Raw genomic sequence first — 57,671 nt, 5'->3', positions numbered from 1 at the left:
CCCACTCTCGGGGGCGGTATCCGTTGCGGTGGTTGACGTGTTCGTCGCTGACCTGCCCGTATTCGGCGTTGCAGAGGGCATCGGCCTCGGCGGACATGAGCGCGTCGGCGAACGTCTTGACCATCGCGCCGCTGCCGGGACGGCGCCGAGAAGGGTCTCTGGGCCCCCTTGTGGCCCCCGGACGCGGCCCAGGCCGCCGGCCGTGCCCGCGATGCCCGTGCGCCGCGCCCGTGCCCGCGGGGCGGCACGGAAAAGCGCCGGTGGGCGGGGCCGTGATCACGGCCCTGCCCACCGGCGGCTTTGATTGGTTCAGCTCAGTCCGGCTCAGTCCAGCTCGGTTCGGGTCAGTTTTGGTCGGTGACCTCGAAGTGCAGCCGGACATGGGTCGCCGAATCGGCGCCGGCCAGTGTGACAGCGGTCGGACCTGGCTTGGCCGTCCCTGGAACGCTGATGGTTGCGCCGTGGATCACACCGTCGGCGTTCGCGTGCACGGTGATGATGGCGAGGCCGTCACCGAAGCCGATCCTCACGGCCTCGTTCGGCGCGAATCCGCTGGCGTTGACGACGATCGCCGTGGCGCGCGGCCCCGACGTCGTCGACAACAGCACGTCGGGTCGGTACGTCCGCGCCTGCGGTTCATCGGTCACCCGGACGGTGGCCGTCGCCGGAGTCCGCGAGGACGTGCCGGCCGCGGTGATGGCGTACCGGCCGGGCTGCGCGTCGTCGGACGCCGCCACGGACGCGTGGACCGCACCCGTCGCGGAGGCCTCGACCGTCACGCTGCGCGCCGGGCTGGTGCCCAGCTTGACGGTCACGCGCTCGCCGGCGGCGAACCCGCTGCCGTTGACGGTGATCGCGTCACCGGCCTCGACGGTGGTGGATGCCGACGCCGAGATCGACGGCTGCAGCGCCGCCTTCCCCACGGTCACGGTGAACGTCTCGGTCCTGCTGGACAGCGTGTCCCACGTGGTGACGTGCACGGTGTACGTGCCCTGCTGCGCGTACGTGTGCTCTGCGCTGATCGCACCGGAGGCGTCGACCGTGGCGTCGGACGGAACCGTGCCGTCACCCCACTGGACGCGGGCCTGGTAGCCCGTCGGGCCGGGAACGCCGCCGGTCACCGAACCGAGGTCCGCCGCGAGGGCCTTCCCCGGGGTGGCCGTCCGGTCCTTGGGAGTGGTGGTCACCAGCGCGGGCGCCGGCGTGCCGTCGTGGGCGACGGCGAACACGTGGATCCGGCCGGCGGAACCGGCGTCGCCGGTCTGCTTGGGCAGGGTCACCGACACCAGCGTCTTGCCCGCCGGGATCTGGAACGGCGTGGTGGCGAACAGGAACGGCTGGGCGCCGTCCCGGCTCGTGCCGAGCAGCCGGTAGGCGGACTTGGCGACGACGATGTTGCCGAAGGACGGCGTGCCGCCTGCGTTGCCGCCCAGCGTCCAGTCGCTCATCTGGATCGGGACGGTGGCGGTGCTGCCGTCGCTGAACGTCGCCGTGCCGGTGGTGTTCTGGTTGCCCTGCGTGCCGGCGCCGATGAACGAGATGCTCTTCGCGTCGGACGGCAGGTTGAGCACGAGCGTGCTGCCGTTGCCCGTCGCGTTGTCCGGCTGGCCCGCCGGGGTCTGCGGCAGCGTGAAGTGCAGCGCCGTGCCGAGCACGTCGTGCTGCTGGCCCTGGGTCACGCCGGCCGCCGTGAGAGCGGCACGCGAGTACGCCCAGGACTTGCTGTCGCAGTTCGCGGCGAGCGCGCCCTCGTCCCCGATGCAGAGGGTGTCGAAGGCGGCGGTGAGGCTGGAGCTCGGCGCGTACGCCACGTCGGCCCCGACCGTGCCCGAGCCCTGGACGGTGCCGTCGGTCACCGTGACGTTCGCCTGGTAGTAACCGGGCTTGGCGTAGGTGTGCGTACCGCTGACGCCGTACACGCCCCGCGAGCTCAGAGCCGTGGTGCCCGTGGTGACCGGCGAGCCGTCACCCCAGTCGACCGTGGCCTGGTAGCCGCTCGCGGTGCCCCCGGTGACGGTGGCCAGGGATGCCGAGACCGCGACGCCGGACGTCGCGTGCAGCCCGCTGCTCACGCCGGCGACCGTGAGGTCGCCGCCACCGAGCTGGACGTCGCCGCCCGTGACGGTCTGCCAGAGAGTGTCAGTTGAGCTTTGTCATCTGAGTGTCAGTGGCGCAGCCTCAGTGACCTGGTGGTTGCCACTGACGGGTGGTGCTCACCTGTTGCTGACGTGAGTGACGAAAGGCCAGGTCATTCTCACGCCGACTGCTATAGCTGGTGCACAGTTTGCACTGGTCAGAGCCATGATGGCCCCGTCCGGTTGGCGGCGTGGTTGGACGGCATTCGACCCGTCCCACCGAGCGGGCGAAGCGCTCGTCGCACACCGCCACCGATTTCCGGCGGGCCTCGCACCCAAACCTGTAGCAGACCCATTTGTTACGGAACGCGTAGTCGTGGAGCGGGAGGACGCACCCGACCGGGACGGAGATGGTGTCGTTCTCCGCTTCCTTGAACTGGTCGATGCCCTGCTTCTGCATGAGGTTTGGATGATGCGTTCCTGCTCCAACATGCCCACCGCAGTTGCGGCAAACTTCTGAGGCTTGACTATCCGGTTCTGAACGGTGGCCAAGGGTGCTACCTCCGATGCGAGGGGCGCGGATGTGACGCACCGGGAGAGATGACGTACTTCTGCCAGACGTGGCGAGTAGCCGCGCGCTAGGCTTCGCGAGCAGCAGACGTCGATAGGGGGATGGCATGTTGACCGAGGCGTTGGCGGCCCTGGCAGCGGCGAGTGGCACAGCGGTGGCCCAGGCCGCTGGCAGCGACGCATGGGCGACCTTCAGACAGGCCGTAGCACGACTGATCGGCCGCGGTAACGAGCAGCGTGAGCAAGCTGAACTTGAGCGCCTTGATCGGACTGCAACTGCCTTGGAGGAAGCCGCGTCCAGTGGCGCGCTGACGGCTACGCGAAGTCGCCAAGAAGCCTCTTGGCAGTCCCGCTTCGAAACACTGCTGGAGAATCTCGACGAACGCGAAAGTCAACAGCTCGCTGACGGACTGCGCGATCTACTGACGGCTCACTCGGCTACCAGCCACGAGGAAGGCCAAGTTTGGAACGGTGCTGTGGAAATGAGGGCGCGAGCCTCTGGGCGGGGCCGCGTGTACCAGGTAGGCCAGGGCACCATGAACGTCAATGAGTCATGAACGACGAACCGAATCGAGTTCTACCGGTGGACGCGGTGCACATGCGCGCGTCAGCTGACGGGGATGCACATGTTTACCAGGTAGGAATCGGCGATATCTATATCAATCGCGAGAGTAAATCCCATGCGCTGCTTCTAGCAGCCATGACTGTCGGGGAAGCTGCACGCGCCCTTGGCGGTATGGACAGAGGTGAGGCACTGGTTGCGCTCGCGGAAATGCAGGCTGGAATCGCTGCAGCTCGACTGAATCTCATTGAGCCGGATCTCGCTGCCGACTTGCTAGCTCGAATGGATGAGCGATTGGCGGGCGACCGTGTGGCCCGCATGTCGACGGGGAAAGCCGTTCGCATTCTCCGGAGCATGCCGCGGGAATCGGCGCGAAGCATCTTGGCGGCGCTGCCTGTCAAAACCGCTAGAAAAGTTCTCCTGGGTGGTGGCGAGACGCTTGCCACCATGTGTGATATCGCTCCATCGAAGGTCGTCACCTCATTTTTGAATGAGCTTACTCCGTGGCAAATTCTGGTACATGTGAACAGTATGGCTTGCGGCGCGGGAGAAGTGGTTGCCGAACTCTCGGATGAGACGGCAGTCTTTGTGATTGATTCGCTTCTCGCGGATAAGGCTGTGCGAATCATTTCGACGCTGCCCGATGATCGAATCGCTAACATGTACGGCGGAAATCTACCGAAGCCTCAGATCTTGGAGGCGTTGCCGCCACATTTGGCGGCGACGTTGCTCGCTGGGGCGAAAGATTATGATGCTGCCCGTGCCCTCTTGCAGCTTTCGGAAGAATGTGAACGCCGCGCAATTAGGGAAATGCCCGTAATTCGCGCTGCGGGAATCATGGCGTCAATGTTGCAGGACTTTCCTCTTACAATGGAATCCCTAGCCGGGGAGGTCGCGGAAAGGCATGTCGCCAAGCTACTTGCTGAAATCTCGGACTCCCAGGTAGGCATTCTGTTCTCCAAGCTGCCGCCCGACCGCGCTGAAGCCGTGATGCTCGAACGCCGTCTGATGACAGGGCTTTTTTAAGTGTCAGTGGCGCACCGGTGACCTGGCGGTTGGCATTGACGGGTGGTGCTCATCTGCTGCTGACTTGATTGACGAAAAGCCGTGTCATTTTCGCAGACCGCTATAGCGGTGCGGAGTAGGCGCTGATGAGAGGCGTGCGAGACCGATGCTGTGGGGAGATCCCAAGGGGGTCGGAACGCTACTGTCTCGATGTCGACGGTGCCTTGCCCCCGCCTTGGTGATGCGGTGGGTCTGGAGATGGACATCACGTGCCGGAGGAAGCCATCCTGGAATGACACCGCTGACTCCGAGCGGACGACGTTGTCCGAACACTACAGCTCGGTGTGCGGCGGCTCGCGGCCAACACTTCACTCGGCTGGGGATAGCTGGCGGCGGCGACGTGCCACCGGTGGGTGGGTGCTCGTCCTCACCATGACTCTGTCTCAAGTGGCCAGCCCAGGGTGGCAAGCCCCGCTGGGCCGCCGATGTGCACACGCTGCCTACGGCCTGTGGTGTGCACGATGTTGGTGACCGGCGCCGCCGTGAGAAGGGAATGCACGAGGCGCCCCGTGCGTGGATCCCACAGCCGCATGCCGGTGCCGTTGCCTGCTGCCAGCAGCCAGGACCCCGAGGGTTGGGGGAGGGCGGCCATCACAGTGGTGGCGGGGGTTTCGATCCGCCGCAGCGTCCTCCATCCCTGAGGATCACGCAACACGATCTCATGGGGCATGGCGATGGCCACCGCGGCGAGGTCCCTAGACAAGGGGACGAGGCACAAATCGCTGATCATGTTTCGGTAGGGCAGCGTATGTTCTTCGACTAGTTCGCCGCTGTACACATCCCACACCAGCATCCGGGAGAGCACCGGGGCCGCCACCAGACAGCGGTCAGCGGGGGAAGGTAGCGCCAGCAGCGGGCCAGTGGGCAACCCGCTGTCGGGGAGCGCTCTTGCCTGGCCGGTGATGTCCACCGCGATCACCACGCCACGGGAGCCGGCCACCACCAAAACGGGCTGGTCGCCTGGGAGCCGCCCGGCCACGCAGCGGGCCTGCTTGAACGAGCCGCTCACGAGTGGCCGGGCGGCATCGTGTTCGGGGTCCCATAGATAGATGCCGGTCCTGTCACCCACCGCCACGGCAAGGGAATCGCCGGGACCGGGCACGGGTTCCAGGAAGGTGACAGGGGAGGAATGCCGGTAGCGCTTGAGAAGACGCCCGGTGGCGGCGCTCCGGATCTCCACTCTGTTGCCCTTGGAGACAGCCAGCCGTGGTTTGCCATTGGCCGTCGACAACCCGGCCATCATGTGCGCTTTCGGCAGGGCCTGCGAGAGCGAGAGAGGCTGGGGCGATGTCTCCACATCCCACCGGCTCTCCCAGGGGTCCTGGTGCAGCTGGACTCCCTCGTCGCCGGTGATGGCAAGCGTCCAGGTCTTACCTGGGCCGGGAATGCCCGCGAACATCGCCCGCCGCTGCGCTGGACGCGTCATCACCTGACGCGGCGCAGGCCGGGAGACATCCCACACCTCGACGGCGTTGTCCCTCATGATGCCTGCCACGCTGACACCACGGGGGCCGACCAACGCCACGACACGTTGGCCCTCCACAGGCAACCGGCCCGCTGCCATCTCCTGGACGGAGTCAGTGAGGAAGAGTTCGGTCTGATGGGGAGCGGTCTGGAAGGGGTCGAACAGCAGCACCGGTTTGTCCCGGCCGCCGTTCGGCACCACGGCCAGCAGATCACCCCCCGACGGCCCTTGCACGGCTGCCATGGACTGGGCCGTGGCAAACGGCAGGTGGAGGGGCAGCACCTTGCTGGTAAGGGGGTTGAACAGCGCCCACCCGGCGCGGTGCCGTCCGCACAGGTGGTAGCCCTGCCCCTGCGGATCACGTACCCAGGTCGGTTCTTCCGCGATGTAGAGATCGTCAGGCAGTGCAACCTGCCGGACCGCGTTCTCCGACGGCTGCCACAGGACCAGTTCTTCCCTATTGGTCACCACCATCGTCCACCGTGCGGCACCGTCGCGTGCTACCGCCACGGTGCACAGGCCGGGCAGCTCCAGGACTGCCAACTGACTGCCCGAGAGCGGATCGAATACCGCCGCGCCGCGTGGCCCGGCCGCCACAAGGAAAGGACGTCCGCTGGTGCCCTTCGCGATGGTCAGGCTTAGGGCCACCTTGGTGTCGATATGGGTGAGCTGCTGGCCCGTCGTGCTGTCCCAGATGCCGATGCCGCGACGGCTGCTGGCGGCGAGCAGTTGGCGGCCGTCCAGCGTCGCAAGCGAACACAGGGCGTGCACCCGGCCAGCAGGGGAGGCCACCACGTTGCTGCGTGCCTCCCACCTCCCCCACTGTGTGCGCAACTGCGCGGCGAAGGGCCGAGCAGAGCTGTCCGGCGCCGGGCTGTAGCTGGTGCCGAGGCCCGCCCCAGTGAGTGTCGACAAGTGGAAAGAGATGCTGCTGAACCGGGACGCGGTATCCACCGACTCGTCCAGGTAGGGCTCGATCAGCCCGGCCGATGTGAGCATTTTGCGCTTGAGGTCGCCCACTGGTAGGGGCAGACCCAGCCGTCCGCGCAGTGACCCCGAGCTCTCCCAGGCCGCCAGTTCCACCGGCATGATCGAATCGTCCAGTGCGTGGCCTAGTTCGGCGTGGGCCACCGTATGGCGACGCACATAGGGATGCGGTGCCAGGCGGCCGCCCTGCTCGGCCAGCCGGGCGCAGGCCTTGGCGATGGCACGATGGACCTGCTCCACGGGCTGCATGGACGCCATCTCGGCAGCCCATTTCTCAGGAACGCCGGTTGATGGGTCAATGGCCAGCGAGCCGGGCTCGGTCAGGAGCACCTCGGCCACCCGCTGGTGGGCGGGCCGGTAGGTGACCCGGCCGTCTTCCTCGCCGGTGGCGAGGTAGCCGACCAGGCGGCTGTGGCGCACCGTGCGGATCACCGCGTCGATTTCGCCGGCGGGCGGTGCAGCTGGGCCGAGGACCGCGGCGGCGACCGCCGGCCACACTTCCGCCCACGGTAGCCCCGCGCCCTGGGCAAAGGCGGTGGCCCGTAGCACCGCCAGCAGCAGCCGCAGACTGGCGTCCTGGTCCGCGGCCACCTGTCGCAGATCGCTGGCGAGCAGCGCTGTTGTCCCGGCCAGCAACCGGTCGCGCCAGTGGGAATCCGTCACGTCTTGCCGGCCGGATGCGGACCTCAGCTGTGCGGCGGCCAGCCGGGCGTCGAGGAACGACGGCTTCACTGCCTGCGCGATCACCGCCGCGGCATTGGCCGCCGCCGCGCCATGGCCGGCATACGGGCTGTCCTCGGTCGCCTGCAGAACCATCTCCACGTAGGCGGCAATGTCGTCGGCGGTTTGGGCACCGTCCGTGCGCAGCAGGGCCAGCGGCACGGTGCTCTCGCCCATCCCCGCTTGCAATGCGGTGTACAAAAAGCCCAGCAGCTGGTCGGCCGCCGCATCCTGCAGCTTGCCGCCCGCGACGCCCTGGGCCGAACTACGCATCCCCAGCACCAACCGCACCGCTGGCTCCCCGTCAGCGGCACGCAACCGCGCCAGCGGGGCGATCACGTCGGACAGGCACGCGGTGGGCTCCTGCGCCTCATCTAGGCCGTCGACCACGAGTGTTACCGGCTCCAGCTCGTCGGCGCAGGCCGCAGCCACCCGGTCCAGCAGTGCCTGCAAGGGAGGCTCACCCCCGACACCATCGGCGCCAAAGGCGGCCAGCAGATCCTCGATCAACGCCAGGGACGACTTCCCCCGCGCCAGGACGGCCGCGTCCACCGCGCGCGGCCGTGGCCGCAGCCGTGCGGGAACCGTGTCCACCATGTCCGCGAACCGGGTGACAAACAGTGGATCGCTCAGGGTAACCAGTCGCGCCAGCAGTGCCGACTTGCCCGAGCCAGCCGCGCCGGTCACCACCAACACCCCCGCCCCGGCCTGGACAAACTCCACCAGATCCTGCATCAGCGTCTGGCGCCCGCTGAAATACCAGCCCGGATCATCGTCTTCGGTACGGCCCGAGGCGCGGGCCAGCCAGTACTGCTCCAGGGTGGATGCCGACAGCGACACTGGCCGCCGGGAGGCCTCCACAACCTGTTCCGCCGGCTGATAGTGCGGGTTAGGCAGGCACAGACTCGGCTTGTCGCGACGCGAGTCCGGCCATACCCACAGCGCCCTCAGCAGGCCGGGATTCTCGTTGCCGACCGTGTTGAGGAGCTTTTCCCATTCCTCGAACGACAGATGGGGCGCGGTGAAGCCTGCCGATTCATTCCTGACCTTGTCCAGCGCGAGCTTCAGCAGCCGCGTGAACTCGCCCCGGTGAGGCTCCTGCTCGAAGTCACCACTAGTGATCACAGCGAGGGTCTCCAGGCCACGTCGCTGCGCGCACAACTCCTCAAACAGCACGCCCAGTTCACTCTTGAGACTGCCGGCGAAGCACGAGTCGACGAGCACCAGCACGTGCTCCGCCTCGCTGTCCATGACCTGCGTGATCAGCTCGCTGGTAGGAAACGCGGTGCCCAGCAGCCGGTCAGGGGTGGTATAGCCGAAGGTCAGGTAATGCCGCCGGGACTGGCCGCGCAGACCGTGCCCGGTGATATAGACGACCAGTGCCTGGTCCCACTGCGCCTGCGCGAGTTCCTGCTCATTCAAAAACAGCCGCAAGTCTTCCGGCTGCGTGAGCTCTTTGGACTGCGCGAGCTCGAATCGACGCCCCGCGTCCATCGTAGGATCGGCCAGCCAGCCGGTGATCGTCTCCACCTGCTCCTGGATCCCCGCGGTGAAGGCCTCATCCTCGGTGAAGTACTCGTCGACCGCAACAACCACCAGCCGCCGAGGCCACGGCGCCACCCCGTTCAACTACGCCCCCCTTATGTACGTTGCCCAGCACTCTAACCACCAGCCAGACCCCAACCGCAACGCGACCGCCGCCTGGGCCAGATAGGATCCCGGCAGCCGTCAACCCCGCATCTTGCGGGGAGCAGGTTCCGGGGGGATAGATCAGCGTGCACATCGTCGGTATCCACGGCATCTGGCAAGGCAACACCAACGCCGTGAAACTCTCGGCCGACTGGGCTGGCGCCCTGACCAAAGGCCTGCGCACCCACCACGGGCCTGCCTGCCCCGTCCCACCGCTGAGGGTGGCCTACTACGGCAACCTCTTCCGCACCCCGAGCCGACGTCTGGGCGCCCAGGACGCCACCCCGCTTGTCGATGACGCCGACCCCTTCACCGACGAGGAAGAGGCATTCGTCCTCGACACGCTCGCCCTGTACGCCCCATCCGACCTCGACCCCGAACAGCTTGAGACCGAAACCCTCGGCCTGGGCGTCCCCTACATTCCCCGCCCCGTTGCTCAAGCCGTGGTCGCCGTCGACCACAAGATCGGCCGTGACGCGGGTCGGCGCCTGCTGGTCTTCGTCCGCCAGGTCTACCGCTACCTGCACCACGACACCGGTGAGCGTATCCGCGCCGAGGTTCGAACCGAACTGCACCGTCCCGGGTCCCGCCTGATCATTGCGCACTCCCTGGGCAGCGTCATCGCCTTCGACATGCTCACCCGCGACGACACCGGTCCCGGCCCTGAGGGCCTGGCCACTCTCGTCACCTGCGGATCCCCCCTCGCCTGGCCCACCATCCGTCATTCGCTGGGCCAGGGAGGTGCCCTTCAACTACCCGACGGCATCGAATGGTTGAACCTTCACGCTGCCGGTGACATGGTCGCCCAGAGTGGACTGGCGGCCGTCGCTCCGGCCGTCCGCGACGAACTCGTCCGCAACGGCGTCACCAATCCGCACACTGCCGTCCGCTACCTCGAGAAACAGCCGCTCGCCGACTTCATCGTCAAAAGCAGCGCCTTGTGAGTCCGAACTGCCACCCCCCAGCAGGGCCCGAGATCGAATGGGGGGCAGGCGCGGGGCCGACGGCACCGGGCTGAGCGACGAGAGGCTGCTAGACCTGCTAAAGGTGCGGCACATCACGTTTCCATGGTGGTGCGGTTGTTGATGTGCCGGATGGTGTCTGCGGCCGTACCGCCGAGGACGGTGTGGTCGCGGTAGGCGGCGAGCAGGGGGAGGGAAGAGCGGTCTCCTACGCGGGTGAGCAGGCGTATCACGGTCGCCGTGCGGTCGTCGGATTGCGGGTGCCGGAAGAGTGAGGTCAGGCGATCCGGAGCGCTCAGGCCGTGGTGCAGAACTCTGCGGGCCTGGGCGGGGAAGGCGTCGACGATGGAGCCGAGCGCGCTCGTGCGAATGTCCTGGGCGAACATGGCGGCGTACTGGAACTGCTGGAGAGGGTCAACGGCGGCGTCCAGGAGCCAAGTAGTGAGCCGTTCCCACAGCGGTGTGCAGCGTGCGTACTGTTCATCCACGCTGAGGCCGGGGCGGCGGAGCCAGAACAGGAGCTGCCCGTAGCAGCGCCACGCGTCGGCATCGGCACCTTGCTGGCTTTCCAGGATCGGGGGAGGGGAGGGTAGGTGGGCGGCGCAACCTTCGATGCCGAGCAGGTGGCAGCTGACGGCATCCTGCCTGAAGGGACCATGGTCTAGGTGAGAGACCCAGTACTGGAAGGTTGGCAGCGCGGCTCGGTCCTTCGCGTGTACGAGTTCCTTGAGGATGACGTCCGTGAAGAGGCCGGCGTCGCCTTCACGCACGGCGAGGATCAGCAGTGCACGGCGCGCGGCGGGGTCAAGGGCGTCGATCGCTGCGATGAACGGGGCGGAGATCACTTCTTCGAACTGACTCTCCACGATTCGCTTTGCGCGGGTATGGGCGTCGGGCCGCTCGGGATGGGCAAGGAGGAGGGTGATCTCCTCGGTGATGTCGTCAACGGCGTAGGGCGAGGTGAGTTGACCGTAGCCGTGCAGAGTCTCGACGAGCATCGTTGAGACGAACACGTCATCGGTTTGAACGTCGTCCAGCAACTCGATGATGTGAGTCTCGGTCGCCCCCTCCGCGGTGGTGCGGATGCCGGCGAGCAGGTCCAGTCCTGCGAACTGCAAATGGTGGGCGCCAGTGGCCCAGGCGTGGCTGAACAGCGTCGGCGCGAGTGCGGCCGTCTCAGCGTCGTGGGTCCTGCGTAGCAGGAAACACAGCAACATGGGTAGACCGACGTCGTCGGCCTCCAGCGAGCCGACCCATTTCCGGAGGTCTGCTGCTCCTGCCGGCTGGTGGCGGTTGTGCCCTTCCCTCGGCCATGCGAGCCGGGCCCCGTGCGTGATCAGGGCTGCAGGCAGCTGTGTACCGCCCGTGGATGTGATCGGTCCGTTCAATGTTGCGGCGATCAGCCCCGCCACGTGAAGGCTGGTCGCGGCCCACCCCGTGCCGCGTTGGAAGGCCCGATCGGTCTCGCGCATGAGCCGGGCCAGGGGCTCCAGTAGGCGCCCATCGCGGGCGGTCTCGCCGATTGCAGCGAACATCGCCTGCGCGTATCCGCTCCAGTAGAGGTTTGGCTCACTGGTGTACCTCAACTCTGAGGTACACGTGATGGTGCTGGAGGCCGTCGCCTCGATAGCCGCCTCCAGGCAGCGCCCGGCCTCAGTCAACGCCACCTCGTCGGCCACAGGCCCCAATCGCAGGCGCAGCGCCTCGATGAGTACCTTCTTGTCGGGCAATCCCTGCAGCAGGCCGCGGACCACGTTAGGGTCGCTCTGCAGTGGGACGGCCCAGCTAGCCAGCTCGCTGCGATGCGGCCGCAGCAGCTCATCGGCCAGCTTCGTGCCATCGGTAAAGGACCAGATCAGGGCCTCGGCGGTTAGTAGGTGGGCGTACCACTCATGCGGGAACTCGACCCGTTGATGTCTGACCCGCACCACAGGCAACCTCAATGCCTCGTCCACTATGCCTACGGACGCTCCCAGCGCGACCAGTAGCTGGGTGGCGCTGCGCTGTGCTTCCGCCAGTGGCAGCCACCCCGTCAACCGCTCGTCCATCAGCATGGCCCAGTGGTGTAGCACCTGCCGCAAAACCGTCGGTTGCGACGCCAGCTGCAACTGCTCACCAACGTGAGCTTCCAGGAGAGCAGCTCGGCCAGCATTCGCTGGCAGACGCTGTGTCAGCTGCGCTGCCAGGGATAGCTCGAAGGCGGTGCCGAACGCCTCGCACTCGTCCTCGACGCTCCGTTGGCCCTCGGGGCGTACCCCGTAGGACTGCAAGAGCGCCACACGCTGCTGCGGGTCCGGATCGACCGTCCTCAGCCGTACACCACCGATTATCGCGGGCACGTGCACGAACTCGTGACTGCTGGACACCACCGTCGCCTCGGCTCGCCGACACCACGAACTCAGCTGCTGTATGAGCCGCTCCTGGAACCGAACGGGACATTCGTTGATCGCATCCACAAGCAGGACTACTGGAAGCCTCTCCAACCGGCTGGCTCGAACCAGGAAGTCTGCCGTCTGTGGGGTGAACGGAGCCACGCTCTCGTCGAGGCTCTCCTTCAGATCTCCTTCGTATGTGCCCGCTCGCAGCAGGATGGGCAGCCAGCCGGCCTGCGCCAGTCCCTTGGCGGTGTGGGCCAGGGTGTGGCTCTTACCTGTTCCCGAGTCGCCAGCCAGCTGGACATGACGCCCGGGCCGCAACCAGGCCGCCAACGCCACTGACGACAACCTCTCTGACCCGTCTTGGTCCTCAAGGGTCAGGGCGACCAGCTCATGCAAACCCTCGCTCAAATACGCACCGAGGTGGGCCAGGTATTCCTCCAGAGCTTGCCCGTCCGGTGCATCGCTGCTCTCGGTTTCCACCTCTCGGGTAGGCAACGGCCGGCAGAACACTCGCATTGTGTCCTCGCCGAAGAACCGCCGCACCAGGTCCGGCAACGCAAACAGCATGTCGGACAACTGCTGGCGGCCCCACAGTTCGATCACCAGATCCCGATGCTGCTCGCGTAGCCGCGTCAGCTCCAGGTCGACCTTCGTATCCCGCACATCCGCCGTGGTGACAATCACCAGGCGCCGGGCACCAAAGGGCCGGCTTCCACTGGCATACGCAAGCACAGCTTTACGGAGGTCGGGGGCGGAGAACTTCTCATACCTCTTGGCCTGATACACCGCAGCGGGCAGGGAAGCGAAGAACGCCACCACGTCGACACCGTCCTGGGCCTGGCCGCCGCGCCCGAATGCTCGGGCCTCCAGAGCATGGTCGGCCTGGACCGCCAACGCCACCACGAGATGCTCCAGAGCCTCCCAAGACAGCTCATGGGTACGAAGCAGCAAAGGCGCCGTGACCGTCAAGGGCGACGGCCCCGGTGGTGCCCCAGTCTGGTCCGCGCCGTCTGACCCGAGAGCGGCATCGTCGCCGCCACCGACACTGATCCCCCTCGGCACTACTCTCCCCAAAGGTCCATGGGAGGTTCCCCTCCGCGGCCTCCCACCGGTGCTATCGGCGGTTTGCGGGCATGTCCGCGAAACGCCGTCAGGCTACTCAACCTACTGCTCCCGCCCCGCAAATGCGCCGATGTCTGCTGCCACGTTCCTGCATGCCCTGACCCCAGCGGGCGTGGCTCCTGCGTATGCCGACGCACAGCATGCTCACGCTCGTGCCCAGATGCCGGTCGAACGAGGTCAGCCAAGGAGGGGGCGTTGTCAGTGCTGTAGGCCATCATCACTGCATGACCACTGTCCTTCCGGAGACGAACAGGGCTACTTCTCCAGTTGAGCCGCCATGCACGGGGGCGCTTGTTCTTCCGGAAGCACTCGTCGGTCTATGCCGGGCAGATCAGTACGAGCGGCAGAAGAAGTTCTGGCAGGAGCTAACGCAGCAGTGGCGTGCTCAGGTCGCCGCTTCTCTGGAGCAGGTACGCGCGAATATCGAGAAGCAAATCGCTGCCAGCCGGGAGCTTCGGAACAACATCCTCAGTGCTATGCAGGCTGCGGCTGATCCGCGCGAGCTGTCGGTAGCTGACGTTGAGGTGCTGGAGCTCCAGTGGGCGGACACGGCGGATGCCGCGCGCGTGGGCGTGCGGGACACGACCGACAGAAGGTGGCGCTGCACTGTGGAACCGGGACACGGCTCGTGGATGGCTCCGCCGAAGGACCGCAGCCGTACCGACCGGCCCAGCATGTGCCCGAAGTGCTTCGGCGCGGCCCCGCGGCCAGGAGAGCGACCCGCCCTTGAGCGATCCGTGGCGGCCATTCCCGCACTGGCCGCTGAGCTCCACTCCGACTCTGGCACGCCAGAGGAGATCAGCTACGGCAGCAACAAGCCGGTGACCTGGTGGCATCAGGTTCCTGCCGTTCGGCCTGGAACCGGAGAGTGGTACTGGGCGACCCATATCTGGGAGCAGCCACCCAAGAGCCGCACCAGCCTGCGGATCAAGAACGGGAAAACGGCTGGGATCAACGGCTGCCCGGTCTGCAATTCCGACCAAGCCGACGCCTCCAACAGCCTGGCTGCGTGGTACCCGGAGATCGCGGAGCAATGGGTGAGCGGCCCGGCGGGCCGGAACGCGCACAACACCCCGGTCGGGTCCAAGATCGAGGTGACGTGGAGCTGTACGTCCTCACAAGGGAAGCATGAGGACTGGTCGGCACCGCCCAACCGCCGCACCGCGAAGGCGCTCCGGTCCGGCTGCCTGAAGTGCAGCAACAACGTCTCTGCCAAGGCGCTGGCGCTCTTCCACGAGCTGCGTATCCACCTACCTGGGCTGGAGCTCGAGGCACCGATTCCTCTCGCCCCAATCCCCGGCAAGCGGTACCGCCACGTGCGGGTTGACATGTGGGAAGAGGCACTGCGGCTCGTTGTGGAGTTCGACGGCTGGAAGGCCCACGGCCCCGAATCCTGGCGCGACCGCGCAGCCGATGACCGCCAGAAAACCGAGCGTCTGGCCGCCGCCGGTCAGACGGTGGTCCGGGTCCGCGAAGACCTTTACCCGCTCGGACCGCACGATGTCGTTGTCGGCTCGGGCTGGAACGCATGGAAGGTAGCCGCCGCGGTCCTGCTGCGCGTTCAACAACTCGACCTGCACCCACTGCCCGGCCTCGCCGCCTACCTAGATCGTGGCACCGAAGCAGCATCAGCCGATGTGGAGAAGGCTTTGCTGGGCATGCCCTACCAGCCCCGTCGGCTTCCCAAGGCTGACAAGGCACCCGTTGAACCAAAGCAGCTAAAGGCTACCGAACCGCACCCGGTCAGCTGGCTGACACCGATAGGCCCTCCGTACCCCAACCCGAAGAAGCGAGCTGGATCGCTACGGGACTACCAGTGCAGGTGCAAGACGGTCATCACCGGACTTCGGCAGGCCGACGTCACTCGCGGGAACACCAAGAGCTGCGGATGCCGACAAGATGCGTCCCGTGCCGTCCCGCGAGGCCGGGTGGATCGCGAGCTGACCCAGGCGGCTCGCCAATGGGCACGAAAGGCGGGAATTGAGGTCAGGGCAAATGGGGCGTTGGACGCTCGAGTCCTAGCCTCCTACCAGCTCCACGCTGTTGACATGGCGTATCTCCTCGGCGAAGACAACCTCATCCCCGAGGGCACCGTACGCGAGTGGGCCGTTGATCAGGAGATCGTACTCGGTGCACGCGCACGTCTGCCCCGGCACACCTGGCTCGGCTACGCGGCTTCTGTACTGGCCCAGCTCGCGAAGGGTTCGGACGCGGACGCGTAGGACGGTGGACGACCCGAACCAACCGTCGCTTCCGCTGCTGCAGCCAGGCTTGACGTCAGCTTCGGGCCGACAGTCTTCTTCTTCAAAGATGCCGATGCGGCGTAGCGTCCGTCACCAACAGCGCATGCGATTCGGCACCCGATCGGCTCCTCAGAGTGTCGGACGGGTAAGCCAGTCGGCGATGGGCGTGCGGACGTCCGGCACGTGCGATGGCGTAGTGTCTGCGCCGGCCTGGTGCGCTGCCTGCAGGACTGTTGTGAGGTCTCCGCTGGCGAGCGTTTCGACTGGGCACGCACTGCACTCGCCATCACGGGAATGCTCTTTTCCGGCATCGGCGATTGCACGGGCGTGGGCGAGCCCGTCGAGCCCGCGGTCGACACGGAACGCGTACCAGGAGCCGTCCTGCTCCGCTCTTGGGAGTCCGGCTGCCACGCCCGGGTACATCGGTAGATGGACGCGGCCATCGTGGACGCGTACGAGGACCACCTGATCGAGGTAGTCGCACAGATCGGGCTCAGGCTGGTGGTCGTTCAGCCAGGCGATGGCTTCATTGCTCGGTCCGGGACCCCACAGGTATTGGGCGGGGAAGACAGTGGTGGCGCTTCGGGCATCGAACTCCATCAGGTTGGGGTCAGTGACTCCGCCCGGGCAGAACACGGCACGGACCAGGATGTAGGTGAACTTCACGTCCTCGTCGTCTTGGGTCAGCTGGCTCGCATAGCCGGCCGTGGTGTACTCGTCGTTGTTGCTCCAGCCGATGGCGATGATGTTACGGCTGAGCGGTTCCGGGTACAGGCGGCCCCCCGGAGTCGTGTGTCCCCACAGGTGATTGATGATCTCCGCAAGGTCGGAAAGCTCCCTGGCCGCTTCCACCGGAGAGGTCAGGTGGTAGGTGCCGTGCGCGACCATGTTCCGTAGCCTCCGCAGAACCGGCTCCAGAGACCGGTTGCGCTGCCCGCGCAACATGCCCTCGCGGCGAGCCCAGGTCAGCAACCCATCGAGCATGGCATTGAACGGCCCCCACACCCGGGAAGCGCCCATGCGGATCTCCACGCCGCGCACCTTCTTGTACTGCTCGAAGAAGTCGCTGTAGCTGGTCATCGTGATCTGGTGCTCGTGCTGCTTGCGATCCCTGACCTCGACAACATCTCCATGGTGGGCGACGAACCGGTCCCGCAACGCTTGCTCCAGCGTCAGCCGAGCCACGTCCGCCACCAGCGTGAACAGTTCGTAGCAGAGCACACCGTGGCTGTGGGCGGCGCGAAGCTGCTCGAACTTGTGCCGGGTCGGTTCAGCGACATTGTCGGCCAGCCTGAGCCCCGCGATCACACGCTGTTGGAAGTCGGCGGCGTCCTCCGGCTGCATTCGGCCCAAACCGAGAGGTGTGAAGTGCAGAGAGCGTTCGTCGGCCGCCTGCAGCTCCTCCAACGGCTTGATATCCATATGCGACCTTTCCTGCCTCTCCTGGGCATGCCTCTGGCGAACTGGTCAGGATGGGGTCTGCGCCCTGCGCGGTGCAAGCGGATTGACGTTGTGCAGCGTGACGCGGTTGGGCTTGTCGGGGTGGCCGGTCAGGATTGCGTGATGGGAAAGATCCTTCTCACTACCTACCACTCTGCGAAGGGCCGGGAGTTCGACACTGTGATCCTCCCCGGGCTGCTCAACGCCATCATCACTCGCAACGTTCCAGACCGCGGGAAGTGGCGCCAACCCACCGCGAAGGAACTCGGGGAGCAACGGCGCACGTTTTACGTTGCCCTCACCCGGGCCGAGAACACACTGCACCTGATCTACGGCCCCCGGATACCACACCAAGAACGGATACTGGCGCCCGGACGGACCGTCGGACTTCCTGATCGAGATGTACAGCCGTCCGTCGCCAACGGACTCTGCATAGCCACGAACGGTGCACTTACAGGCTGCACGCTTCCTGCGCTACAGAGGTCGGGCCTCAGAGCGGCCAAGCATTCGGCATCCCTCGCGTGCGAGAGTACTGCCGCTTCCCTGGCGCGCCAGGCGGTGGTCGGTAGGCGCGGTTCAAGGGACAAGGATGCCGGTCGGCAGGGACAGGCCGTGCCGGGGCAGACGTCGCGTGTGTGCGCGTAAATGTCGAGCCTCGGCGAGCATCAAGGGGGCGAACATGTTGTCTCCGGGCGGGTGGGTCGTCAGGCGGTGGAGAGCGCGGGCGGCGGCCAGCATCGGGCGGGCCCAGGCCGGGACGGCGTGCAACGGGCAGCGCTGATGTCCGAGCCCGTGGATTTTGATGGCGGAGACGTCGCCTGTGATGTCGAGGTCGCGTGTGTAGCGCAGGCTGCCTGGGCTGGCCTGGGTGAAGGCCAGCACGCTCAGGGCTCCGGCGATGAGGGGGTGCGCGAGAGCGGCGAGGGCCGCAGCCTCCGCGGAGGCGATCTCGATCGCACGGGCGGCGTGGATCAGCTGTGCTGTTGCCTGCGCGCCAGGACAAGGATGAGCCCACCGTGCCGGCCTCATCGGCGCCGACCTGATATCCCGCGGCTGTCGGGCGTGTGACTGTGCCGGAGCCAGCGGCACAGCCGCTGGCTCCGGGGTCGTCGGTGGCGGAGCAGGTGGGAAGAACGGCCGCGCGGGTGCCGGTCCGGGCTCGGCGAGGAGCGCCTGGAACTGGTCCCGGCTGCTGATGCGGCGCTCCACGCGGGCCAGCGCCGGCGGCAGTCCGTACGGGGTTTTCTGCCAGAGCAGTGTCAGCTGGGCTCCTGTCCTCTCGCGCCAGGCGAGCAGTTGCTCGATTCGTCGGGTGGTCAGCAGATGGGCGCGAGGGACCACGACGTGCCGCACTCCGGTCGCGATGGCCCAGGCAGCAGCGGCGAGCCACGCCGCATTCGCCGAGTCCAGCCACACGTCAGGGGAGCGGGGCCCGGGGGCCAAGCGTTTGCCCAGTGCATACAGCATGTCGTGCGCCAGCGCGGCCGGGCTGCCGTTGGCGGGTGTCGGCTGCACGGTGATGCGGCCTTCCTCGGGGCGGTGTGCCTGCAGCGCCGCCCGTGTGTAGAACAGGTCGTCCTGCTCGTCCACCACGATCGTCACGTCGCTGTATGTCAGTGCCATCACCCCCGTTCCGGCTGTGCGCAGACAGCCTGCGCCGGACGCGAAGACGCCAGGCTGCTCTCTTCGGCGCGCAAGGTTATGCGGCGGCGGCTCGCACTCGCCGGGCCGCCGCGCACTGCGGCCGTTGCTACATGCCGCCCAGCTTGCTGTACACCCAGTTCACGAGGTTTTGGCTGACCTCGGTCAGTCCCTTCTTCTTCATGCCGTTGAGGAGGTGCTTGGTGATGGTGGCCCAGTTGCGGAAGTTGCCGTGTGCCGCGGCCCGGTCGATGCCGCGGATCATCTGCGGGTCAACGCCGGCCCACAGGGAGTGGAACGCCGGCAGTGTGGCGACGACCTCGGCCTCGGGCATGCGCTGGAAGTTTTGCCAGATGAAAATCCGTGACGCCAGCATCGGTTCACGCTTGAGGACCCTGTAGCAGTTGTCGCCGCCGGCGAAGATCACCGCGATGTCGGTGTTGCGGTCGTCCCACAGATGGCGCCAGTACTCGAACGAACTGCGGCCCATCCACTGGGCCTCGTCACAGACCAGGACGCGGAACGTCTGTGACAGCGTCTCCTTCAGGAGCGTGTCGAATTCGATCGGCCGGGTCGGCGGTTCCCCGGGCAGCCCCAGAGCATTGAACAGCCCGTGGCGGATGTCGCGGGGCGTCGGGCCGGAGCGCAGCTCCAGGCGGTAGGTGATGTCGGGCGCGAGCTTGCGCAGCGCCGAGTTCACCGACATCGTCTTGCCGTATCCGGCCGCCCCGTAGGCGACCATCATGGCCTTCTCGTCGATCGTCGCCTGGACGTCGTCCAGTGTCGTCATGAGCGTGTCGGTGGCCACCAGGTGCGCATCGAGTCGGTGGATGTGGTCCTCGTCCTCTGCTGGCAGAATGCCGTAGTCCATGTCGCCGCTCACGCGTTCTCCTTTGGGGTGTCGTCTTCCGGCCCGTCCACCGCAGGTGGGATGGGGCGTGCCCAGCCGTCCGGGACGGGCTGGTGCGGGATGTAGCCGGGATTGGCCTGCCGAAGGCCTGTGGCAGCCGCATCGGAGAGTTCTGCTTCGGCTTCCCCCACGGTCAGCGCGCCCAGACGCTGGGGCGGAGTGGGCGTGGTGACAGCCTCGAAACGCTCGCGGCGCAGCCGTGCGGCGGCCTTCATGTCCGCGCGCAGCCGCCGTGCCTTGGCGGTGCGGGCTTTGCGTACCTCACGGATTTGCTCCTCGCTGGCCGCCTCGGCCAGGACCGCCGAGCCCAGGTGCGTGCCCTGAAGGTCGAAGACCTCGACGGCCTGATCGTGGTGGGGAAGATGGCGCACCGCGACGCGCACGCCACCCTGGCCGACCATCCAGGGTGCGATGTAGTGGCGGTTGCGCCACCGCACTCCCTGCGTGGTGATGGTGCGCGTGCGTCCGTCGTCCTGAAGCCCGAAATGGGCCAGCTGCCCGGCAGGGACATCGCGCAGGGGAGTGGGGTCGGACCGCCATGCCTCCATCGGGGTGCGGCCGCCCAGAGCCCTGGGCCGGTGCTCGGTGTTCCACCAGTGCACCCACTTCAGCAGCAGTTCCACGAAAGCCTCGAAGGTAAGCGCTGGCTCGTCCGGATCCGCGGTGCGGCCGCCGGTGAGCCTCTGCCGGTGGATGTAGCGCGGCATGGAGACGAACAGCATCTCCTCGACCGCGCCGTTGAGCGCCTCGATGGTTCCTTTCAGATGCGGGCTGTAGGCGGGGAGATCGACGACTGGCACGGCGAAGGCTCCCAGGGCCGAGGCCACGGTGGTAGACAAGAACTCCTTGCCGCGGTCCACGCGGACCAGGCCGGGCAGCCCGCCGGCCGGGCCGAAGGCCTCGGTGCGGTCCAGGGCCATCCGCAGGGCTGCCAGGACCGCGTCCGTGCTGGGTGCGTGGGGTGTCACGGCCACGCCCATGATCATCTTTTTGGCGCAGTCGATGAACCAGGTCACCCAGGGCTGTACGAGGTCGTCCTCGACCCACACCCGCACGGGCACGCACTTGTGGTCGCCTTCCCAGGCGGCGTTGCGATGTTCTGCGGGGCGCTTTCCGAACACGTCGTAGGCCCGCCGGGCGGCTTCCCCGTTGGCGAGCCCGGCCCGGTCTCCGGGAGTCAGGTCCCGGCGCAGCGCGCGGTGGATCGTAGCCAGCGACGGAACCGAAGGCAGAGCAGGGTCGGCCAGGGCTCGCTGCTGCAGCTCGCGGTGTACGGCGGAGGCGTTGCCTCCCCACAACACCAGCAGCTCCCGAATCTCAGGCGTAACGGTGAACCGTGTTCGAAGGGCCGCGTCGGTCTGTCCGGTGGCGCGCGCCTTGGCGACCCACCGCCACACCGCGCGCTCCGACCGGCCCACAGCCGTGGCGACCAGCCGCACGTGTGCGGTGGTCAGCTCGCCGTTCTGGTCCAGCGTCATCAGCTGCGGTAACGCGGCCGACCGCCCCGAGCTGACGCTGAACACCGGGTTACCGGCGCCGTGCGCACGGGCAGAGGAGTCGCTCATACCATCTGCTCCTTACATCGCGAACGAATCAGTCTTGGTAATGGCCACCAGCGCCTGGCACCCCCAGTGGCGTAGCCGATGCCCGGCACGGGCGCTTCCCGGCCGCCGCCGGGGACAGCGCCGTCACGAGAAGGGCCGCCGCCTGCGCAGCAGAGTCCTCGGGCCCGCGCGGGGCCAGGGCATACGCGCCGGCCAGGCGCACACGCAGCACGGACTTCCCCGACACAGGCGCTCCGCGATGCCCCGGCTATCCGGCTGCTCCTTGGGGAGGAGCGGCCTTGTGCCGGGTCACCGGGGGACGCGCCATCCGCTGGCCGGGGCCGACCCCGGCCAGCATCGACCGGGTTGGTTATGGCCGGCCGTGGAGGCCAGGGACGGCTCTCCAACACCGATCGCAGGCGTCCAGAGGCGGCCTCTGCGTGATCGGTTGAACGGTCACCTCAAGGGACCGTCGACGTACGCAGGGACTTCCCGTTCGACAGGGCGGGCACCTCGGTGATGCTGTCGGTCGGCCCGGTATTGCTCAGGTGTGTTCCAGCAGGTGCCGGATCCCGTCGTGGATGAGGTCGGCCTTCTTCTCAGGTGTGAGCCAGGTGGCTGTGGAGCCCTGGGCGGTCTTGTCGACGAACAGGACGTCATCGACCGCCTCGGCCACCGGATACAGATGGCTGATGACGGCGACCATCTTGTCCCGGGTCACGCTGCTGTTCAGGACTTCAAGGGTCTCGTTGAGGCGGTCGGAGTCCAGCGAGCCGAAACCTTCGTCCAGGAACAGGCATTCCAGCTTGCCGCGGCTGCGGCTGTGGAGTTCGACGAGCGCGAGTGCCAGCGCGAGCGAGGCTTGGAACGTCTCACCGCCGGACAGGGTTTCCGGGCGGCGCGCGAGATTCGTGGCGAGATCCACGATGCCGAAGTCCTCGGTGAACGCGTAGCTTCCTGCGGACATCTGCTGGAGGATCCTGCTCCCGTGGAGGAGCAGCGAATGGGTGCGCTGCTCGGTGAGATATCCGAGGAACTTCCCGTCGGTGAGCTGTTCGCTCACCCGCCGCCACACCGCGGCCTGCTGGTCCGCGGCCTGCAGGGCGGCGTCCAGCCGGTCGGCGTAGGGGATCTGGGCCTGCGCGGTGCCCAGGTCGGTCTTGGCCCTGTCGTGTGCGGCTTCCGCTTTGCTGGTTTTCCGGCTGAGCGAGTCGAGGACGGCTGGGGCGAGCAGGTCGCTCTTTGCCGGCACCAGGAAGCCAGGGTCTGGGTCGGTTGCGTCGGCGGTGGCGCCGGATTGGCGAGTGAGTTCCTCCTCGAATGAGCGGATCCCGTCTGCGGCTTGTTGCCCGGCCTGTTCCAGCGCGCCGGTCAGCCGCTGATGCAGTGAGGCCAGGGCCAGACAGTAGGCATTGACGGCGGTCAGGTCGGTTCCGTCCGGGGCGGGTGGAAGCTCAGTGGACGCCTGGTTGCCAAGGAGGCTTGCGGCATCGGCAGTCGCGTCGGCCCAGCGCTCAAGTTGATGGCTGAGTTTCCGGGAGGGGGCTTCGACCGTACGGCGCCGACGTGCATCCAGGGCCTGCCGTTCCTCGGCGTGCGCTGTGAGGGCCTCGCGGATATCGTCGCGGGCCTGCGTCGTTTCCTCGAGCTGTGCCAGGCGCCGGCCGGCCGCATCCTGCGAGGCGGTGATGTCCTGCGGCGAGGGAAGCTCGTGGGGCGAGGGCTGGCCGGGGCGGACTGAGGCCGGTAGCCCAGAGACCTCCGTCAGCAGCGTCTGCAGGTCGGTATGGTACTGCAGCCGGGCCTTGTCCAGCCGTTTGCCCTCACGCTGCACGCGGCCGCGCTGGCGTTTGAGCTCGGTCAGGGCTGCCTCGTTCTCGGCTCGCGCCGCGGCCAGTCCCGCCTGGGCGCTGGTGTGGGCCGTGAGGGCTTCCCCCTCCACGCCCCGCAGCGGCTGAATGAGCGCCTTGACCGCGCGGGTGATCTGGGCCCGGCCTTGTGGTTCGCCCTCGACGAGGACGAATGCCTGTGCGGTCGTCTGCCGGCGCAGCGTGTCCAGGACGGTGGCCGTAGCGGGAGAAGCAGCCGCCCTCATCGTGTCCACCAGCTTCTGCACCTGGAGCAAAGCCGCGTCCATACGCTCACGAGCGGCCCCGTGCGCGCGTCGGTGCCTCTCGGCTGTCCGTTCGTTTGTGCTCAGCTGCGCGGCTGCCGCCGCTTTGGCCGCTACGGCCTTCTCGACTGCCTTCGTGTGCTTGATGACCGCACGTTTGGTCCGGGCAAGTTCCTTACCGTCAGAAGGCGACGGGGGAGCGAAGTCGTGGGGGACGGGCCGGGTGCAGACCGGGCAGACATCCCCAGGGGCCAGAGCGGAACCTGCCGCATGGGCCGCGTCACCGCGCTGCAGTGCGGCAACGGCTTCCTGGGCGGTTTCCTGGGCGCTTCGTAATTCAGTCAGTTCATCATCCAGGCTGGCACTGAGGCCGCGCTGTTCGTCGACCGTTTTCAGCGTCGTACGCTCCGACTGCAGATGCACGGCTGCGGTGGCGGCTTCCTGCAGCGCCGCCCGGACGGCTTCTTGGGCCTGATCGGTGTTCGTGCGCGCCTCGGCCACGGCGTGCTCGGCATGCGCGGCCGCCCCGACAAGGGCCGCGATGTGCTGCTCGCGGTCGTCCAGCTCCTTTTGTGCCTTTGCGAGCTCCTGCTCAAGCTCGCCGTGCTGGCGCTGCTCCTGCTCCAGCCGCCGCACCGTGGCGTCCAGGTCAGCCGCGCGGGCCGGCAAGCGGGACAGGACGGCCAGGACGCCGGACAGGGACCGGACCGTGTCGCCGACCTGCGTAGCCGCGTCCAAGGCGGCCTGCGCTGTATCCAGCTTCAGGCCGAGGTTTTGTCCGGCCGCCGCTTGGGCTGCTGCTTCGGCATCGAGTTCGCTCTTCCTGCGTGCCAGCGCGGCCATGGTGACACTCGCATCCGGGAGGCTGCGCTCACGCAGTAGGCGTGCCGCCTTGTCCACGCTGACCTTGCGGTGCTTGTGCCCGACGGCCCGGCTTTGCGCCGCGCGCAGAGCAGTCAGCCGCTCGCGGCGGTGAGCCGCGACGCCGCGGGTGCGTTCCACGTCCAGCACCGCCTGGGCAGCGGCGGCCCCGGGATCTCGCAGGAGATCCGCTCGGGCCTTCCTGGCTTCGATGATCCCCGCGCTCAGGCTCTCCAGCCGAGCACCGGCGCGCTTGCGTACGCGTTCCAGTTCAGTGATGCCGAAGACATGCCGCAGGATGTCGGCACGATCGGCCTTGGTGGCCTTGAGGAGAGCGTCGAACTTCCCCTGGCGCAGCAGACCGTACTGACGAAACCGTCGCAGTCCAGCCCGATGATCTGGGTGACCGCCCGCGTCACCTCGGTCATGTTGTCGGCCCGCAGGTCGGCGCTGCTTTCATCCATGGGCTCGAGCAAGGCCTTGGGCTTGGTTGTGCGGTTGGCGTACAGGGCGCGGCGCACACGCCACTGGCGGCCGTTTGCCCAGAATTCGAGCGTCACGTGCATGCTGGGGCATCCCGCGCTGATGAGCTCATAGCCGCTCTTCGCCCATGAGGACCCCCGTACAAGGCGAAGATAAGCGCCTCGAGAAGGCTGGTCTTGCCCGCGCCGGTGCGGCCCAGGATCGCGAGCAGACGCTTGCCGGTGAAGTCGATGGTGCAGGTGCCGGGGTAGCTGCGCACTCCCGTGAGGATGAGCCGCGAGAGCTTCACGATGCCTCCGTGCAGGTGTCTTCCAGCGCGGCGCGGAGCAGCTCTTCGGCGGGGGTCGGCGGAGGCGTCTCGTCGTCGAGCTCGCTGAGCAGGTGGGTGAACGCGGTGATGGTCGACTCCGCGACAGTGCCGCTCAGCCCTTCGCGAGTCAGGTAGGCCCGGAAGGCAGCGGGCAGATCCGGCTCGTCGGCGGGATCGCCGTCCAGGACGGCGCCGGTGACTGCCTCCCGAGCGGACGCCACGTTGATGAGGATCGCGTCGGGGACAATCTCGGCGATCTTGTGGCTGAGGAGCGCGTCAGGTTCCTCGCCGGTGATCACTGGTTTTAGGAAGGTCCCGTCGTACTGGGCGGCCGTGGCCCGGAGCTCCTCCAGCGTCCCGGTGAAGTGGGCCAGTTGCCGGCCGCTGGAGAGCCGGCGGGGCAGAGCCCGGACCGGCCGTCCGGGGTCGGTGTCGACGATCACGACGCTTTTCGATTCGCCGGCTTCACCGAAATCCATGGGAAGCGGACTGCCCGCGTAGCGGACTGCGAACTTGGCGCCCCGTACCGGTTGCGGGCGATGAATGTGCCCGAGGGCCGCGTACGAGACGACCGGAAGATCCTCGGGGGCGGTTTCAAATGACTCGTCCACGGCTCGTTCGCTCGTGGAGCGCCTGGCGCCCGTGACATACACGTGGGCCGTGAACAGCAGGACGTCCCGGCCGGGGTCGTATCCCTCGTGCAGGGCTTCCATCAGCTCCGCCTGCTGCTCGCGCATCGCCTCGGCGTAATCGGCGTACGACATGTCCGACGCGGAGCTCTGCCAGAACCGGTTCGGATGAACGAAGGGCAGGACAGCCAGACGGATGCGCTGCTCACCACCGCAGGCGTCGAACGTGAGGACGCCCCCGTCGCGCGCCGGGCGGAGCCGACCGACGAAGAACAGGCCCCGGCCCCGGGAGGGGCCGCTCACATAGTCGAGGAGATCGAAGTACGCGGGGGAGTCGTGGTTGCCGGCCAGCACCACGGTGGGCGCGACAGCGGCAAGGGTGTCCAGGGTGCGCATGGCGCGCATCAGGTCCCGGGCGGTGGGCCGGGAGGAGTGGAACAGATCGCCACTGTGGACGATCAGATCCGGCCGGCATTCCTGGGCGATTGCCACGATCTCGGCTAAGACCGCGTCGAAGTCCTGCTCGCGTGAATGCCCGTACAGGGTGTGGCCCAAATGCCAGTCGGAGGTGTGCAGCAGTCTGCTCATGCCTTCATGCGCCCTTCCGGAAGCGAGGCGTGGGAGGGCACCGGTGGTGCCTTACGAGCCCGGGACTGTACACGAAAACACAGGAGAAAAACTGGTAGACCCGAGCAGCTGTTAGCATGCGGGTATGCACGAGCATCTCGTCGCTCTCGAGGAACGCATGCATCAGCTGCAGCAGGCGATCCGGCATGCGCTCACGCAACACGACACCGCCCAAGCGAGCGCCCTGGGCGAGGAGTTGAAGCGCGCGCAACGCGCCTGGGACGTGCTGTGCGGTCTAGGTGACGACCCGGACACGGCCCAGCCGGAGCCCGCGCCGCAAGCACCCTTCGAGCACGACCGGGGCGGCCTGCCCGTGCGCGACCAGGTCCACCAGGTACTGGCCCTCCTCACCGTCCCTGCCGCGCCCAAACTGCTCAGCCAGATCCATCAGGCGTTCTTCTCCAGCCCGCTGAACACCGCACGCCTGACCACCCTGCGCCGCGACGAGGAGCGCTCCTTCCGGTCCGCCCCCTACGCCCGCGCCTACTACATCTGCCCCGCCCTGACCTCCGATCTGCTCTCACCGGCCCGCGCCTTGCTCGCCCTGAGCACCTGGCCGCTGGAACAGCGCCTGGTGGGACCGCTCACCCAACGCGTCCACTTCCTCACCTCGGCCCTGCGGCTCACAGACGCCGCCGAACGCCTCGCCGAGGACACCGAGCCGCTGCAGCCCGTCCAGCAACTCCTCCAGCACTACAGCCGCAACATCCACGGCTACACCACCCGGGGCCCGCTCGACCTGGACGCGTTGCGTCGGGCCGCCGCAGCCGAACTGGCGATCCACGCCGACGACGACGCCGACACCCGCAGCGAAGCGGCCCGGCGCGCCCGCCAGCAGCTTGGCGACGTGGAGCAGATCTTTGGCAACACCCTGCGCAACGCTTCCCGTCTGCGCCGCAGTTCGTAAACCCACCCCTGCAACCCGCACGGCTGTGTGCCCTGTCCCTCCGAGGAAAACAGTGAGCTCGCTCGACGCACGACTGGGCGTTTTACGCGGAACCGCCCCGCCGATCCCGCACAGCGCACGAACCCTGGCGGCACTGACCGCCAACCCAGGCTGCGACCGCCGGTCCCTGATGGACGCGGCCGGCATCGACAAAGACGCCCTCGCCGCCCACCTGGACCTGCCACGGCCGCTGAGAAAATCCCAACTCGCCCTCGACTACGGCCTCTCCTTCGAACACAAGGTCACCGCCCAAGCCGGAGCACCACTCGTGCCGCTCCTCCGCCAGACCCTGGGCCTGACCTTGCCCGAGGTGTCCTACGAAGACGTCAACAGCGTCGGCAGCAGCGACGACAAGTCCCCACTGCAGCTACGCCACGCCCGCACCCGCTCCCTCATCCTCAGCGCAGCACACCGCAAGTCGCTCCCTCGCACCCTGCTCGACCACCCCGTACTGCGCCTGACCGTCGCTGGCCACCAGGCCTACCTCGAGCCTGACGTCATCGCTTTCCAACACCGGGGCGACTTCCACATCGTCGAGATCAAGTCCTTCCCCGTCATCCACGGACAGGCCGACAGCACCAAGGTCGCAGCAGCACTGACCCAGGCCGCCGCCTACGTCCTGGCCCTGCGTGAACTCCTCGCCAGCGACGGCCTCCCGCCCAACCGGGTCTCCGACACCGTGATCCTGGTCAACCCGCGCAACTTCTCCAACCACCCCACCGCCACGCCCATCAACGCCTACCAGCAGATCAAATCCTTGAGCCGCCACCTCGGCAGACTCAGGCGCCTGCCCGAACTGCTGGACCAGCTTCCCCCCAACACCACCTTCGACCTGACACCTGAAGCTTCCCCTCGATCGTGGACACCTGGAGACTGGGATCTTGAGGTTCCAGAGGAAGTAGCACCAGGTGGGAAGTAAGTACACGAAGCGTTACACCGAGGAGTTCAAGCGGGATGCGATCGCGCTCGTTGATTCCTCGGGCAAGACGGTCACTGCCGTCGCTCGGGAACTCGGCATCAGCTCCGAGTCCCTGCGCGGCTGGTACCGCCGGGCGAAGGCAGACCAGGGCGAGGGCAAGTCCGGTGAGCTGACCAGCGCCGAGCGCGAGGAGCTCAAGCGGCTGCGCAAGGAGGTCCGCGAACAGCAGCAGACGATCGAGATCCTGAAAAAAGCGACGGCCTTCTTCGCGAAGGAGAACGACCGGTGAGCGAGCTGTACCGGTTTATCCACACGGAGAAGGCGAACTATCCGATCATTCTGCTGTGCCGGGTGCTGAAGGTCGCCCGGTCCTCCTACTACGCCTGGTGCGAGGGCGAGGCCGCCCGCCGTGCCAAGCGGGCCGCCGACGACGCACTCGCACACGAGATCACCGTGGTGCACATCGCTTCCCGGCACACCTACGGCGTCCCGCGCATCCACGCCGAACTGCGCCGCCTGGGCCGACGGGTGAACCGCAAGCGCGTCGCCCGCGTGATGCGTGAACGCGACATCCGCGGCGTCACCCGGCGCAGACGGCGTTCGCTGACCCGGCCGGACGCGAAAGCGAAGCCGGCCCCGGACCTGATCGGCCGCGACTTTCATGCCGAACGCCCCGGGACCAAGCTGGTCGGCGACATCACTTACCTGCCCACCGCCGAGGGCTGGCTCTACCTCGCCTGCTGGCTGGACCTGGCCACCCGCGAAGTCGTCGGCTACGCCATGGCCGACCACCACCGCGCCGAGCTGGTGGTCGACGCTCTCGACATGGCGCACGGCCGAGGCGGACTCGAGCCCGGCTGCGTGGTCCACAGCGATCGCGGCAGCGAATACACCTCGACCCAATTCCGTGAGCGCATAGGGAGGTTGGGGCTGCGGCAGAGCTGCGGACGCACCGGATCATGCTTCGACAACGCCGCCGCGGAGAGCTTCTGGGCCCTGCTCAAGGAAGAGATCGGCACCCGCACCTGGCCCGACCGGGCCACCGCCCGCGCCGAGGTCTTCTCCTTCATCGAGACCTTCTACAACCGCCGCCGCCTACGCAAGCACCGCACGTTCGGCTACCTCACCCCGGCCGAGACCAGGCAACGTCAGCAGCACACGCTCGCGGCATAACGATCACGTGTCCGAGATCACGGGGAAACTTCACACCTCGTAGGGCTCATCGTCTGGGTCTTCCCCGAGGCGTGCGCGGCCCAGCGACAGGAGGAACTCCCGCTGGTCGTCGAGGAGCCCATACTCCGTGGCCATACGGTGCCAGTTCGCGTTGACCTTGTCCGCGAAGTTCGGAGCATCCAGGTCGGCGACTTCATCCGGGTCGGAGTCGAAGCGCCCGTCTTCAGGCCGGGCGCTCGCAGGCGACACGTACTGCGGCAGCGGGGGCAGCAGAACCTCCTGCTGGACCCGTTCCACGAGTCGAAGCCCCGCGGGTCTGAGCAAGTCAGCAATTTCGGCGTCAGTCAGAATCACGGCAGCACAGTAACCCCAGGTCACACCGCCCACACCGGAATATCGAGTGCTCCAGGCGCCCAGGCACCTACGACCGGCTGGTCACGAGTTCCCTCGAAACGAGCCGCACCCTACCGAATTGGCACGTATCGGGACCCGCGGTCGCTGTGATGAATGAGGCCGGAGCCTGCCTTGATCCGGCGTCTCCACAGAGCCATCTCCAGCGTAACCAGGGCAGTTCAGTCCTCATGTGGTTCGCGACCTGCCAGAGCCTCTTTATAGATGCCGAGGTCCTTCGCGACGTGGCGATCGGGCGGCCGGTGATGCGGACCTCGCAGACCGCGCGCTCGCGGAGCTCGTCCGGGTATTTACGGTGCTGCCATGGTGCTGGTGGATCTCCTTCGCAGGGACCGCAACCCTGGCATCGGGGACTCCACAAATCTCAGTACAGCTCAGCATCCCCGGTTGTTGAGAGTAGTGCCGGGCTGTCTTTGACACCAGGGTTGTAGTCCATCGGGTGGAGGGTCCTCGTCTTGTGCGTGTTGTCCCTTTAGTCTGGGGGCAGCCGTCGAAGGGAGGCCGCCATGTCGGATAAGCCGATGGGCCCGCTGGGTACGGAGATGCGGGAGATCACATTCCCGGACCACTCCCGCGGGATCATCCTGGTGCAGGCGGGGACCCCACAGGACGAGGCCGATGAGATGGCCGCACGCGTGTGGGCTGAGCTGCCCAAAGGCTAGGGCCGTGAGGGAGTACCTGGAGAAGGCTGTCGAGGCGGCGTAGAGAGCCGGCAGCGACCGCCGCGTTTGCCTCTTCGCTCCCCGCCTGGGGTCATGGTTCTTGTCGGCGGCGGTGGTCTGCTTCCTGGAGGGCCCTCTTGTATGTTTCTGCGGCTTCTGGGGGTCGGCCTGCGCGGGCGCTGAGGTCGGCGGCCAGCAGCCTGTTGAGAGCACTGGGTTGGCGCTTTCGGCTGTACTCGAGCAGCAGGAGGGCTGTGAGCTCACCCTGGCGGAGATACAGATGCGTCAGGGAGTCGGACGCGCCGGAGACCAGCGCCCGGTGCACACGCTTTTCGTAGGCGCGTCTGTGCAGCTCGGCGAAACGTGTCTGAGGTTCCTCGAACACGCAGGGCTGGGCGGGAAGGTAGGGGGCCAGGCTGTCCAACAAGAAGGGGAAGTCCTGGCCATCCTGACAGTAGTACGGCTGTTCCCTGCTGCCGGATCCGGCAGGGTCGAGGCGGAAACGGACGACGAAGGCCGTGACGAGCCGGGGCCGGGAGCGGGCCGGCCTGAGTTCCACCGGAGACCGGACAGGGCCCGACCACGGCAGGTCAGCGCACTACAACACCTCGCCGGGGGCTGGGTGCTGAGCTCCTGGCGCACGTCCAGGCAGCGCAGCCGGACACCGGGCTGCCCGGATCCCGTGTCGTACGGTCTGATGTCGCGGTCGCCCACCGTCCGCAACGGATCTCACCGAACCCGGCGGTGCCGCCGGTACGTCCGGAAGATCTGAACCAATACCGGGAATTCAGGCCGCGACGAGCTCCTGCTCGCAGTCCGGCGTCGTGACCTTGGGCTTCTTGTTCGGCAGCGAGAGCCGGACAACCTTGTGCCACGCGGAGAACACCTGCTTGGGCAGCGGGCCGGTGACGTACTCCAGCTCGTACTTCTCGAACAGCGCGCGCACCTTCACCGCGACCTCGGCGTACCGGTTGCTCGGCAGGTCCGGGAACAGGTGGTGCTCGATCTGGTGCGACAGGTTGCCGGTCATGAAGTGCATGGCCTTGCTGCCGCTGATGTTTGCCGAGCCCATCATCTGGCGCAGGTACCACTGGCCGCGCGTCTCGCCCTTGATCGACCGGCGCTCGAAGACCTGTACGCCCTCGGGGAAGTGCCCGCACATGATCACCGAATGGGACCAGATGTTGCGGACCAGGTTCGCGGTGAATGTGGCGGTAAGCGTGGTGAGGAACGACGGACCTGACAGCAGCGGGTGGATCACGTAGTCCTTGAGCACCTGCTTACGGATCTTGCGGCCCACGGCCGTGGCCCGCGCGCGGAACTCCGGGTTCTTGCGGCGGCGCTTGTGCAGGTTCTTGCCGAGCTCCAGGTCGTACGCTGCGATGCCGTACTCGAAGAAGCAGGCGTTGATGAAGTTCCACAGCGGCTGGCCGAGGTGGAACGGGTGCCACTTTTGGTCCTCGTCGACGCGCATGATGCCGTAGCCGAGGTCGTTGTCCTTGCCGATCACGTTGGTGTACGTGTGGTGCAGCTCGTTGTGCGAGTGCTTCCACTGCTCGGACGGCGAGACGTGATCCCACTCCCAGGTGGTGGAGTGGATCTTCGGGTCTCGCATCCAGTCCCACTGGCCGTGCAGGACGTTGTGGCCGATCTCCATGTTGTCCATGATCTTCGCCACGGACAGCCCGGCGGTGCCGAGCAGCCACGCGGGCGGGAAGATCGAGAACAGCAGCACGCCTCTGCTGACCAGCTCGAGCTTGCGCTGCGCCGAGATGACCTTACGGATGTAGGCGGCGTCTTTCTCGCCGCGGCTGGCGATCACCTCGTCGCGGATCGCGTCCAGCTCACGGCCAAGCTCCTTGATCTGCTCCGCGGTCAGGTGGGCGGTGGGGTCGATGGCGGTCAAGGTGCTCCTACCGTTCGATGTCGCAGGGGCCCGCCGCGGCGGACACGCAGGTCTGGATGAGGACGCCCGGCTCGGCCTCGGTGATCTCGCCGGTGCGCAGGTCGCGGACGGCGCCCGCCTTGAGCGGCGTGATGCAGCCGAAGCAGATGCCCATGCGGCACCCGGAGGGCATGAGCACGCCGGCCTCCTCACCGATGTCCAGCAACGGCGTGGCGCTGTCCGCGTCGACGGTCTTGCCGGTGGCGCTGAACGTGACCTCGCCGCCGTCGCCGGCGACGACGATGCTGGGGCGGAAGCGTTCGGTGTGCAGGCGCTCTTGTACGCCGTGCTCGGTCCAGTGCTCTTCGGCGGCGTCGAGCAGGCCCGCGGGCCCGCAAGCCCAGGTCTCGCGCTCGGACCAGTCGGGCACGAGTTCGTCGAGACGGGCGATGTCGAGCATGCCGTCTGTGTCGGTGTGCACCTCCCTGAGCCGCAGCTTCTTGTCCGCGACCAGGTCGTGCAGTTCCTTGCGGAAAATCACGTCTTGCGGCTGTGGCGCGCAGTGGACCATGACGACGTCGTCGAACTCGATGTCGCGCAGCATGCCCATCACGGGCGTGATGCCGCTGCCGGCCGTCAGGTAGAGCACCTTGTCGGGCTTGGCCTGCGGCAGCACGAAGTCACCGGTCGGCTGGTCGAGCTGGATCAGCGTGCCCGGTTTCGCCCTGCGGACCAGGTAGTTGCTGACCTTGCCGTCCGGGATCGCCTTCACGGTGATCGTGACGCGGCCGTCCTGGCGGTTTGTCGGCGAGGTGATGGAGTAGGCACGCCACAGGCGCACCCCGTCGACGTCGACCCCGATCCGCACGTACTGACCGGCTGTGTGGCCGCGCCAGCCCCGTCCTGGCCTGATCACGATAGTCGCGGCGTCACCCGTCTCGGGGTGCACGGCCTCGATGCGCCCACGCAGGTCAGCGCCCGCACGTAGCGGGCTGACCAGGTCGAGGTAGTCCGACGGCAGCAGCGGCGTCGTGACCATCTCCAGCAGTTTCCACGCCCTGCTGCGGAGGGCTGCACTCGTCATGACTCCAGCTTGCTGCGCCTCAAGGCGTAAAGTCCTGACCGCAGGACGTGAATCTGGTCGGCTGAATTGTTCGCAGGGAACAAAACGTGAGCCATGCAATCAGGAGGGCCAGCGGACTGGCCCTGGATGAGACGACGGTCACCGCACTTCGGGCCGCGCTGAAGACCACCGCCGACGAGGTCGTCCAGGCGATCATCGACGAGGTCCCTTCCTACGCCAACGCCCTTTCGGGCAGCATGGGCGGCACCATCCGCCGAGCCGTCCGCACCGCCCTGGGGCACTACCTGGACCTCGCGAGCGGGAACGCCACAGGCGGCGACGCCGGTGACGCAGCCTACGAGTTGGGCCGCGGCGAGGTGCGCGACGGCCGTTCGATGGACGCCCTGCTCAGCGCCTACCGCGTCGGCGCCCGCGTGGCCTGGCGATGCCTGGCAGCGGGTGCCGTGTCCGCAGGTCTGCCCGCCGCCGAGGTCGCCAAGTTCGCCGAGCTGACCTTCGCCTACATCGACGAGCTCTCCGCCGCGAGCGCCGCGGGCCACGCTGACGAACTGGCTGCCCGGGGCAGGGCCCACGAGCGCCAGCTGGAACACCTGGCCCGCGACCTTCTCGCCGGCGCGAGCCCGGACGTGCTGCTGGCCTCTGTTCAACGGGCCGGGTGGCAGCCTCCGGTTTCGCTGACCGCGGTCCTGCTGCCTGCCGCGCAGGCCAGGCCTGCCTACCGCGCGCTCGACCCGAGCACCCTCGTCCTCGACGATCTGCCGGATGCCACCGGTGTGCTGCTCGTCCCGGATGCCGACCGATCACATCTCTTGCGGCAGCTAACCGGCCGCACCGCCGTGGTCGGCCCGGCCCGGCCATGGACTCGTGCGTCCGCCTCGTACGCACGAGCCGTACGCGCGCGCTCCCTCTCCTCTGATATTCGCGACACCGAGGACCACCTGCCCGAGCTGGTGCTGAGCGCCGACGTGGACGCGTTCGCAGACCTGCGTGTCCAAGCCCTCGCACCGTTGCGGACCTTGCCTGTCGCGACCGCACAGCGGCTGGAGGAGACGTTGCGGGCGTGGCTGCTGCACCAGGGCAGGCGGGACGAGGTGGCGGCGGCGTTGTTCGTCCACCCCCAGACAGTCCGGTACCGGATGTCGCAGCTGCGGGAGCTGTTTCCGGATCTCGCATCGCCACACCGGGTCCTTGAGCTGACTCTGGCGGTCGGTCTCCGGGTCAGCTGACCGTCCACGGCCGCGTCCGCGAGCGGTCCAGGAATCGTGCCTCGTTCTCGGTGCCATCAGCTGGCTCATGCGGCCCGTGGGAAGAGCGGTATGAGCCAGCTGAGACCGGGGGTTGATGCAAGGCCGGGTAGTTAACGTATTCGTGCTGGTGGCAATGGGTTCATGGGTTGCCCTGGCTGGTGTAGTTGGCGGGTCCGGTTTGGCGGATGAGTCCGTGGCGGGCCCATCATCCGCAAACAGAGCGGGCGCAACACCGGTGCGCGGCCCTTCGTTTGCCGTTGCGGCGGGGGTTGCGCTGTGCGTTGCGGCGCCGGTTGCGCGGGCCGTTGCGGCGTCCGTTGCGCACGCACCACCGACCGCCCCGCGTTTTCCCAGGTCACAGCCCATTTTCCCGAAGCACGCGGTCCTGACTTCCCCTTGTGGGAGGGGGTAGGCGGGGTTTCCCTGCGCGGGCGCGCCCGCTCTCGCCCGTAGCGGGACCTGGCCCGGGGGGCCGCTGCGCGGGGCTGACGAGAAGCGGGGTGCGGCCCGGCGGGGCGGGCCGCGGTGGCGGTCCGCGGGCTTTCCGAACGGCACGAGGCTCCCGGGAACCACGGGGAGAGAGAACTGTGCGAGGACTGCGAAAGCCACGCGAGGGTCGCCGCGCTCCAGGCCGAGCGCGAAAGCCGCGGGACTCGACATCACCGGCGCCCGCTGGGGCCTTCCCGGGGCCGAAGCCGTCCTCCGGCTCCGCACTGTGGAAGGCGTGCGCGGCGGCGCAGACGTACTCGGCAACGTGAACGAAGTCCAGCAGGACGTGCACCGTGATCCCGCGCCGGTGGGTGCCTGGGGTCGCGGGCCTGAGCTTGGTCGAAGCCTGGGACTTCGCCCACCACCGGGCCAAGACCTCGGGCGTGGGCGGAGTGGTGCTTCGTCGTCGACCTGCTCGGCGCTGCCGCGATGATCTTCATGCCGTAGCGCCGGGCGGCCTGACGACACACCGGCCGGGTACAGCCGTAGTCCGCACACGAAGCCTGACCGTGCCGCACCCGCCAGCGTGCGGGTCGGCGGGGCGCGGGGACCGCCACAGCTACAGCCACCGGCAAAGTCACGGAAGCGGGCATGGTCAAGGATTTTACGGTCCCGGCAGCACGTGGCCCCCAGGCCCATGCGTCCCTGGGGGGCCAAGCGGGGCTGTGCTTCGGATAGTTCAACGACGGAACCCTGCGGGCGTCACCCCACACGAATGGCCAAAGCCATGTGCGATCTGTCGGTTTCGGAGCAGTGGTTGCGAGAGACAGTTGATCGTTGGTGTGTTGTTGCTGGTAAATGGCTGTTTTCGCGGGGTGGGGCCACTGTCACGAGGGTGAGAGATCTGGCTCGGGGCGACTGCCATGCGGTGTTATCCAGCAGGTGAACATGCTGTTGTGGGCGCGAGAGATCGCAGCGAAGCCTCGTGTACACCGTGGCTGGCTCATGCAAGGTGCTGTCAGCTGCTCAGGGCGGCCTCGGCGTCGGCGACGGTGTCGAAGACCCGAAGGACGTGATCGGCTCCGGTGATCTCCAGGATCCGGCGCAACTGGTCCGGGACGCAGGCCAGGACCAGCACCACCCCTGCGGCCTCCGCCTCACGGCGGGCTCCCAGCAGCACGTTCAGACCCGCTGAGTCACAGAACGACACATCGGTCAGGTCCAGCACGACGGCCCGCTCCGCTCGATCGATCACCTGCGTCAGCCGCCCGCGCAGCTCTGGCTGCGAGACATAGTCCATGGTCCCGTGCACCCTCGCCACCAGGCAGGGGCCCGACTCGGTCACCTCGACCGAAAGAAGGTCATTCACAACGCCTGCCCAACTGTCTCGCATGGGACCTGAAGAGGTACCGCCGAGCCTATCGGGCAGGGGTGGCCCGGTACCGCTACAAGCGAGGCCAGGCCGCGGGAGTCGTCGGTGGCAGCGGGATCTCATCCAGCCTCAGCCAGCGCTCCTTGCCCTGGGCATCGGGCAGGCGGAAGCGTAGGTCCCGGGCGTCGTCCGCCTCGTACGGGGTGTCCCCGACCGCCCGCAGCAGGGCCCGAAGTCTCGGGTAGGGCGCCTGCATCGCCCGCCCACGCACGCCCTCACTGGCGCAGAGCAGCCAGCGCCAGGGACGCGACGTTCGCTCTGGTGGGCAAGCCCGTTCCCGGGGGCTTGCCCACGCTGCGGACCGGCGGGCGCGCCTGCGGCGGCGGGTTGCCGCGACCAGCTCCTGGTGCTCCTGGCGGGGTGCCTGGAGGGTGGGCTGGAGGGTGGTCTGGACGGTTGCGTGCAGGGGTGCACCGGGGGTGGGACCGAAGGTAGCCAGGCCCGTCTTCGGTGCGGTGGTGTTGCTGCTGGTCATGGCCGGTGGGCAAGCCGGTGCGGGACGGCGACACCTCCTGCCCAGCGCGATAGCCGCAGGGGAGGGAGAGGTATCTGGTGTCGACCGCGGGGCGGGAACGGCCTCCGGTCAGGTGGTTACGCCGCTCCACGATCGCGGCACCGTGAGGTGGTGTTCGCCGTCACTGCGGGCCAGCAGGCGCCAGCCGTGCGGGTCGACGTCGGTGTCCGTGGCGGCGGCGCAGTTGGCCATGACCTCGAACACCGCCCCCGCCAGTTCCTGTCGGGTCAGTCCGCTGATCTGGGACAGGGCGAGGGTGGGCGCACGGGAATGGTGATCTGTCCGTGGGCCCATTCGTCCATGACCGCGTGCGTGGTGATCGGCCCGGCGCGCACGATGCGGGCCAGTGTGAAGCGGTACGCCACCACCACGCGGTCACCCCCCTTTGATCACTCCCCCGGGTGTCACCCTGCGTCGTCTGCTGGCCCACGTCAATGCCCGGCAGGGCACAGCGAACGTCCCCGCAGACCCCGGCACCATTCCTTGCAATATCCCTTGCACTATTACTTGCGCTATCCCTTGCGCTATCGCTTGCACCCCGGTCTCGGGCCGCGACATTGCCTGCGCCATCACCTGCGGCAACGCCTGCGTCATTACCTGCGCCATCACCTGCGGCTTTGCGGTGACTCACCGGTCTGTTGCCGCAGGCCAGACCCGGTGGTGAGTGAGGCGTGTGGCTCTGACTTCCCCTGGAACCGCCCCTTGGATCCACGAACAGGATGGAGAGGGCTGGTTCGTGGGGAACGCTTCCCCGCCGCTGGGCGGGGCGAGGGCGCGCCGCTGGCCCGGCGCCCGGGCCTGGGGTTGTGGCGGCCCCGGGTCGGGGCCGCGCGTGGGGGGCGGCGGCATGCCGGCTGGAGGCCGCTTGTGGCGTCGTGGCAGGGGTTGCGGCGGGCGTTGCGCACAGTCCGGCGGCCGAGCTGTATTCGCCCTGGTCACAGGCGGTTTTACGGGCGCGTGCCGGTCTGACTTCTCCTGTATGGGGGTGTGGGCGTGGCGTAGCCGGCTCCTTGCGCGGGGGTGCGCCCGCCTCTCCGGCCGTCGCGGAGGCGGCCTGGGAGCCGCCGCGCTGGGCCGGTGGTGGGATGGCGGCCCGCAGAGAGCGGGCCGCAGGGACCTCACGACCGACCACACCTGAAATGGGATGCCGAACGAGTCGCCGGAGTTCGGCGGAACCGGTGGCCGCCGCTCCCGCGGTGGCGAGGGGCCCAAGGAGGCGGACGCTTCGCGCGTCAGTCAGTCACTTGTAGATCTTGCCGGGCTCGGCCTTGGACGGAGCGAGCAGCTGGGAGACGGTCACGAAGGTGTAGCCCTGCTTGCTGAGCGCCTCCAGGATGGAAGGCATGGCCGGCACGGTGCCCTTGTGCAGCGGGTGGAGCAGGATGATCCCGTCGCGGCCGGCGCCCTCGAGTACGCGCCTGGTGATCAGCGCGGTGTCATCCGTCTCGTAGTCCTTCGCGGTCACCGTCCACAGCACCTGCGCCATCCCCAGTTCTTTCGAGACCTTGGAGACGCGGTCGTCGGTGCGGCCCTGGGGCGGGCGCATCAGCATCGGCTCGCTGCCGGTGATGCCGGAGATGGCCCGTGCCGTGCGGCGCAGCTCGTCGCGGATCTGCGCATCAGCGACATCGGTCAGCACCGCGTGCGTCCAGGTGTGGTCCCCGATCTCGTGGCCGTCCTTGGCGATCCGCCGCACCACATCCGGGAACTTGTGGATGCGCCGGCCCTCAAGGAAGAACGTCGACGGCGCCTTGTACTCCTTCAGGAGGTCCATCAGCCGGTCGGTGGGTTCGCCCGGATTGCCGTCGAAGGTGAGCGCGATGCACTTGTCCTTCCGGCAGTCCACCTGCCCCGACGGTACGCGTGCTCCTGACGCGGCCCGGCCGCGTTCCTCGCCCGGGGAGAGCGTCTCCATCTTGTTCGCCTGGATGACCATGACGACGGTCACCGTCACGGCCGCCACCACGGCCAGGGTCAGGAGTATGAGCAGGCGAGGCCGCCTCTTCAGGATCTTCACTCGAAAGGAGAAGATTCCAGCGGTGGAGAGGTTGCCTAGCGACCTCGATTGTGAGGCAGGACACGTGGTGCAGCGCGTTTCAAGTGAGCTGCGGCGCCACCTCGGGGCTGCGATCCGCTCCAGCGCCTCCCCGACGTGCTCGGCCGCCGACAGTGGCGCTGGTGTGCCTCGCGCCGGGCGACGGCCCGCCACTGCGGCCTGCTCCAGGCGGGCCACCTCGGCTTCCGCCTCCGCCAGTTCCTTGCCCAGCTACTCGAACCGGTCCGCCAGCACGACCCGCCGCCGAATCGCCCACGTCAGCACCGCAGCCACCCGCCGCCCCCCTTTCCCGTCCCGTGAACTCCCTTGATTCCGTGGTCAGTAAACGGCACTGACGCCCTGTGGCCGCAGTTCCGGCGAATCGCTCCATGACCAGACGATCACCTGCTACCGATCACGCCACCGACCAGCATGAGCACCCCCATGTCCGGCCACACCAGCCCCGTGACCTGCAAGTTCAGGATGAAACGATCTCACTGATTGCCCGCGCCCTTCACCGCACCGATAGCAGCCCCGACGAAGAAGACGTGAGCTGACAGCGTGGGCCGCCGGGCCATTGCCGACCCGGAGGCCCATGTGAGTGGGTGCGTTGGTGGCATTGGGTGGGCGTCAGCGGGGCGGGATGTCGGGTGCCTGGTCACGAGGTCGTTGCGGGCAGGTCTGCTGTCATGAAGTGACCAGGCGGCTGCTGTTTTCTGGCCAGTGTGAGGTGGGCCGGCTGTCATGGAGGTGGCTGCTCTCAGCAGTAGTCTGAGACGCCTCTTGTCGCAGCCGTGACGTGGGCGGTAGGAAACCGGTGTGACTGATCAAGGAAAGTTCACTCGTGCCCTCATCGGGTTCTCAGCTGTCGTCATTGCCGCATGCGCCGTCGTAGTGACGGTCGTGGTGGTGGGTACCCACCCTCAGCGTCTGCTGGACCAGGAAGCGGTGGAACGGCAGGTCGCGGCCACCGTGCAAGGGAAGAGGAACATGTCCAGGGATGGCGTCTTCTGTCCGGCCGCGATGGACGCAAAGAAAGGCAACACCTTCGAGTGTTCTGTGGAAGAAGCCAACGGCGGCACAGCATTTGTCAAGGTCACAGTAGTGGATGATCAGGGCAAACTCAGCATCTCCCAGGCCTGATTGTGAGGGGCGATACAGCGCCGGCGGACCGCCGGCCTGATGAACTTCCCTCGTACAGCGGCACCGCTCCTGCGAGGGCGCCGCGCGCGCAAAGGAGACCATTGAGTGGCGCCGGGAACTCCAACCCGCGCCCCGGCTCTACCTCGGCCACCTCGAGCACGGCGCGACTTCCCCACGCAGAACCGACTGCTGGAAGCCGCCGCGAGGGACGGCCGAATGCTGGGCGCCCGGGTGTCGTGCATGGACCGTGCCACGCTGCGACGCTACGCCGACATCCTGACAAATGAGCCGCAGACAGGGGCTGGGCCGGGACTCTCCGTTCGGAGTTCCGGTCCGACTCTTCCCCTGCGCTGTGGTGGTTACCAGCGCATGCCCAGCTCGGTGAGCTGCGCGCGCCGGTCCTCGGTGAGCTTGTCGGCCCGGCGGCGGGCGTTGTCCACGAACTGACCCAGCTTGACGTCGGTGACTGTCCCGTCCGGCTCGGTGAGCCGTTCTACGTGCTTCCGGGGCACCTGCAATGCCCCCTCGCGGGCGTGGAACTGCCGGGCGGCCTGAAGGTTCACCGCCCATTTGTCGGCCTGTGTACGGGGCGCCTGCGGCCTCTCAGAAGGGTCCGCCGGGGCGAGGTGCAGCATGTTCTCCAGCATCCAAGCCTGCGCCGGCAGCAGCTGCTCCCAGCCCAGGCGCTGCGCCTGGACCCACGCCCCGAGGTCCTCGCCCTGCACGCTCACCTGGCCCGGCGTGGTCGGGAGCTGCTGGCCGTCCTCGATGAGCCGACGGCACAGCCGGTAGGAGCGCTGCCAGGCCACGGGCCAGGACGGGCACCAGGACGGGTCGATCGCCTCCAGCGCATCCCGCCGCTCCTCCGACAGGGCGCCGGCGGTGGAGCCTGCGCCACCGCGAGGTGCTGTTCGCTGTCATGGCGGGGCAGGAGGCGCCAGCCGTGTGGGTCGACGTCGGTGTCGGTTGCGGCGGCGGTGTTGGCCATGATCTCGAACACCGCCCCCGTCAGTTCCTGCCGGGTCAGTCCGCTGATCTGTGACAGGGCGAGCGTGGGCACGGGGACGGTGATCTGCCCGTGGGCCCATTCGTCCAGGACCGCGTGCGCGGTGATCGGCCCGGCAGGCACGATGCGGGCCGGCGTGAAGCGGTACTCCACCACGCGGTTACCCCCTTGATCATTCCCCCGGGGTTCACCCTGCGTCGTCTGCTGGCCCAAGTCAATGCCCGACGGGGCACGGCGAAGACGGACCGCAGGGCGGCTGCGCGGCCGTGTGCCGCCTCATGTCAGTGCCAGGGCGGGGATTGTGCCGCCACCGCAGCTCATAGCAAAGTGCCAGGTCACAGGCAGTGCGCGACTTTCGGCATCCCGCAGGGGACGGCAACTGAGATTCGTTTGCGTCGTCTGCCTTCCAGTACCGTTCCACATCCCATGAACCGAGCCGAGAGGGGCGTGCCACGCCGGTAGGTCCCTCAGCGCCGTGGTTGCCAGCGGCGGTCACCGGGTCTTCCCCTATCGAGGAACGCTATCCGGCAGGGGAGCCGCAGCTCAGCCTGCGGAGGGACGCGGGGCGCGCAGGTGCGCCCGTTCCTTCAGTTCCTCCTCGTCGACCAGCGTGAGCATCGGCTGGCCCGGCGCGCACACCATGGTCACCAGGAACTTGGTGGGTGCGTCTGACAGGGCGTTGCCGTCCTGGTAGTGGATCACGTCACCGCCTGGCTCCCAGAACGTCCCGCCGGCCTTGATCACACGCTCCGGCTCGCCCTCGAGTTCGAACCGGAGCGCGCCTTCCATCACGTAGCCGAATGACGGTCCAGAGTGGCGGTGCGGAGGGAGGCCGGGGTGACCGGGGGGCCAGTCGACGAGGATGGTCATTCCCGAACCACCTTCGGGGAAGAAGGGCGGGGTGACTTCCTGCAGCAACTTGACTTCGGGCGGCAGCGACACCTCGTGCCCCTCGGCAGGGGTCGCGTGCATTGGGTTCTGCTCTGACACTGTGATGCACCTCCATTGGTCTGCCCCAAAGGGCGAATGATGGTCTGCCGTCGCACAAGGCCGGTGTACGAGCGTCTCTCGTTCGGCGAACTGCGTCCCCTGATGACCAAGGCCTGCGACTGGCGACTGTTCCTGCAGTTCGGGACCGCTCGTGGCCGTGGCCGTGGCCCTGCGGCGCGGTGCGTTGGGTCGGCTGGATCAGCTGGCCAAGGAGAGCGGTGTCACCACCGCCGTACGCAAGCGGTGTGCTGGTGCCCGGCGGGGCATACCCCCCAGGGCACATGAGCACCGCGCTCGGGCGCGTCGGCAATGGCCGCGCGTTCGTCAGCCGAGGGTTTGGAGCAGTTCGTTGCACGCCGTTTCGCAGGAGCGACAGGCCTCGGAGCATAGGCGGCAGTGCTCCATGTGCGTGTGGCGGCCGCATTCGTCTCCGCACGCCTTACAGGCGGTGGCGCACGCCTGCAGGATGGCGCGGGTGAGGTTGGCGTCGTAGCCGGTGTGGCGGGACAGGACCGAGGCGGTGGCATTGCAGATGTCGGCGCAGTCCATGTTGGTGCGGATGCACTTGGCCAGCTCGGCCGGCATGCCCTCCGACAGGCAGGCATCGGCGCACGCGGTACACGCCTGGGCACAGGCGATACATTCCTCGATGCACTTGGTGAGCTTCTCTCGGTCGACGCGACCGAGGTCGGCCGGGTAGGTGGCGAGCATCTCCTTCACCGACGTCACGGGGACCGCCTCCTTTCGTGCCGGAGGCCGGCGGGCCAGATGGCCACACCTCCTTGATCTCCGGCCCCTACCTCATTCTCAACTGGCTCACAGGGCATCGCACACGCTGCGATCTCTCGGTTTCGGGGCAGTGGTTGCGAGAGACAGTTGATCGTTGGTGTGTTGTTGCTGGTAAATGGGGGTGGGGCCACTGTCACGAGGGTGAGAGATCTGGCTCGGGGCGACTGCCATGCGGTGTTATCCAGCAGGTGCGCATGCTGTTGTGGGCGCGAGAGATCGCAGTTGTGGGGGTGGCTGCTCCTACCGTTGCAGCGGGCCGTTTTGCGGATCAGCATGGCCGTCATGGAGCGACCAAGGCAGATCATCGAGTGCGGAGACTTCGTCCTGCGATGTTGGCGGGGGCAGAGGGACTTCGCTCCGGCATTCAAATTGATCGAGGAGTCTTTGGACCACTTGCGCCCCTGGGAGTCGTGGGTCGCCCGTCACAGCGCGAAGAGCACCCGCGAGTTCCTCGCGATGTCAGAGTCGAAGTGGGCAAGCGGTGACGTGTACAACTACGCCATCGCCAAAGACGGCACTCTCATTGGCATGTGCCAGACCTACCGTGGGGTCGAGTCCCAGGGCCGGCGCATGGGGTACTGGTTGCACCCTGCCGCCACTGGCCAGGGCATAGCTACCAGAGCAACGGCAGCCATGGTCACCGAGATGTTCACCCTGCCCGACGTGGAGTACCTGGAAATCGCGCACGACCTATCCAACACCTCCAGCGCCGCGATACCGCGCCGGTTGGGCTTCAGCGAAGTCCTGCGTGAGCAGGGAACACCGCCCGCAGTTCCCTCCGGCAGCGGGATCGTCGTGGTCTGGCGGCTGAACCGTCCTAGCCGCTCGATGACACCCCCTGCCCATAACCCACCTGCAGACCGGTGCCGGCCGCGTAGCAGCGGGCAAGCCCTTCGCGAAACAGGCTGACCACCACGCACACAGCGCCGCGCTCTATTGCGTCCCCGGGTCCTCACCACCGTCATCGCCGATGAACACCGCCAACGCTGCGCGCTGGCACGAGACCCCGGAACCCCGGGGGGAAGTTCCGGGAGTCTCGCTGTGCACAGTCGCGGGTTCAACGACCGGCCGCCGCCGATGTCACGCCCATTCGACGCCCAGCTGCGCGAGGCCGTACCCTGATCTCCGCTGAGGCAGGGCCGGTCCGGGACGCCCCGTTCGAAGTCCGGCCCAGCCCGCCACCGCGCTCCGGCTACCAGCGCATGCCGAGCGCGTCGAGTTCTGCCCGCCGGTCCTCGGTCAACTTCTCGGCGCGGCGGCGGGCGTTGTCCACGAACTGGCCGAGCTTGATCTCGGTCACGGTCCCGTCCGGGTCGGTGAGCTGTTCTACGTGCTTACGCGACACCTGCAGGGCGCCCTCGCGGGCGTGGAACTGCCGGGCCGCCCGAAGGTTCACCGCCCATTTGTCGGCCTGTGTACGGGGCGCTGGCGGCCTCTCGCCGGGTTCTGCCGGGGTGAGGTGGAGCATGTTCTGAAGCATCCAGGCCTGCGCGGGCAGCAGCTGCTCCCACCCCAGGCGCTGCGCCTGCACCCACGCGCCCAGGTCCTCGCCCTGGACGCTCACCTGGCCCGGCACGGTGGGGAGCGGCTGGCCGTCCTCGATCAGCCTGCGGCACAGCCGGTAGCTGCGCTGCCAGACCACGGGCCAGGACGGGCACCAGGACGGGTCGATGGCCTCCAGAGCGTCCCTGCGTTCCTCTGACAGGGCGCCTGCGGTGGAGCCGACCGGCAGCCCGGCCTCACGCCGCTGCTCGATGCTGTCCGCCAGCCGCCCGGCGGTCCGCTGGTTCTTCATCCAGACACCGACCGGGTAGCCGTTCCAGACCGCGGTGGCGGGCGGCAGCAGGTGCCCGTGCACGGCCGCCCACTCCCTCGCGGCTGACAATCCCTCCTGAAAAGCGACGTCCCAGTGAGACCACACCATGCCCAGATCATCCAATTCAGCAGCCCTCTTGAGCTTCATCTCACCCGCGTTGAAAAATCTCCGCTGATCCGCGATCCACGTCCCCAGCGGGAAAGCGGCAGGGTCCCAGTCTTCCGGAGTCGTGAACGCGTACGGGACCTTCAAATCCCCGTTCTCTTTCACATACCGGGTAGCCGCCTGGATCCCAGCCCGCCAGTACGTGTTCTCCGGCCGGAGAACACGCAGGTTCATGAACCGGGCAAGGATCGCCGGATCACGGGGCGTGGAGAACGACAAGAGCCCCTGCGCCGGAGCCGACACCCCACCCTCACCGCTCTGCTCGCCTTCCCCGCCCGGGCCGCCGGTTGCGGCGCTCTCAGCAGCCGACGGCTTCGTGGCGCGGCTGTGCGCTTGTTGCTCTGCCAGTTGCTCGATGGTCTCGGTGTCGTGCGAGCGCAGCGCGGCCATCACCTTTGCGAGGTTGTTGTAGCCCTTGCTCGTGAGCATGGCGTCGGGGTCTTCGCCAGGGGCGAGGAAGACCGGCACGACCAGGCTGGCCACCTTGCCCTCGCCGGGCTGCATGCGCAGTGCCCGGCCGACGATCTGGAGGATGTCGACGGCGGATCCGTGCACGTCGCCGAAGAACACGGAATCGCATCCCGGTGTGTCGATGCCCTCCCCGAGTGTCGACTTTCTCTCTAGTTACGACATGCTCGATGCGCTGACCTTGGGTATTTGAGTTACATATATGTAGCTCTGGTCTGCCGTCTGACCTGGTGTGGTGTGCTGCAGGGGCGCTTGATACCCGGCTCCGTGTCGCTCTGACCTGTGGTGCTGCAATTGGGCGGAGGATGTTGTGACTACGGGGATAACCTTTTGGGTGCTGCGGAACTACAGCCCGGAAGTGACCATGAAGGTTGGTGCAGGGCTAGCGCCCGAGCCCTGTCTGGATAGTGGGACCCGACCAGGGTTCGGGTCCGGCGCCTGGCGGTCGACGGACCGCGCGGATTCGCCGTGCCAAATGTCTGCAGGTCGCTTCCGGAAGTACCCCGGCTCCTTTGCCCCGCCGTAAGCCCCCTTATGGCGAAACCATTGCCCTCGACCGTCTGCCGGCCTCGCTTGCAGCGGAGGGGGGGCGGCCTACCAAGGGCAACTGCCCACCGAGGGCGCCCAGCGCCCGAGGGGTGCGCGGAGCGCAGGGCAGGCGGCAGGAAAGGGCGGTCCAGCGCGCCCTAGGCGCTGGCGTGGGGTCCGGGGCCGCGTAGGCCCCGGTTGGGGCCGTAGGTCCCGCCCAAGCTGCTGTCTGATCTCGCCGAGCGCCTGCAGAACCCGGGCCGCCGTGCCCAGGTCCTCGACGCCCTGCGGCGTCTGGAGGACCAGCCCAGTGTTCGGCACCTCCGAACACGTTCTGGCCGTCGCCGCTCCCATGGTGTCGCCGCACACCGGGGTGGACATCCGGTGACCGCCACCGGGGCGGCCGAACATCCAGGCCGGATCAACGCCGGTGTCGCGGTGTCGCGGTGGATCGACGCCCACCCCGACAACCGGGACCGCGATCCGGAGGCACTGCTATGGGGCAGGGTGACCAAGGTTGGCGAGGAAGCTGGTGAGGTCATCGCGGCACTGGTTGGCCTTCGCGGGCCTGTACGAGTGGTGGCGGAACAAGGGAGGTCGCCGGTGACGACGACCCGGGCGCCTGGCTGGCCACGTGCACGATCATCACCACCGAGGCCACCGAAGCCGCCAGCCGGGTCCACCCCCGGATGCCGCTGACCGTCGCGGCCGCCGACTACGACGCCTGGCTAGATCCCGAGCACCAGGACCCCGACGAATTCCGCGCCCTGCTGACCGCGCCCGCGGACGGTCAGCTATCGATCCGGCCCGTAGATACGGCGGTCAACAGCGTCCGGAACAACGGGCCCACCTCCTGGACGCCGTGACTCTTGCCTGAAGGAGCGCCTCCGTCCGTCGCGTGCAGAATTGCCTGGCCCCTCGAACCTGCGGATCGCTAACCTCCGGCCATGTCGGAACATGCATCGTGGGAAGCCCGACTGGGCCGGATGAAGAGCGCCGTCGAGCTGTGGGCGAAACGAACGAGCGGGGACGACAGCGGGCCAGCACGGGTGGAGCCGGGTAGCAGTCTGTCCGGCGACGACAAGTTGTTTCCGGATCATCCGGTGTCCAGTGTGGCCTGGCACGGACTGATCACTGCGGTGGAGCACTTCCTGCAGCACCCACGCACCTCTCCAACCCGGCACGCCGTGTTCTACCGGATGGTCGCCCGCAACCGGGTCTGGCTGGCCCGGCGACACCTGCCCTCGGTGCTGGTGCCGATCTACCTCGGTATCTGGGCAGCGCTCACGCTCGCCCGCAGACCATCGGCCGCCGGCCTGCGGGCGTGGGTCGGCGGTTTCGCCGAAGGCTGGCGCACGCCGTGCCCGCCGCGGCATCCCATGCGCTGGCGCACCGTATGGAAGATGACGCGACTGGGCCGTCCGCCCATCGTGTGACCATCCCGCGCCCGGCTGCGGGTCTCAGCCCAGCAGGGCCAGCAGCCGGGCCGCCTGCCGTTCATCAGTGCCGGCGGGGTTGCGGTCGAATCCAGGCCGTCCGGGAAGCAGCATGATCAGCCACAGCAGCGCCAGCAAACGCCGCACGTCCCGTAGCCGGGCAGCCTCCGCGCCAGTCAGAGGAAAGTGGCTCAGTAGGCCTGGCACATCCAGGGTGCTGTCCACCCAGCCGGAGGGGTGCTCGACGATTTCGGCGAACTCGAAGGCGCGATCGCTGCGGCCAGAGTCCTTGAAGTCAACCAACCGGACAACTTCGCCGTCGAACAGGTAGTTCGCGAGGTTTCCGTCTGTAAGACCGAACACCGGTACAGGATCGGCCTTGACCAGGTCATCCAGCGGCGCAGCGTCCAGCCACCGCCAGCCCTCGTTGAACGCCCTCTCAACCTGCGGATCCGGCCCGAACTGCTGGGCTTGCGTGCACCAGTCCCGGGCCTTGTCGACGGCCTTGACCACGTTCCAGGCACCCTCGGGAACCGCCGCCAGTACGTCCTGCGGAACAGCACCGTGCAAGGTGGCCAGAGCTTCCGCCAAGGCGGCCGCTCTGCGGCCGGAGACCACGGTGCCTCGCAAAGGGACCCCGGCCAGTCGGGACATCACCACGGTCGGTGGATCCCCCTCCAGGTCGGCCTTCAGGGGCTGCGGAGCCAGACCGGGCGCGTGCTCTGCAAGGAGCGTCAGCGCCCGCCACTCGCGCTGCGGCTCACCGCGGCCCCACGACCGGAACCGCTTGACCACCACGTTGGAGCGCATCTCCAACCCGTGGGTGTTGTCTTGCCCGGCCACACAATTCTCCTGCTGCTTCGCTGGGGCACCTGAACCCCAGCCGTTTGGGAGCCTACGCCACGCTGACTCCGAAGAGCTCGGGGCGACACCCCCTTAGCCGTTGTACGTGGCGCTGGTGGCCGGGTTGGCCGCAATCGCCACAGCGGTTGCCAGCAGCAGGTTGATGACGGCGAATACCACCATCACCGCCGCGAATGTCCGTCCCCGCATCCCGCCCCCAGAGCCACACCGCTTCCGTACGGCAGCGGGACATTACCGGCATTCCCGTACCGGATGAGTGTGATGCTTCCGCACGGGCGCACGACCGCAGTTTCCTGCCACCGTGCACCTGATCAGCGATTGCAGCGGCTCAGGCCCCGGGGGACTTGGCGTAGCCAGCACCGCAGTGCCGACCGGCGGCCGTCGTGCCCCCCGGGCGGTCCGGCTGCAAGGCCGTGCGCGTGTGGCCCGTGAGCAGGTTGCGGCGGTGGGCGGGCAGGGTGGCCGGGTCCGCGGTCGCCACGACCAGGCGGATGTGTCCGTCGGGGCCCCACCAGCCGAGGTGGGCGTCGGCGGCCCACCATGTCTCGGTGTGCCCGTCGCGGAAGGTCCGCCGGACCGGGGTCCAGTCGCCGGGATGCTGGGGGTCCGTCCAGGTCAGGGCGCGGGCGGCGTCGACGGGGGTGTAGGCGTCCTTGCCGTGGGCCCAGGTGCCGTGGCTCGGTTTGAGGGCCATGACGAACGGCAACCCCGCCGCGTGGCGGTGCCTGCGAGGCAGGTCAAGCGCCTTGTTACGGTCCCGCGGCAGCAGCAGTCCGGTCAGGTACTCGCGGAACCCGCGGCGCTGTGCCAGTGTGGAGAACAGGTCATCGAAGCATGCGGCGTAGGCTTCCAGCGGGCCAGGTGCGGGCGGACACGGCAGACGACGGGTCATCACAAGCCCCCAGGCAGCGAGGCGACGTTCCTCTGCTACCGGCCCACTGCAACCCTGACCCGCCGTCAACAAACCACCGCTAGCCCGCTTGGGCCAAAGTTCCGAACACAGTGCAACAGGAAGGGGGAGTCGTTCGCCTGACTCATCCTCAACGCGTCTACGCTCAATTAGGTTGGCGTGAACATGGCGTATTTTTGGCCTGAATTTTAGGTGCGAATTCGGCCTGAGCTGCTGTGTAATGGCGCGATCTGGCTCCAAGGGGGGGCCTGAGTCCGGGAGTCTTCATGAGTTGGCACGGGATGCGCACCAAGCTGGGCGCGTGCACGGTGGGGGCACTGACCGCCACCCTCCTCGCTGTGAGCACCACCCCGGCCGCGGCAAGCGGGACATACAGCGGCCTGGCCTACGTGTATGGGACCGGCGTCTACACCAACGACTGGGGCGACGAGGGCGTCACGGACATCAACACGAACGCATCTTCCAACGCTACTTGCCTTTGGCAGATGGTCCTTTGGGCAAACGGCTACCTGGCATCGGACATCGACGGCGTCTTCGGAACCAACACCAAGAGCGCGACCGCGGCGTATCAAGATGACACCGACTACCTGACAGTCGACGGAAGTGCCGGCAAGGCGACCTGGAGCTACGCGGCTGACTATCAGATCGCGTACGTGTCGGGCAGTGACGCTCCTGGCCAGACGCTGAATCTGCGATACGACGGCACGGTCAACAACTTCAAGATGAGGCGCCTCGGGGACGGCAACTACGAGTTCGTCGACAGTCACGGCAACTGGCGGAAGGCCGGCTACAACTACCGGACCTGCTGACTCCCGTCGTCACCATCGCACCCAGGGCCGGCCTACCGGAAGGGAGGCCGGCCCTGGGCGCGCTGTAGCTGGGGTGCGCTGCCCTATGGTCCTCGACGAGATGGGCCGGGACTTCCACCGACGCAAGGCCCTGACCACGGCGGCTGTCAGCAACTCGCGCCGATAGGGTGCAGTCAACGGTGTAACTCGGGTGGTGTGAGTTATCGGCGGCCGACGGAGAGCCGGCCGTCGAAGGCGATGTCGAAGGCCTGCAGGGCCGGCTTCCATCGCATGGTCCAGCGTTTGCGGCCCTTGCCGGTGGGGTCCAGGCTCATGACGGCCATGTAGACGCACTTGAGTGCTGCCGCCTCGTTCGGGAAGTGTCCGCGGGCCCGAACAGCCTTGCGTATGCGGGCGTTCACGCTCTCGATGGCGTTGGTGGTGCAGACGACACGTCGTATCTCGGTGTCGAACTGCAGGAACGGCACGAACTCGGCCCAGGAGTTCTCCCAGAGGGCATCGCATAGTGCCTCTCTTCGTGGCGTTTCTGAGGACACGCTGCTGGTCACGCATCCATTCCATCCGCTGGCGGGGCGGCGGTTGCGTGTATGCCGCGCGGTGCGCCGCTCCAGTGGTTTGGTGTTCATCTGCACTGCCGGTAACGGCGTGACGGTGACACTCCCGCAGGGGTGGACGGACCGCGGCCCGGCGCCGGGTGAGAACCGGCTCGCAACCGACGGGCTTGGTGCGCTGTCTGCGCTGGTGGATGCCCTGATGAGCCGTGGTGTCGAGCCGGGGGATGGTGGATCCTCGTGAAGGGTGCCCTTCTTCTTGTGGCCTTCGGCGCCCGGGCATCGGTGACGGGCGGTGACCATGGTGGAGAACTGGAGCCGGAGCGTCGTGCTGCTGGTGGCGAACATGGTCGAGTCCTCGGTGCGAGGGGAGGAGGACGGCGGTGAGCGGGCTGCAGAAGATCACGTCCTCGCACCGGTCGAGGCAGGCACTGATCTATGTGCGGCAGTCAACCTTGCTGCAGACACGGGAGAACACCGAGTCGACTGCCCGCCAGTACGGGCTGGCCGACCGCGCGCGGGAGCTCGGCTGGGCCCCATGCGACATCGAGGTCGTGGATGCGGACCTGGGGGTTTCGGGCCGATTCTCCGGAATGCGGGCCGGATTCCAGCAGTTGGTGTCCCGGGTCTGTCTCGGCGAGGTCGGCGCGGTCTTCGGGCTGGAAGTCTCCCGACTTGCCCGTTCCTCGGCCGAGTTTGGCCGGCTGCTGGAGTTCGCGCGGCTGACCGACACCCTCCTGATCGACGCCGACGGCGTCTATGACCTCGGCGATTTCAACGACCGCCTGGTGCTGGGCCTGAAGTCCACGATGAGCGAGGCCGAGCTGCACATCCTGGCTGGACGCCTGCAGGGAGCCCGCAAGGCGGCCGCCGAGCGTGGGGACCTGCGGCTGCCGCTGCCCGTCGGCATGGTCTATGCCGACGACGGGACCATCGTGGTGGACCCTGATGAAGAGGTGCAAGCTGCGGTCGCGGACGTCTTCGCCCTCTTTGACCAGCACGGCTCCGCTCTCGCCGTGGTCCGCGCGTTCGCCGGACGTCGCTTCCCCCGCCGGGATACCGGGGTGTGGGACGGGCGGCTGGCCTGGGGACGGCTCACCCATGGCCGGGCCGCCGCAGTGTTGAAGAATCCCGTCTATGCCGGGGCCTATGTCTTCGGTCGCTCGGTGAGCTCTCGCAAGGTGCGGCCCGACGGCACTGTCATCACCACCGTCAACCAGCGGTCCCGCGATCAGTGGGCCGTGCTGATCTGTGACCACCACGAGGGCTATATCTCCTGGCAGCAGTATCTGCAGATCGAGGCGAAGCTGGCCGCCAATCGCACCCGTGCGAAGGCCCGGCCGCCGCGGGAGGGGGTGCCGGTGTGTCAGGGCATCATCTTCTGCGGCTCGTGTGGCTTCCCGATGAGCACCCGTTACCGGCGTGCGGACGGCACCGCGGACTATGTGTGCACCCGGGCCCGCAGCGATGCGCTCCTCACACCGGGCTGCCACTCGATCGCCGCCGCGGCCGTCGACCCGCAGGTGGTCGATCTGCTGCTGGCCGCGCTGACACCCGAGCAGGTGGACCTCGCCCTGGCCGCGGCCGATGAGGTCCACCACCGTCACCAGCGCTCGCACCGGGCCGCCGAACTCGCCGTGGAACGGGCCCGTTATGAGGCCCATCGCGCCGAGCGGGCCTTTGGCCAGGTCGAGCCGGAAAACCGGTTGGTGGCCCGCTCACTGGAGAGCCGCTGGGAGGCGAAACTTGCCGCGCTGGCCCAGGCCGAAGCGGCGCTGGCGGACCTGATCGCCGCCGAGCTGGCTCTGCCCGAGCCCGCACGGCTGCGGGAGCTCGCCCGAGACGTGCCGGCTCTGTGGCAATCGCCGACGACCACGGCCAAGGACCGCAAGCGCCTGCTGCGGACCCTGATCGCGGACGTGACCGTGCGGCACGTCGATAACACTCGTGCTGACATCGGGGTGCGCTGGCATACCGGCTCCGTCGACGAGATCACCTGCGACCGTCGTACCAACCGCAACCCCACCCAGGCCGTCGACATCGTGCGCAACCTGCTGGACAGCCGCAGCGACGCCGAGATCGCCGACCACCTCAACAGCCTCGGCTTCATCACCGGGAACTGTCGTCCCTTCACGGTGAACTCGATCCGTCACATCCGAGCCCAGCACGCGATCGGCTCCAGGCGCAACGACCCCACCGGGCCCGGGGAGATCACCGTGCCCGAGGCCGCCCGGATCCTCGGCGTCCACGAAGCTGCGATCTACCCCTGGATCCGCAGCGGCGAGATGGCCGCCCGCCAGGCCCGCCACCGCCGCTGGTGCATCACCTGGGACAGCGGCACCGAGGCGTACTGGAAACAGCGCGTGGCCACATCCTCCCACCTCAAGCGGCGAGCGAACACCAACTACTAGACAGGACAGGCAGTATGAAACCGACTTCCCACAGGCGCACGATCGCCGGATACTTGGCACCCCATTCCTCCTGGAAGTCCAAGAAGCGGTCCTCAGCGGCCTTCGCGGTCGGCGCGGTGTAGATCGGCTTGAGGGCGCGGGAGATCTTGTCCCAGTCCTGGCGGGCCGCGTAACGGAACGACGCCCGCATGAGGTGAACGACACAGGTTTGCGTGATCGCCTGCGGCCAGACCGTGCCGATCGCGTCGGGCAGGCCTTCCAGCCCGTCGCAGACGACCATGCACACGTCCTCGACGCCGCGGTTGCGGATCTCGGTAAGGACCTGGAGCCAGTACTTGGCGCCCTCGCCTCCGTCACCGGCCCACAGGCCCAGGATGTCGCGGGTCCCGTCCACCGTCACCGCAAGCGCCACGTAGATCGGACGGTTGGCGACCTGCCCGTCACGGACCTTGACGTGCACACAGTCGATGAAGATCACCGGATAGACCGGGCGGTTTCCATCGATGGTTGCGAATCGCCAGGTCAATCGTGCTGCAGGAAGTCTCTCATGGCTTTGGCGGGAGTCTTGTCTCCGAGCACGAGGCGAGGTCGCCGGTTGAGCCGTCGGGCGACTTGCCGTAGGTCATGGGCGCTGTGAACCGAAAGATCACTGCCCTTGGGAAAATACTGCCTGAGCAGGCCGTTGGTGTTCTCGTTCGTGCCGCGTTGCCAGGGCGAGTGGGGGTCGCAGAAGTAGATCCGGAAGCCGGTGAGGGCTTCGACGTCCTCGTGCAGTGTCAGCTCCCGTCCTTGGTCCCAGGTCAGCGTTCTCCGCAGCTGAGGCGGGATGTGCGCGGTCTGAGTGATGAGCGCGTTACGGACCTGTGGAGCCTTCCAGCCGTCGGGCAGGTGGAGGAGGTGAACGTACCGGGTCGTCCGCTCGACCAGGGTGCCGATTGCTGAGCCCTGGTTGGCCCCGATGATCAGATCGCCTTCCCAATGACCGGGAACAGCACGGTCGTTGACCTCGACCGGACGCTGGTGGATCGACGTCATATTCTTGATCTTGTTCGGTGTGGGAACACCCCGGCGTTGCTTCTCGCCGGGTCCGGCCCGTCCGGAGCGTGCCGTCCCTGTTGCCAAGCAGGCCGGCGAACAGGGCCCGGTAGATCGTCTCTGGGCAAGCCCGCATCGCCGGATTGCCGAGGTGGGCGCGGGCGAGGAACCGGGAGACCTGCTGCGGCGACCACTGCTCGTCAAGCTTCTTGCGCACGATGGTCCGCAGCGGCCCATTGCAGCGGATCTTCTGTTTCCTGGGTCCGCTTCCTGCGAAGCAGTGCCTGGTTGTGCGCCCACCAGGGCTGGTAGCCGCCGTCCGGCTTGCTCCTCGCTTGATCTCTCGATGGACCGTTGGAAGCTCTTGCCGATCGAGGCGGCGATCTCCTTCACGCTCCGCCCGGCGTGCAGGCCGTCGGCGATAGTGATGCGGTCGTCCTGGGTCAGGAAGCACGGGGATATCGGGCCGGGTCCCGGAACGAGCATCCCACCAGCTTCCAGGAACCACTTGGACCCAGAGCTGGTGGAGACGTCGGACCATCCCGGCGGCCGCTGCCCCCTTGAGGCCCTGCCGCAGGAGCTCGAAGTACCTCCTCTTCACCCCTGTCGATCTTCTGATCGGAGGACGTCGAAGCATGCGAATCTCCCTGATCGCGGGCGTTCGCAACCACCAATAGAACTGGAGCCGGGTCCAGAGGCCGGGTCTGCCACTCGGCCATCCCGTGGATGACCTTGTCCGTGATGGTCGAGATCGTCGTCTTGGACACGCTCGCGCCGTAGACCTCGGCCAGGTGCGCGGAGATGTCCCCGTGCGCAGAACCCGGGCGGACAGGGACAGGACCATCTCGTCCACGCCGGTCAGCCGGCGCTGCCGCTTCTTGACGATCTGGGGTTCGAAACTGCCCTCCCGGTCGCGGGGAACGTCGATCTCGACCGGTCCGACGTCGGTCAGCACCGTCTTCGACCGGATCCCGTTGCGGGAGTTGCCGCTGCCTGCTCCGGCCCAGTCGTGCTTCTCGTAGCCGAGGTGGTCGGTGATCTCGCCCTCCAGGGCGGACTCCAACACCCGCTTGGTCAGCTGCTGCAGCAGTCCGCCCTCGCCGGTCAACTGGAGGCCCGCCGGCGCGGGCCCGGTCGACCAACTGCCCGATCAACTGCCCATCCAGCACGTCCGTCGACAACTCGACCGGTAGGACCTCTTCAACCGCCTCGACGGAGGCAGTCACGTCGCTCATCAGGTGTTCTTCCTTGATCGGGAGTTACACCGAAGACCGTACAGACCCGCCTCAGCCAGTACGGACCGTGCCGGTGCCCGTCTGCCAGCACCCCGCCGCCGGCGTAGTCGTCCCGGAACTGTTCATGCCGGATGAGCGCCGCGAGTAGCTGCACGTCACCACTGGCTTCACCGGTGAGACGTAGGTGTTTGCTGTCTACCCACCGGAAGCCGTGCTCGCGCGGATCCTCGAACGTGTAGTGCCGAAAGTTGATGAAACCGCTGGCCTGGTGGACGAGAGCGTTCCCCATAGCCTGCAACGTACGGGAGCGGACTGGCTGCCCATGCTGCGGCGCTCCGGAATGGCACAGGCGGCGGCCGACGGACATGGCCACCGGGCTCGGCTTTCGCGCCGTGCGGTTCAGTGCGGTTCGGGGGTATGCGGGCAGCCCGAGCGGGACAGGCACCAACGGCCGCTGCGGGTCGACGCTTCGCAGACACAGCCGGTAGCGCTGACCGTCGATGGGGCGCAGCGCCACGCGCAGGCCTTCGGCCTGGCCCGCGTCCAGGGCGGCCAGGGCAGCGGGACCGTCTTCGGCGACGACCTGGGTGTGGAAGGCCATCACCTCGCCGAGTGACAAGGTGCGCCCGGCCAGAGTCAGCGTCAACTGCGGGTCCAGGACGCGCACCGACTGGGGTTCGCCGCCCAGGACCGCCCGCAGCGCCGGGTGGTCCTCGCCGTTGAGCGTGACGGTCAGAGCGCCGGCGAACGGGGAGATGACACAGTGCCCCTCGACGACCAGCCGCGCCACACGCAGCGCGACCCGCTCGGCGGCCGTGATGTCATCGGGAAGCGGGAACTCCTGCTCGCAGTGCCGCTGCAGGACCTCCAGGTCCTGCGCATACAGCCGCAGCTGCTCCAGCTCGTCACGCTCGCCGGTACTCGCGGCCGCCAGTTGGCCCCCGCCCGCGTCCTGGCCCTCGACGGTCAGAGCGAAGGTGCCGCCGGACATCAGCCTGCGCCGCAGCCCCAGCCGCTTGAGCGCCTGGGCAGGGGTGGCCCCGGCCAGGTCGAAGGAGAAGTTCGGCTTGGCAGGGCGGTCCAGGTCGTGGGGGAGCAGCAGCTGCAGTCGGCTGCCGTGCAGGTCGACGTCGACCGAGCGGCCCATACTGCCGCTCCCCAGGCCGTGCACCTGCCCCGAGAACGACGCGACGGTAGCACCGGCCTCGTCGTGGAAGGCCGGCTCCGGCCAGACCTGGGCCCGGGGCGGCGGCCCGACGGGCCGCCAGACCACCTCCACGTTGGTCAGGGTCTTCGCCAGCCACTGCGGCCCGTTGACGGTCAGCGACGCGATCGCCTCAGCGGGCAGCACGACCTGTTCGGCGAGCCCGAAGCCGAGCGCCCTGGTGAGCGTGGCGGTCGGTCCGCATCCATCCCGCCGGGCCTGCCTTTCAGCTCCAACGTGACGGGGCTGACCTCGTGGGCACGCAGATGTTGGCCCGCAGGGTGTGCACCACCATGCCCTCGACACGGGAGAAGTCCACCGTGCAATGATCGTCCAGGCCGTCGACCACCGCGCCCAGCGCGGCGACCCGCTCGGCGAGGTCCCGATCCCCGCCCAGCAGCACCGCCTGCTCCTGGCCGAAGACCTTCGCCTTCTCCAGCAGCTGCTCCCCGGTGAAGAAGTCCACCAGGTCCGGGTGCGCGGCCATCCGGGTCGTCCAGCTCGGCCCGGTCCATCACGCGCACCCGCACGCCACGGCCCGGCCACCAGGCCGTCCACCGCCTGCTCGCCCGGGCCCAGGGTGCACAGCACCACCAGCACCCACTCGTACGGGGAGTGCGCCATCGCCCGGGCGAACGACTTCTTGATCGAGGTCTGCCGTCCCTTGAACGACGACGCGGGGAACCCGTCCGGGTAGTACTTCAGCTGGAAGATCCGCAGCCGCCCGCCGCTGACGACCTCAATGTCGATCCCGCCGTCCCCGCCGCGCCCGTTGACCGCGCGCACCCGCGCGGTCTGGTCGTACAGCCGGTGTACCAGCGCCTCCACGATCCGGTCGAACTCCGGCTGCCCGATCCGGTCCCACTCGATGACCACGGCCCCGCCCTCCCCAGGAAACACACCATCTTTGCATCGCTCGCCGACACCGGGTGCTCCTCCCGTGCGGAGCCCGGTGTGCTGCCTCGTGTCAGCGGCAGGTGGGATTTGCCGTCTCGGGTCAGTCAGCAGCTCAGTGCGGCCGGCCTGAGCCTCCCGAAGGGCGGTGCCGGTCACATAGCGGGCGGCGGTGTGGCGGGCGCGGCCTGCTCGGCTGGCTGGTCCAGTTGCTGTTCGCGCCGTCGTTGTTCACCGCGAAGCGTCTCGACACGTTGGGTGAACTTGGCGAGAGATTCGCTCTC

The 57,671-nt window shown here is 67.7% G+C and carries 41 protein-coding genes and 8 pseudogenes (1 of these 49 running past the window's edge); 18 read left to right on the top strand and 31 right to left on the bottom strand.

Annotation, left to right across the window (positions count from 1 at the left end):
- From AC1VWI_RS00245 to AC1VWI_RS00235, 3 genes and pseudogenes are all read right to left on the bottom strand, one after another.
- Positions 1–124: pseudogene (locus AC1VWI_RS00245) on the bottom strand (IS256 family transposase) (its annotated part extends 1,035 nt beyond the left edge of the window); the annotation flags it as partial.
- 220 nt (positions 125–344) lie between these two features.
- Positions 345–2,072: a PKD domain-containing protein gene (locus AC1VWI_RS00240; RefSeq protein WP_499508812.1), complete on the bottom strand. Its 1,728-nt coding sequence runs from the start codon at positions 2,070–2,072 to the stop codon at positions 345–347.
- 106 nt (positions 2,073–2,178) lie between these two features.
- On the bottom strand, positions 2,179–2,535 hold the full coding sequence (locus tag AC1VWI_RS00235; RefSeq protein ID WP_499508811.1) for a hypothetical protein: 357 nt from the start codon (positions 2,533–2,535) through the stop codon (positions 2,179–2,181).
- A gap of 217 nt (positions 2,536–2,752) precedes the next feature.
- Between AC1VWI_RS00235 and AC1VWI_RS00230 the strand changes: the two genes are divergently transcribed.
- Both AC1VWI_RS00230 and AC1VWI_RS00225 read left to right on the top strand, forming a co-directional pair.
- A complete protein-coding gene (locus tag AC1VWI_RS00230) occupies positions 2,753–3,202 on the top strand; it encodes a hypothetical protein (protein ID WP_499508810.1) in 450 nt (149 codons plus the stop codon).
- On the top strand, positions 3,199–4,233 hold the full coding sequence (locus AC1VWI_RS00225) for a magnesium transporter MgtE N-terminal domain-containing protein (protein WP_499508809.1): 1,035 nt from the start codon (positions 3,199–3,201) through the stop codon (positions 4,231–4,233). The genes AC1VWI_RS00230 and AC1VWI_RS00225 overlap by 4 nt, the downstream gene beginning before the upstream one ends.
- A 406-nt stretch (positions 4,234–4,639) precedes the next feature.
- Here the strand turns inward: AC1VWI_RS00225 and AC1VWI_RS00220 are convergent, their stop codons facing one another.
- Complete coding sequence (locus AC1VWI_RS00220) at positions 4,640–9,064, bottom strand: AAA family ATPase (protein WP_499516685.1); 4,425 nt, start codon at positions 9,062–9,064, stop codon at positions 4,640–4,642.
- A gap of 155 nt (positions 9,065–9,219) precedes the next feature.
- Between AC1VWI_RS00220 and AC1VWI_RS00215 the strand changes: the two genes are divergently transcribed.
- A complete protein-coding gene (locus AC1VWI_RS00215; RefSeq protein WP_499508808.1) occupies positions 9,220–10,077 on the top strand; it encodes a hypothetical protein in 858 nt (285 codons plus the stop codon).
- 113 nt (positions 10,078–10,190) lie between these two features.
- Here AC1VWI_RS00215 and AC1VWI_RS00210 read toward each other — a convergent pair whose 3' ends face one another.
- Positions 10,191–13,373, bottom strand: a complete 3,183-nt coding sequence (locus tag AC1VWI_RS00210) for an NACHT domain-containing protein (RefSeq protein ID WP_499508807.1) — start codon at positions 13,371–13,373, stop codon at positions 10,191–10,193.
- A 446-nt stretch (positions 13,374–13,819) separates the two neighbouring features.
- On the opposite strand from AC1VWI_RS00210, the gene AC1VWI_RS00205 reads away from it, so the two are divergent.
- Entirely contained in the window at positions 13,820–15,817 is a 1,998-nt protein-coding gene (locus AC1VWI_RS00205; RefSeq protein ID WP_499508806.1) for a putative endonuclease domain-containing protein, read from the top strand.
- A 150-nt stretch (positions 15,818–15,967) separates the two neighbouring features.
- On the opposite strand, the gene AC1VWI_RS00200 is transcribed toward AC1VWI_RS00205, so the two are convergent.
- Positions 15,968–17,260 carry a hypothetical protein gene (locus AC1VWI_RS00200; RefSeq protein ID WP_499508805.1) on the bottom strand — a complete coding sequence of 431 codons (1,293 nt, stop codon included), beginning with the start codon at positions 17,258–17,260 and terminating at the stop codon, positions 15,968–15,970.
- Between AC1VWI_RS00200 and AC1VWI_RS00195 the strand changes: the two genes are divergently transcribed.
- Positions 17,261–17,923: a 3'-5' exonuclease gene (locus AC1VWI_RS00195; protein ID WP_499508804.1), complete on the top strand. Its 663-nt coding sequence runs from the start codon at positions 17,261–17,263 to the stop codon at positions 17,921–17,923.
- Here AC1VWI_RS00195 and AC1VWI_RS00190 read toward each other — a convergent pair.
- The 7 genes from AC1VWI_RS00190 to AC1VWI_RS00160 all read right to left on the bottom strand — a co-directional run bounded on the left by AC1VWI_RS00190 (position 17,855) and on the right by AC1VWI_RS00160 (position 26,357).
- Positions 17,855–18,880: a hypothetical protein gene (locus AC1VWI_RS00190; RefSeq protein WP_499508803.1), complete on the bottom strand. Its 1,026-nt coding sequence runs from the start codon at positions 18,878–18,880 to the stop codon at positions 17,855–17,857. The two genes, AC1VWI_RS00195 and AC1VWI_RS00190, sit on opposite strands and share 69 nt — an antisense overlap.
- A gap of 148 nt (positions 18,881–19,028) precedes the next feature.
- On the bottom strand, positions 19,029–19,802 hold the full coding sequence (locus AC1VWI_RS00185; protein ID WP_499508802.1) for an AAA family ATPase: 774 nt from the start codon (positions 19,800–19,802) through the stop codon (positions 19,029–19,031).
- Positions 19,799–21,307: a transposase gene (locus AC1VWI_RS00180; RefSeq protein ID WP_499516684.1), complete on the bottom strand. Its 1,509-nt coding sequence runs from the start codon at positions 21,305–21,307 to the stop codon at positions 19,799–19,801. The genes AC1VWI_RS00185 and AC1VWI_RS00180 overlap by 4 nt, the downstream gene beginning before the upstream one ends.
- A 610-nt stretch (positions 21,308–21,917) precedes the next feature.
- Positions 21,918–24,488 (bottom strand): SbcC/MukB-like Walker B domain-containing protein, encoded by a 2,571-nt coding sequence (locus tag AC1VWI_RS00175; protein WP_499508801.1) that lies wholly within the window; start codon positions 24,486–24,488, stop codon positions 21,918–21,920.
- 83 nt (positions 24,489–24,571) lie between these two features.
- Positions 24,572–24,913, bottom strand: a complete 342-nt coding sequence (locus AC1VWI_RS00170; protein WP_499508800.1) for a hypothetical protein — start codon at positions 24,911–24,913, stop codon at positions 24,572–24,574.
- Positions 24,904–25,119, bottom strand: a complete 216-nt coding sequence (locus AC1VWI_RS00165; protein ID WP_499508799.1) for an AAA family ATPase — start codon at positions 25,117–25,119, stop codon at positions 24,904–24,906. The genes AC1VWI_RS00170 and AC1VWI_RS00165 overlap by 10 nt, the downstream gene beginning before the upstream one ends.
- Positions 25,116–26,357, bottom strand: coding sequence for a metallophosphoesterase family protein (locus AC1VWI_RS00160; RefSeq protein WP_499508798.1), 1,242 nt, complete (start codon positions 26,355–26,357; stop codon positions 25,116–25,118). Before AC1VWI_RS00160 ends, AC1VWI_RS00165 begins: the two co-directional genes overlap by 4 nt.
- Before the next feature lie 124 nt (positions 26,358–26,481).
- On the opposite strand from AC1VWI_RS00160, the gene AC1VWI_RS00155 reads away from it, so the two are divergent.
- From AC1VWI_RS00155 to AC1VWI_RS00140, 4 genes are read left to right on the top strand one after another with little or no spacing between them, the layout of a single operon-like run.
- Complete coding sequence (locus tag AC1VWI_RS00155) at positions 26,482–27,303, top strand: hypothetical protein (protein ID WP_499508797.1); 822 nt, start codon at positions 26,482–26,484, stop codon at positions 27,301–27,303.
- Positions 27,304–27,355: 52 nt separating this feature from the next.
- Positions 27,356–28,261, top strand: a complete 906-nt coding sequence (locus tag AC1VWI_RS00150) for a hypothetical protein (protein ID WP_499508796.1) — start codon at positions 27,356–27,358, stop codon at positions 28,259–28,261.
- Positions 28,251–28,550, top strand: coding sequence for a transposase (locus AC1VWI_RS00145; RefSeq protein ID WP_499508795.1), 300 nt, complete (start codon positions 28,251–28,253; stop codon positions 28,548–28,550). The genes AC1VWI_RS00150 and AC1VWI_RS00145 overlap by 11 nt, the downstream gene beginning before the upstream one ends.
- Positions 28,547–29,434, top strand: coding sequence for an IS3 family transposase (locus tag AC1VWI_RS00140; protein ID WP_499508794.1), 888 nt, complete (start codon positions 28,547–28,549; stop codon positions 29,432–29,434). Before AC1VWI_RS00145 ends, AC1VWI_RS00140 begins: the two co-directional genes overlap by 4 nt.
- A gap of 30 nt (positions 29,435–29,464) precedes the next feature.
- Here AC1VWI_RS00140 and AC1VWI_RS00135 read toward each other — a convergent pair whose 3' ends face one another.
- Positions 29,465–29,788 (bottom strand): hypothetical protein, encoded by a 324-nt coding sequence (locus AC1VWI_RS00135; RefSeq protein WP_499508793.1) that lies wholly within the window; start codon positions 29,786–29,788, stop codon positions 29,465–29,467.
- Positions 29,789–30,351: 563 nt separating this feature from the next.
- Between AC1VWI_RS00135 and AC1VWI_RS00130 the strand changes: the two genes are divergently transcribed.
- Positions 30,352–30,507: a hypothetical protein gene (locus AC1VWI_RS00130; RefSeq protein WP_018560463.1), complete on the top strand. Its 156-nt coding sequence runs from the start codon at positions 30,352–30,354 to the stop codon at positions 30,505–30,507.
- A 787-nt stretch (positions 30,508–31,294) separates the two neighbouring features.
- Here AC1VWI_RS00130 and AC1VWI_RS00125 read toward each other — a convergent pair.
- Positions 31,295–32,413 (bottom strand): fatty acid desaturase family protein, encoded by a 1,119-nt coding sequence (locus AC1VWI_RS00125; RefSeq protein ID WP_400809115.1) that lies wholly within the window; start codon positions 32,411–32,413, stop codon positions 31,295–31,297.
- Positions 32,414–32,420: 7 nt separating this feature from the next.
- Complete coding sequence (locus AC1VWI_RS00120) at positions 32,421–33,476, bottom strand: ferredoxin reductase (protein ID WP_026251266.1); 1,056 nt, start codon at positions 33,474–33,476, stop codon at positions 32,421–32,423.
- A gap of 86 nt (positions 33,477–33,562) precedes the next feature.
- Here AC1VWI_RS00120 and AC1VWI_RS00115 point away from each other — a divergent pair, with 86 nt between their 5' ends.
- Positions 33,563–34,702 carry a PucR family transcriptional regulator gene (locus AC1VWI_RS00115; protein WP_400809119.1) on the top strand — a complete coding sequence of 380 codons (1,140 nt, stop codon included), beginning with the start codon at positions 33,563–33,565 and terminating at the stop codon, positions 34,700–34,702.
- Between the two features lie 1,468 nt (positions 34,703–36,170).
- Here AC1VWI_RS00115 and AC1VWI_RS00110 read toward each other — a convergent pair.
- From AC1VWI_RS00110 to AC1VWI_RS00100, 3 genes are all read right to left on the bottom strand, one after another.
- Positions 36,171–36,545, bottom strand: a complete 375-nt coding sequence (locus AC1VWI_RS00110) for an STAS domain-containing protein (RefSeq protein ID WP_499508792.1) — start codon at positions 36,543–36,545, stop codon at positions 36,171–36,173.
- A gap of 622 nt (positions 36,546–37,167) precedes the next feature.
- On the bottom strand, positions 37,168–37,392 hold the full coding sequence (locus AC1VWI_RS00105) for a hypothetical protein (protein WP_499508791.1): 225 nt from the start codon (positions 37,390–37,392) through the stop codon (positions 37,168–37,170).
- Between the two features lie 946 nt (positions 37,393–38,338).
- Positions 38,339–39,115, bottom strand: a complete 777-nt coding sequence (locus AC1VWI_RS00100) for a polysaccharide deacetylase family protein (protein ID WP_499508790.1) — start codon at positions 39,113–39,115, stop codon at positions 38,339–38,341.
- Between the two features lie 837 nt (positions 39,116–39,952).
- Between AC1VWI_RS00100 and AC1VWI_RS00095 the strand changes: the two genes are divergently transcribed.
- Positions 39,953–40,276, top strand: coding sequence for a DUF4333 domain-containing protein (locus tag AC1VWI_RS00095; protein WP_396574184.1), 324 nt, complete (start codon positions 39,953–39,955; stop codon positions 40,274–40,276).
- Between the two features lie 359 nt (positions 40,277–40,635).
- Here the strand turns inward: AC1VWI_RS00095 and AC1VWI_RS00090 are convergent, their stop codons facing one another.
- The 3 genes from AC1VWI_RS00090 to AC1VWI_RS00080 all read right to left on the bottom strand — a co-directional run bounded on the left by AC1VWI_RS00090 (position 40,636) and on the right by AC1VWI_RS00080 (position 42,983).
- Entirely contained in the window at positions 40,636–41,085 is a 450-nt protein-coding gene (locus AC1VWI_RS00090) for a helicase associated domain-containing protein (RefSeq protein WP_499508789.1), read from the bottom strand.
- A 740-nt stretch (positions 41,086–41,825) separates the two neighbouring features.
- Entirely contained in the window at positions 41,826–42,254 is a 429-nt protein-coding gene (locus AC1VWI_RS00085) for a cupin domain-containing protein (protein WP_499508788.1), read from the bottom strand.
- A gap of 342 nt (positions 42,255–42,596) precedes the next feature.
- Positions 42,597–42,983 carry a four-helix bundle copper-binding protein gene (locus tag AC1VWI_RS00080; protein WP_499516683.1) on the bottom strand — a complete coding sequence of 129 codons (387 nt, stop codon included), beginning with the start codon at positions 42,981–42,983 and terminating at the stop codon, positions 42,597–42,599.
- Between the two features lie 360 nt (positions 42,984–43,343).
- Between AC1VWI_RS00080 and AC1VWI_RS00075 the strand changes: the two genes are divergently transcribed.
- Entirely contained in the window at positions 43,344–43,970 is a 627-nt protein-coding gene (locus AC1VWI_RS00075) for a GNAT family N-acetyltransferase (RefSeq protein WP_499508787.1), read from the top strand.
- Positions 43,971–44,253: 283 nt separating this feature from the next.
- Here the strand turns inward: AC1VWI_RS00075 and AC1VWI_RS00070 are convergent, their stop codons facing one another.
- Positions 44,254–45,612 (bottom strand): helicase associated domain-containing protein, encoded by a 1,359-nt coding sequence (locus AC1VWI_RS00070; RefSeq protein WP_499508786.1) that lies wholly within the window; start codon positions 45,610–45,612, stop codon positions 44,254–44,256.
- Positions 45,613–46,591: 979 nt separating this feature from the next.
- Here AC1VWI_RS00070 and AC1VWI_RS00065 point away from each other — a divergent pair.
- Together AC1VWI_RS00065 and AC1VWI_RS00060 are read left to right on the top strand one after the other, a co-directional pair.
- Positions 46,592–46,904: pseudogene (locus AC1VWI_RS00065) on the top strand (SOS response-associated peptidase family protein); the annotation flags it as partial.
- Between the two features lie 285 nt (positions 46,905–47,189).
- Positions 47,190–47,474, top strand: a pseudogene (locus tag AC1VWI_RS00060) (glycosyltransferase family 2 protein); the annotation flags it as partial.
- 24 nt (positions 47,475–47,498) lie between these two features.
- On the opposite strand, the gene AC1VWI_RS00055 reads toward AC1VWI_RS00060, so the two are convergent.
- The gene (locus tag AC1VWI_RS00055; RefSeq protein ID WP_499508785.1) at positions 47,499–48,317 is read right to left on the bottom strand and encodes a phosphotransferase; all 819 of its coding nucleotides are present in this window, start codon (positions 48,315–48,317) and stop codon (positions 47,499–47,501) included.
- A 394-nt stretch (positions 48,318–48,711) separates the two neighbouring features.
- Positions 48,712–49,068, bottom strand: a pseudogene (locus AC1VWI_RS00050) (IS701 family transposase); the annotation flags it as partial.
- A 461-nt stretch (positions 49,069–49,529) separates the two neighbouring features.
- Between AC1VWI_RS00050 and AC1VWI_RS00045 the strand changes: the two are divergent.
- Positions 49,530–50,057, top strand: coding sequence for a peptidoglycan-binding domain-containing protein (locus tag AC1VWI_RS00045; RefSeq protein ID WP_499508784.1), 528 nt, complete (start codon positions 49,530–49,532; stop codon positions 50,055–50,057).
- A 200-nt stretch (positions 50,058–50,257) separates the two neighbouring features.
- On the opposite strand, the pseudogene AC1VWI_RS00040 reads toward AC1VWI_RS00045, so the two are convergent.
- Positions 50,258–50,551: pseudogene (locus tag AC1VWI_RS00040) on the bottom strand (transposase); the annotation flags it as partial.
- Between AC1VWI_RS00040 and AC1VWI_RS00035 the strand changes: the two are divergent.
- The gene (locus AC1VWI_RS00035; RefSeq protein WP_499508783.1) at positions 50,445–50,852 is read left to right on the top strand and encodes a DUF5372 family protein; all 408 of its coding nucleotides are present in this window, start codon (positions 50,445–50,447) and stop codon (positions 50,850–50,852) included. The pseudogene AC1VWI_RS00040 and the gene AC1VWI_RS00035 sit on opposite strands and share 107 nt — an antisense overlap.
- 139 nt (positions 50,853–50,991) lie before the next feature.
- On the top strand, positions 50,992–53,019 hold the full coding sequence (locus AC1VWI_RS00030) for a recombinase family protein (protein WP_499508782.1): 2,028 nt from the start codon (positions 50,992–50,994) through the stop codon (positions 53,017–53,019).
- Between the two features lie 25 nt (positions 53,020–53,044).
- Here the strand turns inward: AC1VWI_RS00030 and AC1VWI_RS00025 are convergent.
- The 5 genes and pseudogenes from AC1VWI_RS00025 to AC1VWI_RS00005 form a co-directional block, all read right to left on the bottom strand.
- A pseudogene (locus AC1VWI_RS00025) lies at positions 53,045–53,515 on the bottom strand (IS256 family transposase); the annotation flags it as partial.
- 26 nt (positions 53,516–53,541) lie between these two features.
- Positions 53,542–54,691 (bottom strand): annotated as a pseudogene (locus tag AC1VWI_RS00020) (IS30 family transposase).
- 52 nt (positions 54,692–54,743) lie between these two features.
- A pseudogene (locus AC1VWI_RS00015) lies at positions 54,744–55,289 on the bottom strand (transposase); the annotation flags it as partial.
- Positions 55,255–56,640 carry a hypothetical protein gene (locus AC1VWI_RS00010; RefSeq protein ID WP_499508781.1) on the bottom strand — a complete coding sequence of 462 codons (1,386 nt, stop codon included), beginning with the start codon at positions 56,638–56,640 and terminating at the stop codon, positions 55,255–55,257. The gene AC1VWI_RS00010 and the pseudogene AC1VWI_RS00015, both read right to left, overlap by 35 nt.
- Positions 56,641–56,719: 79 nt before the next feature.
- Positions 56,720–56,980: a hypothetical protein gene (locus AC1VWI_RS00005; protein ID WP_499508780.1), complete on the bottom strand. Its 261-nt coding sequence runs from the start codon at positions 56,978–56,980 to the stop codon at positions 56,720–56,722.
- Between the last annotated feature and the right edge of the window lie 691 nt (positions 56,981–57,671).

This window comes from Streptomyces sp. TOM-9, assembly GCF_056858595.1.
This window is presented reverse-complemented; position numbering and strand designations above follow the sequence as displayed.

Excerpts from the sequence above, each read along its gene's own strand:
- AC1VWI_RS00230 (WP_499508810.1), top strand. The coding sequence starts at position 2,753 with ATGTTGACCGAGGCGTTGGCGGCCCTGGCAGCGGCGAGTGGCACAGCG.
- AC1VWI_RS00225 (WP_499508809.1), top strand. The coding sequence starts at position 3,199 with ATGAACGACGAACCGAATCGAGTTCTACCGGTGGACGCGGTGCACATG.
- AC1VWI_RS00120 (WP_026251266.1), bottom strand. The coding sequence starts at position 33,476 with ATGACGAGTGCAGCCCTCCGCAGCAGGGCGTGGAAACTGCTGGAGATG.
- AC1VWI_RS00180 (WP_499516684.1), bottom strand. The coding sequence starts at position 21,307 with ATGACGCTGGACCAGAACGGCGAGCTGACCACCGCACACGTGCGGCTG.
- AC1VWI_RS00235 (WP_499508811.1), bottom strand. The coding sequence starts at position 2,535 with ATGCAGAAGCAGGGCATCGACCAGTTCAAGGAAGCGGAGAACGACACC.
- AC1VWI_RS00205 (WP_499508806.1), top strand. The coding sequence starts at position 13,820 with ATGACCACTGTCCTTCCGGAGACGAACAGGGCTACTTCTCCAGTTGAG.
- AC1VWI_RS00155 (WP_499508797.1), top strand. The coding sequence starts at position 26,482 with ATGCACGAGCATCTCGTCGCTCTCGAGGAACGCATGCATCAGCTGCAG.
- AC1VWI_RS00160 (WP_499508798.1), bottom strand. The coding sequence starts at position 26,357 with ATGAGCAGACTGCTGCACACCTCCGACTGGCATTTGGGCCACACCCTG.
- AC1VWI_RS00105 (WP_499508791.1), bottom strand. The coding sequence starts at position 37,392 with ATGGGCCCACGGACAGATCACCATTCCCGTGCGCCCACCCTCGCCCTG.
- AC1VWI_RS00130 (WP_018560463.1), top strand. The coding sequence starts at position 30,352 with ATGTCGGATAAGCCGATGGGCCCGCTGGGTACGGAGATGCGGGAGATC.
- AC1VWI_RS00005 (WP_499508780.1), bottom strand. The coding sequence starts at position 56,980 with ATGGCCGCGCACCCGGACCTGGTGGACTTCTTCACCGGGGAGCAGCTG.
- AC1VWI_RS00035 (WP_499508783.1), top strand. The coding sequence starts at position 50,445 with ATGCGGGCGTTCACGCTCTCGATGGCGTTGGTGGTGCAGACGACACGT.
- AC1VWI_RS00200 (WP_499508805.1), bottom strand. The coding sequence starts at position 17,260 with ATGGATATCAAGCCGTTGGAGGAGCTGCAGGCGGCCGACGAACGCTCT.
- AC1VWI_RS00110 (WP_499508792.1), bottom strand. The coding sequence starts at position 36,545 with ATGCGAGACAGTTGGGCAGGCGTTGTGAATGACCTTCTTTCGGTCGAG.
- AC1VWI_RS00170 (WP_499508800.1), bottom strand. The coding sequence starts at position 24,913 with ATGCACGTGACGCTCGAATTCTGGGCAAACGGCCGCCAGTGGCGTGTG.
- AC1VWI_RS00075 (WP_499508787.1), top strand. The coding sequence starts at position 43,344 with ATGGAGCGACCAAGGCAGATCATCGAGTGCGGAGACTTCGTCCTGCGA.
- AC1VWI_RS00085 (WP_499508788.1), bottom strand. The coding sequence starts at position 42,254 with ATGCACGCGACCCCTGCCGAGGGGCACGAGGTGTCGCTGCCGCCCGAA.
- AC1VWI_RS00045 (WP_499508784.1), top strand. The coding sequence starts at position 49,530 with ATGCGCACCAAGCTGGGCGCGTGCACGGTGGGGGCACTGACCGCCACC.
- AC1VWI_RS00195 (WP_499508804.1), top strand. The coding sequence starts at position 17,261 with ATGCGACCTTTCCTGCCTCTCCTGGGCATGCCTCTGGCGAACTGGTCA.
- AC1VWI_RS00080 (WP_499516683.1), bottom strand. The coding sequence starts at position 42,983 with ATGCTCGCCACCTACCCGGCCGACCTCGGTCGCGTCGACCGAGAGAAG.